Source organism: Tissierella praeacuta, assembly GCF_040396155.1.
GTDB classification, from domain to species: Bacteria; Bacillota; Clostridia; order Tissierellales; family Tissierellaceae; genus Tissierella; species Tissierella praeacuta_A.
This window is the reverse complement of sequence record NZ_JBEBOY010000026.1, coordinates 1-40,634: the sequence shown is the minus strand read 5'-3', so window position 1 is coordinate 40,634 and position 40,634 is coordinate 1. Positions and strand designations below refer to the sequence as shown.

General features: G+C 27.5%; 41 protein-coding genes and 1 pseudogene. 38 read left to right on the top strand and 4 right to left on the bottom strand.

Features of this window, described 5'->3' with window-relative positions; genetic code table 11:
- The first annotated feature begins 28 nt into the window (after window positions 1–28).
- The 13 genes and pseudogenes from ABWP20_RS12480 (at window position 29) to ABWP20_RS12425 (ending at window position 11,060) form a co-directional block, all read left to right on the top strand.
- Window positions 29–271, top strand: coding sequence for a hypothetical protein (locus tag ABWP20_RS12480; RefSeq protein ID WP_353096144.1), 243 nt, complete (start codon window positions 29–31; stop codon window positions 269–271).
- Between the two features lie 211 nt (window positions 272–482).
- A complete protein-coding gene (locus tag ABWP20_RS12475; RefSeq protein WP_353096143.1) occupies window positions 483–1,112 on the top strand; it encodes a TetR/AcrR family transcriptional regulator in 630 nt (209 codons plus the stop codon).
- Between the two features lie 15 nt (window positions 1,113–1,127).
- Window positions 1,128–1,259, top strand: a complete 132-nt coding sequence (locus ABWP20_RS12470) for a cysteine-rich KTR domain-containing protein (protein WP_353096142.1) — start codon at window positions 1,128–1,130, stop codon at window positions 1,257–1,259.
- A gap of 169 nt (window positions 1,260–1,428) precedes the next feature.
- The gene (locus ABWP20_RS12465; RefSeq protein ID WP_353096141.1) at window positions 1,429–1,791 is read left to right on the top strand and encodes an ABC transporter ATP-binding protein; all 363 of its coding nucleotides are present in this window, start codon (window positions 1,429–1,431) and stop codon (window positions 1,789–1,791) included.
- Window positions 1,792–3,177, top strand: coding sequence for an ABC transporter ATP-binding protein (locus tag ABWP20_RS12460; protein WP_353096140.1), 1,386 nt, complete (start codon window positions 1,792–1,794; stop codon window positions 3,175–3,177).
- A gap of 2 nt (window positions 3,178–3,179) precedes the next feature.
- Window positions 3,180–4,910 (top strand): ABC transporter ATP-binding protein, encoded by a 1,731-nt coding sequence (locus ABWP20_RS12455; protein WP_353096139.1) that lies wholly within the window; start codon window positions 3,180–3,182, stop codon window positions 4,908–4,910.
- Between the two features lie 789 nt (window positions 4,911–5,699).
- Window positions 5,700–5,837, top strand: a complete 138-nt coding sequence (locus ABWP20_RS18490) for a recombinase family protein (protein WP_503012540.1) — start codon at window positions 5,700–5,702, stop codon at window positions 5,835–5,837.
- 73 nt (window positions 5,838–5,910) lie between these two features.
- Window positions 5,911–6,045, top strand: coding sequence for a hypothetical protein (locus ABWP20_RS18485; protein ID WP_503012539.1), 135 nt, complete (start codon window positions 5,911–5,913; stop codon window positions 6,043–6,045).
- Between the two features lie 12 nt (window positions 6,046–6,057).
- Window positions 6,058–6,153: pseudogene (locus tag ABWP20_RS12445) on the top strand (conjugal transfer protein); the annotation flags it as partial.
- 150 nt (window positions 6,154–6,303) lie between these two features.
- Entirely contained in the window at window positions 6,304–6,954 is a 651-nt protein-coding gene (locus ABWP20_RS12440; protein ID WP_353096138.1) for a response regulator transcription factor, read from the top strand.
- A 2-nt stretch (window positions 6,955–6,956) separates the two neighbouring features.
- Complete coding sequence (locus ABWP20_RS12435) at window positions 6,957–7,820, top strand: sensor histidine kinase (RefSeq protein ID WP_353096137.1); 864 nt, start codon at window positions 6,957–6,959, stop codon at window positions 7,818–7,820.
- Between the two features lie 113 nt (window positions 7,821–7,933).
- A complete protein-coding gene (locus ABWP20_RS12430; protein WP_353096136.1) occupies window positions 7,934–8,614 on the top strand; it encodes an ABC transporter ATP-binding protein in 681 nt (226 codons plus the stop codon).
- Complete coding sequence (locus ABWP20_RS12425; RefSeq protein ID WP_353096135.1) at window positions 8,607–11,060, top strand: ABC transporter permease; 2,454 nt, start codon at window positions 8,607–8,609, stop codon at window positions 11,058–11,060. Before ABWP20_RS12430 ends, ABWP20_RS12425 begins: the two co-directional genes overlap by 8 nt.
- Window positions 11,061–11,286: 226 nt before the next feature.
- Here the strand turns inward: ABWP20_RS12425 and ABWP20_RS12420 are convergent, their stop codons facing one another.
- Window positions 11,287–12,786: a recombinase family protein gene (locus tag ABWP20_RS12420; RefSeq protein WP_353096134.1), complete on the bottom strand. Its 1,500-nt coding sequence runs from the start codon at window positions 12,784–12,786 to the stop codon at window positions 11,287–11,289.
- A gap of 3 nt (window positions 12,787–12,789) precedes the next feature.
- The gene (locus ABWP20_RS12415) at window positions 12,790–12,954 is read right to left on the bottom strand and encodes a hypothetical protein (protein WP_353096133.1); all 165 of its coding nucleotides are present in this window, start codon (window positions 12,952–12,954) and stop codon (window positions 12,790–12,792) included.
- Window positions 12,955–13,374: 420 nt separating this feature from the next.
- On the opposite strand from ABWP20_RS12415, the gene ABWP20_RS12410 reads away from it, so the two are divergent.
- From ABWP20_RS12410 to ABWP20_RS12370, 9 genes are all read left to right on the top strand, one after another.
- The gene (locus tag ABWP20_RS12410; protein WP_353096132.1) at window positions 13,375–13,728 is read left to right on the top strand and encodes a hypothetical protein; all 354 of its coding nucleotides are present in this window, start codon (window positions 13,375–13,377) and stop codon (window positions 13,726–13,728) included.
- 441 nt (window positions 13,729–14,169) lie between these two features.
- On the top strand, window positions 14,170–16,095 hold the full coding sequence (locus ABWP20_RS12405) for a hypothetical protein (RefSeq protein ID WP_353096131.1): 1,926 nt from the start codon (window positions 14,170–14,172) through the stop codon (window positions 16,093–16,095).
- 401 nt (window positions 16,096–16,496) lie between these two features.
- Entirely contained in the window at window positions 16,497–17,309 is an 813-nt protein-coding gene (locus ABWP20_RS12400) for a hypothetical protein (RefSeq protein WP_353096130.1), read from the top strand.
- Between the two features lie 336 nt (window positions 17,310–17,645).
- Window positions 17,646–18,362, top strand: a complete 717-nt coding sequence (locus ABWP20_RS12395) for a hypothetical protein (protein ID WP_353096129.1) — start codon at window positions 17,646–17,648, stop codon at window positions 18,360–18,362.
- Window positions 18,363–18,489: 127 nt separating this feature from the next.
- Window positions 18,490–18,762, top strand: a complete 273-nt coding sequence (locus ABWP20_RS12390) for a hypothetical protein (protein WP_353096128.1) — start codon at window positions 18,490–18,492, stop codon at window positions 18,760–18,762.
- A gap of 249 nt (window positions 18,763–19,011) precedes the next feature.
- Entirely contained in the window at window positions 19,012–19,662 is a 651-nt protein-coding gene (gene radC, locus ABWP20_RS12385; RefSeq protein ID WP_353096127.1) for a RadC family protein, read from the top strand.
- A gap of 13 nt (window positions 19,663–19,675) precedes the next feature.
- On the top strand, window positions 19,676–19,804 hold the full coding sequence (locus tag ABWP20_RS12380) for a hypothetical protein (RefSeq protein WP_353096126.1): 129 nt from the start codon (window positions 19,676–19,678) through the stop codon (window positions 19,802–19,804).
- 153 nt (window positions 19,805–19,957) lie between these two features.
- A complete protein-coding gene (locus ABWP20_RS12375) occupies window positions 19,958–21,187 on the top strand; it encodes a BspA family leucine-rich repeat surface protein (protein WP_353096125.1) in 1,230 nt (409 codons plus the stop codon).
- 103 nt (window positions 21,188–21,290) lie between these two features.
- Window positions 21,291–21,569: a hypothetical protein gene (locus ABWP20_RS12370; RefSeq protein WP_353096124.1), complete on the top strand. Its 279-nt coding sequence runs from the start codon at window positions 21,291–21,293 to the stop codon at window positions 21,567–21,569.
- A 44-nt stretch (window positions 21,570–21,613) separates the two neighbouring features.
- Here the strand turns inward: ABWP20_RS12370 and ABWP20_RS12365 are convergent, their stop codons facing one another.
- Window positions 21,614–23,191, bottom strand: a complete 1,578-nt coding sequence (locus ABWP20_RS12365) for a hypothetical protein (protein ID WP_353096123.1) — start codon at window positions 23,189–23,191, stop codon at window positions 21,614–21,616.
- A 501-nt stretch (window positions 23,192–23,692) separates the two neighbouring features.
- Between ABWP20_RS12365 and ABWP20_RS12360 the strand changes: the two genes are divergently transcribed.
- From ABWP20_RS12360 to ABWP20_RS12300, 13 genes are all read left to right on the top strand, one after another.
- Entirely contained in the window at window positions 23,693–25,612 is a 1,920-nt protein-coding gene (locus tag ABWP20_RS12360) for a hypothetical protein (protein WP_353096122.1), read from the top strand.
- A gap of 1 nt (window position 25,613) precedes the next feature.
- On the top strand, window positions 25,614–25,841 hold the full coding sequence (locus ABWP20_RS12355; protein WP_353096121.1) for a hypothetical protein: 228 nt from the start codon (window positions 25,614–25,616) through the stop codon (window positions 25,839–25,841).
- Between the two features lie 255 nt (window positions 25,842–26,096).
- The gene (locus ABWP20_RS12350) at window positions 26,097–26,858 is read left to right on the top strand and encodes a hypothetical protein (protein WP_353096120.1); all 762 of its coding nucleotides are present in this window, start codon (window positions 26,097–26,099) and stop codon (window positions 26,856–26,858) included.
- A gap of 299 nt (window positions 26,859–27,157) precedes the next feature.
- Complete coding sequence (locus ABWP20_RS12345; protein WP_353096119.1) at window positions 27,158–27,892, top strand: hypothetical protein; 735 nt, start codon at window positions 27,158–27,160, stop codon at window positions 27,890–27,892.
- Window positions 27,893–27,912: 20 nt separating this feature from the next.
- Entirely contained in the window at window positions 27,913–29,415 is a 1,503-nt protein-coding gene (locus tag ABWP20_RS12340; RefSeq protein ID WP_353096118.1) for a hypothetical protein, read from the top strand.
- 16 nt (window positions 29,416–29,431) lie between these two features.
- A complete protein-coding gene (locus tag ABWP20_RS12335) occupies window positions 29,432–31,009 on the top strand; it encodes a hypothetical protein (RefSeq protein ID WP_353096117.1) in 1,578 nt (525 codons plus the stop codon).
- Between the two features lie 108 nt (window positions 31,010–31,117).
- Window positions 31,118–31,429 carry a hypothetical protein gene (locus tag ABWP20_RS12330; RefSeq protein WP_353096116.1) on the top strand — a complete coding sequence of 104 codons (312 nt, stop codon included), beginning with the start codon at window positions 31,118–31,120 and terminating at the stop codon, window positions 31,427–31,429.
- Window positions 31,430–31,825: 396 nt separating this feature from the next.
- Window positions 31,826–32,788 carry a hypothetical protein gene (locus tag ABWP20_RS12325; RefSeq protein WP_353096115.1) on the top strand — a complete coding sequence of 321 codons (963 nt, stop codon included), beginning with the start codon at window positions 31,826–31,828 and terminating at the stop codon, window positions 32,786–32,788.
- A gap of 75 nt (window positions 32,789–32,863) precedes the next feature.
- Complete coding sequence (locus ABWP20_RS12320) at window positions 32,864–33,841, top strand: stalk domain-containing protein (protein WP_353096114.1); 978 nt, start codon at window positions 32,864–32,866, stop codon at window positions 33,839–33,841.
- Between the two features lie 199 nt (window positions 33,842–34,040).
- Window positions 34,041–34,214 (top strand): hypothetical protein, encoded by a 174-nt coding sequence (locus ABWP20_RS12315; protein WP_353096113.1) that lies wholly within the window; start codon window positions 34,041–34,043, stop codon window positions 34,212–34,214.
- Between the two features lie 71 nt (window positions 34,215–34,285).
- Window positions 34,286–34,600 carry a hypothetical protein gene (locus ABWP20_RS12310; RefSeq protein WP_353096112.1) on the top strand — a complete coding sequence of 105 codons (315 nt, stop codon included), beginning with the start codon at window positions 34,286–34,288 and terminating at the stop codon, window positions 34,598–34,600.
- A gap of 159 nt (window positions 34,601–34,759) precedes the next feature.
- Window positions 34,760–34,990, top strand: coding sequence for a hypothetical protein (locus ABWP20_RS12305; RefSeq protein WP_353096111.1), 231 nt, complete (start codon window positions 34,760–34,762; stop codon window positions 34,988–34,990).
- Between the two features lie 999 nt (window positions 34,991–35,989).
- Window positions 35,990–36,994 (top strand): hypothetical protein, encoded by a 1,005-nt coding sequence (locus ABWP20_RS12300; protein WP_353096110.1) that lies wholly within the window; start codon window positions 35,990–35,992, stop codon window positions 36,992–36,994.
- Between the two features lie 40 nt (window positions 36,995–37,034).
- On the opposite strand, the gene ABWP20_RS12295 is transcribed toward ABWP20_RS12300, so the two are convergent.
- The gene (locus ABWP20_RS12295) at window positions 37,035–37,289 is read right to left on the bottom strand and encodes a hypothetical protein (protein ID WP_353096109.1); all 255 of its coding nucleotides are present in this window, start codon (window positions 37,287–37,289) and stop codon (window positions 37,035–37,037) included.
- Between the two features lie 150 nt (window positions 37,290–37,439).
- Here ABWP20_RS12295 and ABWP20_RS12290 point away from each other — a divergent pair, with 150 nt between their 5' ends.
- The 3 genes from ABWP20_RS12290 to ABWP20_RS12280 all read left to right on the top strand — a co-directional run bounded on the left by ABWP20_RS12290 (window position 37,440) and on the right by ABWP20_RS12280 (window position 39,926).
- Window positions 37,440–38,330, top strand: coding sequence for a hypothetical protein (locus ABWP20_RS12290; RefSeq protein WP_353096108.1), 891 nt, complete (start codon window positions 37,440–37,442; stop codon window positions 38,328–38,330).
- Window positions 38,331–38,386: 56 nt separating this feature from the next.
- Window positions 38,387–39,298 (top strand): hypothetical protein, encoded by a 912-nt coding sequence (locus ABWP20_RS12285; protein ID WP_353096107.1) that lies wholly within the window; start codon window positions 38,387–38,389, stop codon window positions 39,296–39,298.
- A 343-nt stretch (window positions 39,299–39,641) separates the two neighbouring features.
- Window positions 39,642–39,926, top strand: coding sequence for a hypothetical protein (locus ABWP20_RS12280; RefSeq protein WP_353096106.1), 285 nt, complete (start codon window positions 39,642–39,644; stop codon window positions 39,924–39,926).
- Window positions 39,927–40,634: the final 708 nt, after the last annotated feature.

Below are 40,634 nucleotides of genomic sequence, written 5' to 3'. Positions count from 1 at the left end.
TGTGGCGGCATAGAAAGTTAAACTTTTTGTGTCTAAGCTATTGACACAAGTCCAAGCGGAGAGTATACCAAAGGAATATGCATTTACATCTTTTGTTTTGATACTTGAAAGATATCTTAGATTTCTAGTTAATGAAATTGAAGGTAAAAGTGAGAAAAATAATGAATTACAATTTAATTTTCATGTAGATTTTGTATATGCAAAGAATATGACAACGGTTGAAAAATATATGAATATGTACGAGCATATTGTACTAAAGAATATCGGTTGAAACAATAAGTATCCTCTCCTTATTTTTCAATATGTAGAGGATGTTTGTTAAATAGAGGTTTAGATGTCATCATAAAATATTTATACATCACCTCTAGTGATGCGTTATATCCTCTTGACATATGACTTCAAAAGTGGTATCATAAAAAACAATGTTATAGTAACGTGGTTATAGTGCTGAGGCTATAAAGAAAAAGAAAGGAGGAAATTTTATGAAAAGACAGATTGAAGGCGTAGCTGAACAGATTCTTGAATGTGCAGAGATAGAGTTCTTAGAAAAAGGATTTATGGATGCTTCTCTGCGGGATATTGCAAAATCATGTGGGGTTAGCACGAGCTCCATTTATACAAGATTCGTTGACAAGGCTGGACTTTTTGAAGCCGTTGTTTCTCCAGTTATTAACGAGTTGAAATTATGGTATGTAGATAAGCAAGAGGAATTTCATCAAGCAGATGCTAATATTCAAGTTCGGGATATGTTTTTGTATTCAAATGATAAAATTAACTTTTTCTTGGATTATCTCTATGATAACTTTACAATTTTTAAGTTGCTTACCACAAAATCAGAAGGGACAAAATACTCAACTTTTATCAATGATTTTGTAGAAATGGATGTAGAGTATACCTTGAAATTTGTTGAAAGTATTGGAAGTGATGTTATATCCTCCAGACGCATTACACCGGAGCTGCTACATATTTTGTCCAGTGCTATGTATGCCGGAATTTTTGAAACAGTCATACATGATATGTCAAAAGAAGATGCTCGCACTCATGTAAAAAAATTACGTCGCTTTTTTGTCTGTGGTTGGAAAGACATATTTGACAATAGTGATATTAAATAGAGCAAGTTCAAGGGGGTGATTTTTTTGAAAGATTGTAAAAAGTGTGTAGATGAAAACGGTTGGATTTACTGCCCATCGTGTGGTGCAAAGACCCGAACAAAAATCCAGCCTGACACAATAGCCTATAGATGGCCATTGTATTGCTGAAAATGCAATCATGAAAGTATTGTTGACATTAAGAATATGGATGCAAAATTATCATCCGAGCCAGACGCTGTGACGCCGAGCCGATAATTTGAGGAGTGACCCTACATCAAATTATCGGTTTTTATTTTGATGTAGGGTTAGCTGAGACTAACCAACAAGGAGGTTCATTATGGACAAGAAAAAGTCAGAAAGTTCACTTTCCCGATTAATGGGATTAGCTGGCGAACAAAAGAAAAAGTACATGGGTTCTATTATCTTGGCAATTTTAGGAGTAGCGGCAGGAATTGTTCCTTATCTCGCTGTCGCTCGCATGGTAATTGGCTTAATCAATGGGAACCAGGAGTCTGAATTTTATGGAGTAATGTGTCTAGTTGCAGCTGGCGGTTACTTATTAAAAGTAATATTTTCTATCTGGTCTACATCGGTTTCTCATACAGCAACATTTGAAGTTTTGAAGGAAATTCGTAAAAAAATTATTTCCAAATTGTCCCGTCTGCCTATGGGTGTTATTTTAGACACCCCATCCGGATGATTGAAAAATACAATTGTAGACCGTGTGGAAGGGCTTGAAACCACGTTAGCACATATGATTCCTGAAATATCAGCCAATATGCTCGTTCCTGTTATTCTGCTGATATATCTTTTTATTTTGGATTGGCGTATGGCACTTGTAACATTGATTACACTACCTGTCGGAATGGTCTTTGTCATGATTATGTTCCGTACATACCCAGCAAAATATAAGGGTTCTGTGGAGGCTAGCCGTCAGATGAACAATGCGGTTGTGGAATATGTGAATGGTATTGAAGTTATTAAGGCATTTAATCAAAGTGCAAGGTCTTATAAAAAATATAGCGAAGCGGTTAATTATAATGCATCTTATTCTTATAACTGGATGAAAAGCTGCCAGTGGCCAATGTCTGCATATACTGCAATCTGCCCAGCGACACTGTTGACGGTGCTACCCATAGGTTTTCTATTTTACGTTGGTGGAAGTCTTGATATTGCCGATTTTATTACGGTTATCATTGTATCTTTAGGTATTATTGGCCCAATTCTTGCCGCAAGTAACTACATAGACAGCATTGCTGCTCTTAGAACAGTAGTCGGTGAATTATGTGAGATTTTAGATGCAGAAGAATTGATACGTCCGACACAGGATGTCAAATTAAAGGATTTGACAATAAAACTTAATAAGGTGAAATTCTCATATCATGTGAACAATGAGGAAATTTTGCATGGTGTAGATTTAGAAATTAAGCCTGGAACCGTAACGGCATTGATTGGACCTTCTGGCAGCGGTAAAAGCACGATTGCAAAGCTGATTGCCGGATTTTGGGATGTAAGCAGTGGCGATATTATGCTGGGTGGTTATAGCCTGAAAAAAATTCCGCAGAAACAGTTAGCGGAAAAAATCGCTTATGTTTCACAGGATAATTATTTGTTCAATGACACGGTACGTGAGAATATTCGTATGGGGTGTAAAGGAGCTACGGACGCTGAGGTGGAGCAAGCAGCGAAAGATGCTGGGTGTGATGAATTTATCCGTGGGCTTGAAAAAGGTTATGACACCAATGTGGGTGGAGCAGGTGGTCATCTTTCTGGCGGTGAAAGGCAGCGAATCGCAATTGCCCGTGCAATGCTGAAAGGTGCACCTATCGTAATTTTAGATGAAGCGACAGCATACCTTGACCCAGAAAATGAAGCTGTTCTTCAGGTTGCAATTGGAAAATTGGTTGCAGGAAAAACACTGATTGTGATTGCACATCGTCTTTCTACCATTACAAACTCAGATCAGATTGTAGTCATTAAGGACGGTCAGATTGATACGATTGGAACACATGAGAAATTGCTCTCCAATTCTTCGCTTTATCAGGAGATGTGGAGCGCACATATCGGAGCAAAGGATGGTGAATAAAAATGATTGGTGTATTTAAAAAAATTTGGGATTTTGCCGGTTCAGAGCAAAAGAATATCCGTAATTCGATTATTTTGGGATTTATCAATGCTATCTTTCATGCAGCTCAGCTCAGTGCACTCTTTGTCATTTTGAATTCGTTGGTAACTGGAAATTCAGATAGTTCTAAGGCTCTAGCTTCATTTGGCGTGATGTTATTGAGTGTTGTCGGCAAAATTGTAACCCAATACATATCACAACTTCAAAGAACTCATGCAGGATATTTTATGGTTGCTGAAAAGCGGGTTTATATTGGCAATAAACTGAAACTTATTCCTATGGGCTACTTTAATCAGAATAGTTTGGGAAATATAACAGCAGTTGCGACAACTATTTTAAGTGATGTAGAAAATGCGGCGCCCGTTGTATTAGTTACTTCTCTTGGTGGTTTTCTCACTTCGTTGGTATTTTCCATTGCTCTTATGATTTTTGACTGGCGTATCGGATTGATTGTACTTGTTGGAATGTTCCTGTTTCTTTGTGTTGTTTCTCTTATGGAGAAAAAATCCAGACGGGATGTACCTAAGCGTCAGGCAGCACAGGCTACACTCGTTGAGACAGTGCTTGAAACAATACAGGGTATGAGTGTCGTGAAAGCCTTCAACCTTGATTTTAACAAGGGTAAGAAAGTAGACAATGCTATTGATGAGAGCTGCCGTAAGAATAGGGTACTGGAAAAGGCGATGAATCCTTATGTTGCTATACAGCAGATTATCTTGTACCTGTTCAGCGTATTGATTATTTTTGCATCGATCTATTTTTATCTCAATGGCAGTTTGTCATTGGTTTACTGCCTTATGATGATGATTGCTTCTTTCATGGTATATGAGCAGCTTAAAATTGCTGGTAGCTGTATGGCAAACTTGCGCATTACAGAAAACTCTATTAATCATGCTAATGAGATTGATGATGTTCCGGTAATGGATGAAAAGGGTTGGGATATTATCCCTAAAACACATGACATTCGATTTGATAATGTGACATTCTCATATGAAAATAAACCTGTTTTGAAATCTGTTTCTCTGACAATTCCTGATAAGAGTTTGACTGCAATTGTGGGACCTTCCGGTTCAGGAAAGACTACCCTTTGTAATCTGATTGCCCGATTTTGGGACGTAAATGGAGGAAAGGTTTCTATTGGAGGATATGATGTAAAAGATTATACACTGGATAGTCTGTTATCAAATGTTAGCATGGTATTCCAGAATGTGTATCTTTTTGATGATACGATTGAGAATAATATTAAATTTGGAAAACCAGATGCAACTCATAAAGAAGTTGTCGAAGCTGCAAGAAAAGCTTGCTGTGATGAATTTATTAAAGCTTTGCCTGATGGATATAATACCGTGATTGGTGAGGGTGGAGCCTCTCTCTCTGGTGGCGAAAAACAGCGTCTCTCCATTGCCCGTGCTATGCTGAAAGATACACCCATTGTCATTTTCGATGAGACAACAGCAAATATTGACCCTGAAAACGAGGACCGCTTACAGTCAGCTATCGAAGCACTTACAAAAGATAAGACTATTATTATGATTGCACACCGCTTGAAAACGGTACGGAATGCAGATCAGATTGTTGTCTTAGATAAAGGCCAGATTGTCCAAAAAGGGACCCATGATGGACTGATGAAAGAAAAAGGTATCTATGCAGATTTCATCGGAGTACGTAAACAGGCAATTGGCTGGAAACTTTAAATTACAGGAGGTTATTCATATGTCTACAGAAACAAAAAAACTTCAAGGGAAAGATTTAATCAATGTTGGTATTTTTTCTGCTATTTACCTAGTAATAACAATGGCGGTATCGTTTTTAAACGTTATTCCTTTTTTCAACCGTTGCTTTCTATTATTATTCCGATTGTTGGTAGTATTCCATTTATGCTGTATCTGACATTGGATTATTTCTAATGAAGGTAATCTATCATTAGAATTACAAAAGACCGAAGAATATGTATTAACCGATGATATACCATTTTAATAAGAATTATATTATTTACTTAAAATACTAGAATTGTGTATACAGGTGTTTATATTCATTAGAAATAGGTACATTTACTTAAGAAGTTAAAAGTATTAATTAATAGTTTATATTACCACCAAGGGAGTAATATCTACTTATGACATCATTATTGACTCCTCAAGGCACTGCGAAGTAGTTGTTAAGTTAGAAAGAGAATAGAAGATAGTAATATCAACAGTTTAAGCCATTGAATGTGTAGATGACATTTGATGGCTTTTTGTATGTGGAAACATATCTACTTGAAAATAAAAAAATGTAAATGAATGAGACTTTGGCAAGAGAAAAGAAAAATGTAGCAATTATACCTTCAAAAATAATTCATGATAAAAATATAAAACTAGAACTAAAGAAGCTAAGAGTGGCAGAGTTAGCACCACCTTAGAAGAACAAGAAAATAGTTATAAAGCACAAGTATCGTATTATACAGATAAGATAAAAGATAACCAAACTGGAAAAATGCAAGGATATATGAAGATGATGGTAAGTCAGCAACTAATACAAAAAAGAGAGATGACTTCAATTCAATGATAGATAACTGCATGGCAGGGAAAATAGATATGGTTATAACAAAATTTGTTAGCAGGTTTGCAAGGAACACTTGAGTTACTAATTACTATCTTAAGCAGTCAAGCACAATAGGAGAGTAGAAATCTAAGTGAGAATATAAAATGGGGTATGACAAGAAGGTTTGAAGGTGGAATAGTATCAGTAAATCATAAGAAATTTATGGGATATACAAAAGATGAAAATATTGAATTAGTCATAGTTCCTAAAGAGGCAGAGATAATAAAAAAATATTTAGGAAAGTAGCTAAAAAGATGAGATGAAATAACTATGATGGGTATTAGGAAATGTATTTTTCAATTAAGCAATGTAAAACCATTTCTATTAAATAAGTTTGATATTGCAAAATATAAAAAATAATCAGCTTTAAGAATATTATAGAGACATATATTTGATATAATAGTATATATAATAAAATGTGAAAAAAGTAATAGCATGAGTGAAATTTAAGAATCTTTTAGTTAAGTTATTATAAGAATTATGACAGAAAGCTAGGTGAATTATTTGTATAAAATTTTACTTATTGAAGATGATAAAAAAATTTCAATGCAGATACGAGAGTTTTTAGAAAAAATGGATTATAAGGTTACTATTGCAAATTCTTTTGAAGATGCAATTTCAAAAATAGATGGATATTTTGATTTGGCATTGTTAGATATAAATCTGCCAGATAAAGAAGGAATTGGACTTTTGAAGATTCTAAAAGATAAAGAGATACGGGTAATAATAACTACAGTTAAAAATGATGAAAAATTTATAGTTAATTCTTTAGATAATGGTGCCGATGATTATTTAACTAAACCTTTTAATTTAAGTGTATTAAGAGCTAGAATAGATGCTACTTTAAGAACATTTCCCATAAATTCTGGAAATAGAATTGAGTATAAGGACTGCATTTTAGATATTGGTAGTGGAACTATTTATTATAAAGGTAAATCTGTAGATTTAGCTGCATTAGAATTTGAAGTTTTGTCATTATTTATAAAAAATCCTAATAGGATATTTACTAGAAATCAATTGTTGACAATGTTCTGGGAAGATAGGAATCAATTTGTAAATGATAATACCCTTACAGCTACAATAAAAAGAATAAGGGATAAGACTTCGAAATCTATAATTACTACAATACGTGGGATTGGATATAGGATTGATTAATTATGATATATTTATTGTGGATTTTTAGCTTGATTTTTATATATTTAATAATGAAAAGAAAACAGAAAAAACGTATAGATGAGATTTTATATTTAATAGATAGGTTAAATCACCAAAATTATTCTATCCCTATGAAACAGGATTATTTTACAATACTAGAGGATCAAATTTACAAATTATTTCTTAGAATAGTTGAAGAAAAAGAGCAAATAAAAAAACTTTCTGGTATACAAATAGAAAATTTAGAGAACATATCTCACCAAATTAAAACTCCAATAACTACCATGTTATTTGATTTAGAAATGCTAGAAAAAGATGAAAAAAATTCTGAAGAAATTGAAAAATCGATTACTCAATTAAATAGACTAAATTCACTTACAGAGATATTATTAAAATTATCTAGTTTAGATGCCCAAATAGAAAATATGCAGTGCGAACCTATATTAGTAGAGGAAATTTTTGATTATGCTTTAGAGATATTAGAAGAAGATATAGATAGAAAAGATATAAAAATTACAAAAAACTATAATGGAGAAAGTATACATGTTGATTTCTATTGGATGAGTGAAGCGATAATAAATATTTTAAAAAATGCAATAAATTTATCTGAATGTAGTCTTATAAAGATTAAGAGTATAGATAATCCTATATTTACCAATATATTTATTGAGGATAATGGAGGTGGGATAAAAGAAGATTATATAGATAAAGTATTTCAGAGATTTTATAAAACTCCAGACTCAAATGGTTTTGGTATAGGACTTTCAATGGCAAAGACTGTTATAGAAAATAATAATGGTGAAATAAAAGTAGAAAATGGAAAAAAAGGTGCTATATTTAATATAAAGATATATAAAGCAAATTAAGAAGAAGGATTTTAACTAAAATCCTTCTTCTTGTTATAATAAAATATAAAAATCACTTTAAAATCATTTTCATTTTATATAATTAATGTAATAAGAAAATTAGGAGGATTAAAATGGAAATATTAAGGATTGAAGATTTAATAAAAATATATGGTGAGGATGAGAACAAAGTAAGTGCATTAGATGGTATTAGTCTAAAAGTAAAAAGAGGGGAATTTATTGCTATTATTGGTCCAAGTGGCTCTGGTAAGTCTACATTACTTCATTTAATAGGTGGGGTAGATACGCCAACAAAGGGGAAAATTTATATAGATGGAGTAGATATTTTAAAATATTCTTCAAAAGAACTTGCTTTGTTTCGTAGGAGAAAAGTGGGGCTTATTTATCAATTTTATAATCTGATTCCCAATATAACAGTAAAACATAATATAGAGTTGCCATTAAAGTTAGATAAATGCTCGGTAGATAAATCATTTATGGATGATATAATTTCTAAACTAGGAATAGAATCTAAACTAAATAGTTTTCCAAATGAACTTTCAGGAGGACAACAGCAAAGAGTTGCAATAGCTAGAAGTCTTATATATAGTCCATCTATAGTACTAGCAGATGAACCTACTGGGAATTTGGATAGAAAAAATTCTCAAGAAACAATAGATATTTTAAAATATTTTAATTATACTTTAAAACAAACTATAATTGTTGTTACCCATGATGAAAATGTAGCATTACAAGCAGATAGAGTAATAACTATTATAGATGGCAAAATTGTAGGAGATGAATTAAATGAATAAAAAAAATATTTCAATAATCATTTCTGTATTTATAGCCGCTCTTGTAGTTTCGATTTTGGGATATATTTTAGTAACTCAAAGATTAGAACTTTATAACGAATCTAGACTAAATATGCCAGAGGATATAACTTTATATTCGAAGATAGATAAAAAAATAATAAAAGAAATTGAAAAATTACCTAATGTAAAAGAAATTGGATTAAAATCGGATGAAGAATCTATGAAACTAGATGATAATATATTTATTTTAGAAAAATATGATGAAGTATATTTTTCTATGCAGAAGAATATTTTAAAAGAAGGTAAGTTTCCAAGCAAGACAAATGAGATATTAATATCTGAAAAAACTAGCAAAGAATTAAATCTTAATATTGGAGATACTAGGTTACTAGAGAAAGGAAACAGATTATTAAAGGGGAAAGTAATATCTCCTACAAGAGGGTATAATAAAAATGAAATATTTGAAAAATCTGCATCACATGAATATAAAATCTCTGGAATATATAAGACAAAGAACAGTAATAATCTACAAAGAATTTATTCGAACATAGATAATAATAATAATAATAAATATTATCCTTGTATAAAGCTTGAAAAATTGACTAGAGCATATGAAACTAAAAATGATATAAAGGAGATTGTTGGGAAAAATAATTATGTTATTATGAATGAGAGTTTACTTAGAGTTTTTAGTATAGATGAAAATGGATTCAATATTTCAAGATTTTTAATAAATATGATATTAGTTCCTGCGATATTAATTATTATTTTCACTATGATGATAAAAAATATATTTAATATTTGGGGGATATATAAAATTAGAGAGTTTTCTATATATAAATCTATAGGTGCTACGAATTTTCAAATATATAAACTTTTGTTTAAAGAAATATTTAAGATATCAGTTATTCCATTAATATTAGGCGAAATTTGTGGGCTATTGATTATTAAGGCTGTTTTCCTAAATTTGTTTTCTTTACAACAAAAACTAGTAGTTGGAAAAATGTTGGAATTTAATTTCAATTGGAGTTCAATTATTTTAATAAATTTTATATTGCTTGCTATTTTGATAATATCAACTACATTTCCAACTAGAGTAATTTCAAAAATAGAGATATTAGATGGATTAAAGGAAAATATTAAGAGTAAAAAATTTAAAAAGAAAAAATCTGAAAATATATTTAAAGAGTTAAGGCTAAATAATCGTAAGTTACTAAGACCAGCTTTAGTGGTTATGACAGTTGGATTGATTTTAACAGGATCTATTGTTTGTATAAACACTATAGATAAATATAATAAAGAGAGATATAGTTATGACAGAGATTTTAATATTAAACTAAGATATAGTACAGAAAATAATATATATCCAGAAGTTTTTCCAAGAATAAAAGAAGAATTTCAACCCGAAAAAATATTTACTTCTATTAGTAAGCGATATCTAGTAGATAATTCCACAATGGAATATAGCAATGAATTTAATAATATAGGATTTAATCCTGGTTTTAATGGAATATTTTATGATAAAGAAAAAAACTTATTATATGCTACTTTAATAGGATTAGATGATGAAAACTTTTTGAAACTTACTGACAATAAAAATGATGTGGTTCTTATAAATCTTGTTCAGAAAGATTCAAAAGAATTTTATAAAGATGCAGAATTCATTCCATATTTAGATGAAAAAACTAATGAAATAGAGGCAAAATTATTAGATGATTTTAATATACAAAAAATCAAAATAACGAAAAAAATAGAGCATTTTATTGAAAATCAAGAGCAAATAGATTTGTATGATATTGTATTAGTTACTTCTATTGATAACTTTCAGGAAATTATGAAAGAGTCTAGAAGAGAATTTGAACGAAATGACATGGAGTTTCCAATTCTATATTACAATATGGATATGAAATTTAAAGAAGAAAATGTTGGAAAATATGCTGATAGAATAAGGTGTATAATGGAAAATCATATTGATGCAAATGAAAAATACTTTGTAAGAGATAATATATTAGACAATAGAATGGAAGAACTTAATAATCAAAGTTTACATTTTTTAGGAATTTTAGTATTGGTGACTGTAATTTTATTGAATATAGCTAATTCATATTCATCAACAAATCTAATGTTTTTTAATAGGAGGAGAGAAATTGGAATTTTATTAAGTAATGGAATGTATGATAAAGATTTAGAAAAGATGTTTATAAAGAATATGATAAAAGATATAATAACATCTATCATTTCATCAATAGTTATAATAATAGTATGTATAGGATCATTGATAATGACACTTCCTTATTTAGATATTGTAAAGTATATGGAAATGATTCCTTATGCATTTATTATAGGAATGTTTCTAATAATAACTATATCAAGCTATATCATATATTATTTTGCAATGAAGAAAGTAACAGGTGAAGATATCATTAATATATTAGTGAATTATTAGTGGAATAATTCACTAATATAAGAATATTTTCTTAGAGAAACAAAGTATTTCAATATATATTTTATGTTTTGGCATTATTAATAATGTAAAACTTATATTTTTATATTATCACTGGAAAAAATTTATATGAAACAACAGATATAAATATATCCATATACCAAGGGGATAACATCAACTTATGAAATTTTTATTGTCAACTCAACCCATGTTGAGTGTTTATCACAGATTACGAAGCTAAAAAATTAGAAGCCGAGGGGTCGGCAAATTTGTAATAAATTTTTACTGACCCGTTTTCTTCTACTTCAACTTTTTCTACAAGCTGTGTTAGTATTTCATTTGTGATTTCACTAAATTTTAATGCTTCTTCTATTTCTGATTTAAATGAGTTTAATTTTTCAATGACATCATTAGGATTTTGTTTTTGAAGCTCAGATTTTTCAAGTTCCAACTTATTTATATTTTTTGTCAATTCTTCATCTTTGTTTTTGTAATCTTCTTTTGCTATAGTTCCATCTAAAAGGTTGTCCAGTAAAGAATTTTTACGGTTTGTTAATCTTTCTATTTCTATTTCTATCTTTTTTATTTTACCTTTACTACCTTTTTCATTTTTTTCAATTTTTACTTTAAACTTGTTTAGGATTTTATCAGAGCTAAGTTTTTCTGAAACTTGTCTAATATCTTCTAAAATCAGTTCTTTCAAATCATCTTCTCTTACATAATGCTGAGTACAAGCTATTTTTCCGTGTTTAATGTGTTTTCCACACATATAGCCTTGTCTATTCTGACGATACCATAGACCTCCACCACAATCGCTACAAAATATCAAGTTAGTAAAAAGATGCCTTTGTTCTTTTATTTTTCCCCTACCTTTGGCTTTTTTACTAGTGATCAATCTTTGAACTTTTTCAAAATCTTCTTTACTGATGATTGCTTGATGTGTATTTTCAATAATTATCATATCTTCTGGTTTAATTTGTTTTCTTTTCTTATTTACTACTGAAATTGTTGTTTCTCTGTTTTGAACTAGATCACCTTTATAGTGAGGATTTTGTAGTATTTTTTGAATTGTAGTGCTATGCCAATACAACCCAGCATTTCGTTTCCCTGCTATTCTGGCAGGAGTAGGATGTCCTTTTTCTGTTAAGGTTTTAGCTATTTTATGATAACCCCATCCATTTATGAACTTTTCAAAGATCCATTTAACAACTTCAACTGTTTCATCAGTTTTTAGATATAGTTTTTTGTCTTTCAGTTTATACCCATACGGGGGAGTAGACCCGACAAATTCACCATTTCGATATTTAGACTTAAAAGCATCCTTCACTCTGTTTGAAGTAGTTTGACTTTCATTTTGTGAAAACCAAGCGTATAATCCAAATAATTGCTTGTTTCCAGTGATTGTATTAATAGCATTATCAAGAGTTATTAAGTCTATATTTAATTCTTGTAGAATATTTTCAAGTTCATAAGAGACTTTAGCATCACGAGAAAGTCGAGATAATTCTTTTACTATTATTACATCAAACTTTTTCTTTTTAGCATCTTCTAACATTCTTAAAAACTCAGGTCTATTAGTTGTTGTCCCACTTTCAACGTCTATATATACCCCAGCAAATGTAAATCCTTGATCCTTTATGAATTGAAGAAACAAATTTTTTTGATTTTCTAAGCTATCTTCTTGTTCAAACTTACTTGTACTTACCCTAATATAACCTACTGCTTTCATTTTCTAAGCCACCAACCTTTCTTGGTTGATGACTGCACCTGCTTGAATCTTATTATACAGCTCTTCAAACTGGCTTTCAAGCTCATCTTCAACAATTTGTAAAAGTAAATCTTCTAATTTTTCTTGATTATTATATACTCTTGTAACTTCTAATTTTGTTTTTTTCATTTTGTATATTCCTCCTTAATAATTTCATTAAGGAAAATATAGCAACTAATAAAATATATATTTCCATTAAAACGGAAACAAAAATAAATATAAACTTTATAGAGTTTATAAAATTATTATAAAAACCCTGTAAAAGATCGAATATTTATAAAAAACGAGTTTATAATTATATGAAAATAAATAAAATAGGTCGGATGGTAAAAAAGGAGTAGAGTAACTTTGCAGTTCTCTCTTGAATTCATAAAGTCAGGAAATTTTAAAGGATATTGAACGTTAGTGAAATAACCTATTTAGGATAAGATTTTTAACTGGTTATGAATTCTAAGGGGAGGAGCTGAGGGTGAAATACTTCTTTTTTTGTTTGGAAATTCTAAGGGGAAAAGAGAAACTAAAAAACTAAAAAAAGAGGAGGAGAGTGTTATGAAAAAAATATTATTTCTAATTTTGATTATTTCTATATTAATGTCTTTTTCATCAAAATTAGTAGCTAATCTTACAAGTGATTTTATACATGACATTAATACAAGTTTAGGGGGAACTATCAAAATACGAAAGATAAGTAATAGCAAGGCTTTAGATAGTAATATAAAGGCTTTAAATGCCTTTATAAGTGATTTAAAAGATAATAGGATGAACAATATAGATAATGCTATAAACTTTGATTTAGACGTTATACAAGCCTTATTCATTAAAAATTTCAATGTTATAAGTGGCTTATTATTAATATTATTGCTATCATCTTTAATAGTTCTTTCAAAAGTAATAAAAGATTAAAGAAGAAGCAGTTGCTTCTTCTTTAAAACTTAGTCAAACATCTTTGGACTAAAAATATTTGTCTTTTTATTATAAAATGTGTAAAAGAAAATAAGATACTAAAGACAAATAAAAAAATGTTCCAGTCGCTAATTAGTTCTACCAAAACTGATTAACCGATTGCCACTTTGAAACGGAAAGTAGAACAATCACTTACTGAAACATACATATATAATAATTATATATATGTATTAGTGAATTATTCAAAAAAATGTTCTTATCTATATATATTCAAGGTGCTATCGGTTTAACGACTGTATAGCACTTTTTTATTGAAAACTAAAGAGAATTCGAAGTAGAGAGAGAAGATGATTTAGGAAATACACATTTAATAGATACTTACGATGGAACGTGTAAAGCGTTTCGAGTTCTCCTTTTAAAAACGAAAAGGAGGATTTTATTATGAAAAAAATTGAAATTAAAAATTATGATGATTACAGAAAAATAGTCGATATTGAAAGATTAGAAAAACAAATAACAGAAATAAGAGAAACAGTAGATTTTGATGAAGAAGTTGAAACTTTATTAAAGTTTTTTAAACTTCTATATCCTGACCTTAATGAATTAAATGAATATAAGAAAAAAGAAGAAATTCTTCAAATAGCATTATTTTATATTTCGCCAAAATTAAATAAGGAACTAAAGGGAAATACTAGAGGGCAAAGAGGTATTAGCAGTTATAATCCATATGTTCCACATTTTCTAAAAAATGAATTAAATAAGTATTTTTATTCAGGCGGGGCTTATAACGTTTATTATTCATTAGGGCTTTCTTTACAATATATGAAGAATAAAAATTATGATCCTTATGCTTCGAAAGAGGAAAGGTTTGGAAATGAGAATATTAGTAAAAAACATATAAAGGTTTATAGAAATAATAATGAGAATACACTGTATCTAGGAGCATTAGCTATCGATATAGATGCTTCTACAGTAGAGGAATTAGAAGATAATATTAAAAAATGTGATGACATAGAGGACAAACTAAATATTAATAGTATTAAAATCAATTCTTCATTTACAGGACAACAAAGAGTATATTTATTAGACAAGCTATACACAGACAAAACTCTTTTAGAACAATTTATGAAGTCTTTTTATGAAGCAGGGGTTAATGTAGATCCAGTAGTTAAAGATATTTCAAGGATTTTAAGACTTCCAGTTGGTTTAAATACAAAGGCGTTTGATATTAAAAAGTGTTTTAATACTAAGTCAATTTATAAAGTTGAATGGATTAATAAAGATGATAATTTTGAAAGATATAATCCTGACGAACTTATAGACTCTTTAAAATCCTTAAAGGTAAGGGATTTTATTAATACAGAAGTAGCAAGAGGTGATAAAGTATCAATCAAAAAACCAAAGAAAGTTTTCTACCAGCATTCAAAAGAAAGTAATATTGAATTTATAAAGAAACAGCTAGAAGGATACAGAGGTGATGAAGAGTATTTTAATAATACATATAACTGTTTATCATATAAGGAAATTCCTGAAAGTGTGCTAAAAATGTTTTCTTTTACTCATTCTAATGTCGGATGTGCTTCAATCGGCTATCGAAATAAAATTTTGAGGGTTTTGAATTATTATTTAGACTTTATTTATCCTTTACCTTTAAGTGAAAAACAAAAACATTATATATTAGATGTTTGGGCTTTAAATGTTGATTTAGACAATAGAAAGTATCAAATTGACTATGTGAGGGAAAATAAACAGTATTTAAAACCAAATGATCCTGAAATAGTAGAGCTTTTTGGAGAAACAGATTTTAGTATTAAAAAGGGTGGATATGTTTATATAAGCAATATGTTAATAGATAAATTTAAATATCTTAAAGGTAATAGTTTCAGCCTATTTCTAAAGATGTTAATTAATGAAGCAGACAATGGTATAGGTGTATATACAAAAGAGGATTTATTAGAAATTACAAAAATAAGTTCCCGTTCAGCTGAAAGATATTTAAAAGATTTAGTAAATGCTGAACTAATTATAAAAAGAAAATCAAAAGATAGAAAAAATGGAGATAAAACAGAGTTCTATACAAATCCCAAGTATAGGGATTATAACCTCGGATATGAAAAATTCAGAGCTATTCACGTTGAGAATGATTTAGAAAAGTTAAAACAAAATGAATTAAAGGTTTATTATTATTTACTCTTAAAATCTGGCGATCATGGACTTAGAAAAAGCAAAAGAAATATTGCAGAAGACTTATGTATTAATCATTCATCTATAACAAAGATAACTAACAAATTAGATGAATTAGGTTATATTAGGAAGGTAAAAGAGGGGGAGGGTTTTTATCAATCAAATAAATATTTAATAAGATAATTTCTATCTTTGCCAATTATTCACCACCCTCAAAAAATGGAAAAAAGGGTTTGTAATGTTGCTATAAACAATATTACAGCCTTTTTCTTTTTCTTATCTTTGCCAACTATTCACCCTATACATAATAATAATTAAAAATAAAAAAATAGAAAAAAAGTTTTTTGTGCTTTTTTTAGTTTTTAGGAAATAGTTTATATTTTAAGACTTTTAATATGTATTTAGCATATAGCAAAAATATATCAGTTAAATAAATTTATATAGTTAGTGAGTTGCATTGACAAATTATATAAGCTATAGTTTTTGTATAGAGCTTATCGATTAATGAAGAGATGCATATACTTCATATTTAAACTGGTTATTTAAATTGAAATGAATTTTACTTTGAGATAAGGGAGGCTATTATGAAAATAGAAGAATATATAAAGCTTAGAAAAACCCAAGATAGTATAGATGAATTTGATCAAAAAAAGAAAGTAGAGAATTTGCATTCAATTATAGACTATGTTTTTGAATATTTTATAACTTATGTTGATATTAATGCTTTAGAAAAGAGAAAAGTAGAAAAAGATGAAAAAGTAATTAAATATCAAAATCAATTAAGAGAGTATAGTGATGAAACACAAAGATGGCTATTAAAAATATATGCAGAATATGATATAAGATTAAATATAAAAATCAGGAATGCATTAAATGATAATGATATGTTTTTATTATATGGAGATGAAGCCCATTTTAGGAAAGCCACTTTTCAGTGTTATGCAAAACTTTCTAAAAAAAATAATTTCTTAGAGAATTACACAGAAGAACTTTTTGATTTTGTAATAGATCAGCATAGAATTTGGAGCATGAACTATACGGAGAATTCTGAAAAAACCAAAATTTTAATGACATTTCCTGATAGCGTTGTAAGATATATAGAAAATACTTGGAAAAAATATCATGTGAACTTACTGGCTTGGGGTTCTAAATATGCCGATTCATTTGCTAATGAAGTATGTATCTATAGGTATGATTCAAAAGATAAAGAATATGACGTCAAAAAAGAAAAGAATAAATTTAATTTAAATATTAAATATTCACAAGTATCGGATATTCCATATATCAAAGGTAAGAAAAACTATCTAGAGCTGATTGTAATGTATTTCTGGTGCACTACAATTGTTGGTGAAGAGGAATATTTAGAAGAATATATAAAGAAGTTTGCTGAAAAATAGAATTTAGCTATTCAACAAATTATAAGAAAAACTGTTGTCTTAGAACATACTTTATTGAATATTTTAAGTTTTACAGTCTAATATAAGGTATAACGAATATTAAAGGTAAGAAAACAAAAGGTGTAGAGTAGCTTTCGTGATAAGTCTTTGAAAAAAAGCTCTCTTAAAGAAATCAAAAAGGTAGGAAATCTAAAAAAAGGTCGGAGCTTACAATGGGTTAGATTTTCTCTGTAAAGAATTCTTTATGAGAGGACTTATAGAAGGTGAAATACTCCTTTTTTCAGATTGTTATAAATAAAAATAAAAACTAAACGAAAACAAGGAGGATGATTGTTTATGAAGACAATTAAAATTAATGTAAAAGAGGTAAGGGAAATATTTGATGACTTCACTTGGGATTATATAGATAGTATAGAGTTTAGATATGTTGATTATTTAATCTTCAATAGTTTTGGTGGAGGTTTCGAGTCTGATAATTTTGAGTTTGAACTAAAAGATCGTGGTGATTATTATGATGAAATGACTGAGGATGAGATAAGAGAAGAAGTATTAGAAAACCTTAGAGAACTACATGATAATTTAACAGATTGTGAAGAGTATCAGGAATATCAAGAAAGGCTTTTTTATGATAATTTAGCAGAAATATCATTAGAAGTTGATGATGAAGACATAGTAAATAAGATTTTAGAGAAAAACAATGCTAATGAATTAGAATTGATAAAGTGTGAATATCAGATCCAATATCCAAATCAATACCAAAAAGATCTTATATATTGTCATGATTTAGATTTGAGTTTTGAATTAATAAACGAAACCTTTAGAATTTGCTATTATTACATGAGTTTTGGTGATTACGAATTTTCCGATAAATTTGATATAGAAGATATAATTCAAGAGTTAGAAGATGAAGATTACGCTGAGGTTGTAAATAACCTTATATTTATAAAGGATAATTTTGAAAAGTTTAAAACAATATATAAAGAAATTGACGAGGAAATCACATACAAGCTAGGAGAAGAGTTATCTAATCTTAAAAGTGAATATGGTATTTAATAAGAAAGACCTACACTAGGTCTTTTCTTTTACCTAAAAATGATATTCTGTTTTAATGGAAAGCATATTATCTTCATATGTAATTATAAATATGTAAGATAAAACAAATAGAAAGGACAAGTTATATATGCAAAAATTTAAATTAGGAAGAATTTTAATTACAAGAGGTATTGCTGACATTTTTGGGCAAGATTTTTCTTTAGAATTGTATGAAGTGTTAATTAGACATTCAAGTGGTGATTGGGGTGATGTGCCTGAAGAAGATAAAACATCAAATGAAATTGCCCTTAAAAAAGGTTATAGAATAATAAGTTCTTATAAGTTAAGGAAAACTCAAATATGGGTGATAACTGAAGCTGATAGATCTTCCACACTAATATTGTTGCCAGATGAATATTAAAACAGTAAAAAATAGTCCTGAAAAATGGGCTATTTTTTTGTGCAAATGTTTAGTTAAACCTAATATTTCTTATAGAAACACCATTCCTTCAGTATAGTACAACAAGATAAAAAACAATGGTAAGAGATAAAAAGGTCGGAATTCTTTAAAAGGTTGGAACTTCTTAGGAATAGGAAACCAAGAGGTTAAGATTTCTGATACTTATTATCTCTTTTTGTGTTTTTTGAAAACGGAAAGGGAGGAATAAGAATGTTAGGTCAATTAAAGTTAATCGAAGAAAAAGAAATTAAAAAGGAAAATGGAATTAAAGAGAGGGCAGAGCAATATGGAGTAGATACTTTATTCAATTACGAAGCATTAGCCCTAATAACAGGTATTAAAGAAGATGTTTTAGAAAGGTTTAAATCTTTAAGAGAAATTAAAGAAGAATTACCACTGTTAGGTATAACAAAGGTCCAGAAGCTTAAATTGGAAGCATTTTTTAATATGGCAATTCGATTTAGTAAAGAAAGTAGAGGAAATAAAGCTAAGATAACAAGCCCTGAAACAGTTTCAAATCTACTTATGGATGAAATGAAGTTTTTACAAAAAGAAGAGTTTAGAGTCGTATTTTTAGATACTAAAAATCAAGTCACTAAAATTGAGACAATTAGTGTAGGAACTTTAAATGCTTCAATAGTTCATCCAAGAGATGTATTTAGGTCTGCAATATTAAACAGTTCAAACAGTATAATTTTGGTTCATAATCATCCAAGCGGAGATCCTACACCTTCAAATGAAGATATAAATATCACTAATAGATTAATTGATGCTGGCAATCTAATAGGTATTAAGGTGTTGGACCATATCATCCTAGGTGATAATCGGTATATTTCTTTTAAAGAAAAAAACTTAATTTAGGGAGGAAATTAAAATGGAAAAAGAAATTAATAAAAGCGAAATAGAATTTTTTGATTTTATTTCAAAGGAAAAAGAAAATGAATACGATTGTATTATGGACAAACTATTTTATGATTATGAAAATGATTTATTCATTCCATAAGAGAGAACTCTTAGCTAAAAAAGCTAGGAGTTTTTCTATTGGTAAGGCTTGATAGAGCTAAGCTTTTTGAATATTTAAGTCTTGAATCTATATAATATTATGAAGTTGTGATATTAACATTGAAAAATAAAAATACAAGGAGGATGATTTTTAATGAACAAAAGAGGATTTACGCTTATTGAATTAATTGTAGTTATAGCAATTATAGGAGTATTAGTATTAATAGCAACACCAAAAATTTTAAACTATACGGTAGAAGCTAGGGAAGCAAGGATTAAACATGACATAAAAGTAGCCGAAAATGAGGTAGAGATATATTTAATAAAAAATGAAGCACTACCTAATAGTTGGAGTTATGTAGATGGTAATATATTAGAGCAAGCAAAATCAGATGGTAAATTGTATGATAGGAATGGTTTAGTTACAGATGAAATAGAAGGTGCTTTTAATATATTTACCATACCAGTTTATGCTGATGAAGTATTTGGAAGACAGTATAAAGAAATATCGAATGACTTTATAGACAGTAAAGAAAAAGGTAAATTTTATGTGAGTGAAGTAAATTCAAAAGTATATTATGTAGATGTGAAAATGGAAGGTACTAAACCAGAAGATTCTAATGTCAAATATACACTAGCTACAGATGCTGATTTTAGTGGAGCTAAGAATGGCCTTTTTAAATACACAGGAACAGATGAATATGTAGAAATCCCACATTTTATAAACGGAGTTGAAGTTACATCATATGCAAGTATGTTTAGTAATACATCTGTTAAAGGTGTAAAATCTACTAATCCAAATATAACTTATATGAGTAATATGTTTTATAATAGCAAAGCTACAGAGCTTGATTTGAGCGAGCTAGATACATCCAATGTTATTGATATGGGTTCTATGTTTATGGGAAGTCAAGCTACTAAAATTATAGGCTTAGATGGTTTAGATACATCAAAAGTAACTAATATGCAAAGTATGTTTAATAAAAGCCAAGCAACTGAATTAGATTTAAGCAGTTTCAAAACTACAAATGTAACTAATATGGGGACAATGTTCCAAGAAAGCAAGGCAATCAAGATAGATTTAAGTAGCTTTAATACATCAAATGTGACTAGGATGGATAGTATGTTCAAAAATAGCCAAGCAACTGAATTAGATTTAAGTAGCTTTAACACTTCTAAAGTAGATAATATGTATCAGATGTTTACTAATAGTAAAGTAATAACGCTTGATTTAAGCAGTTTTGATACTGCAAATGTAACTAATATGAGTGCTATGTTTTATGATAGTGAAGCAACAGTTGGATATGCACGGACTCAAGAAGATGCAGATAAATTTAATAATACTGCCAAACCAACAAGATTAAACTTTATAGTAAAGCAATAGAAGAACCGAAATGCTAGACATAGTATAATTCTGTTTTAATGGAAATGATTTAAAAATACCTTGCTATATTTAATTTAAATATAAAATATAGGAGGTAGTTTAAATGTTAAAAAGAAAATTTGAAATTAAAGATGTTATAGTGTCAGATACAATACCAGAAGAAATTTATTCAGAGATTTCATCAAAACTTATAGAATATTCTATTGGCATTTGGGGAGATATTAGTCCAGGAGTCAAAAAACATAATAAAGAAGTTCTTAAATTGAGAGAAGGTGTAATTATAGGGTCATATATGATTAATAACTATACAGTTTATTTTTTTACAGACCTTGATACTAAACAAACCCTAATTATCCCAGCGATAGATTTAATAATAAAATGATTTAAAAATTTTTAATAAAAAGAGGCTATTTTAAGCCTCTTTTTCTATGGAATAAAATCTTTATTATATAATTCTTCAAACTCGCTTAGTAGATTTTTAATATCATCTAAGGTTAGATTATTATATTGTTCAATATGTTCATCAAAAATATTAATAGATTTATATTTTTCACTGACAATATTATTTATCTTTTCATTGATTTTCTTAAACCTTTGATTAGTTCTTTCAAATAGCCTTAGATCATCATTTTTAGCTTTTTTTAATTCTTTCATCTTAGGCTCTATAACGTTAAGCATTTCTTTAAGTTTTTCATTTTCCTGAGTTAATTCTATTATTTTATCTTTATTTTCTTCTTTCCCTTTAACTTTTAGCTGGTGAATTTTTTTCATATTATTACTTATTTTATTTCTATAATTTTTCTCATTATCAATATTCTCATATTCAAATAATTCAAATTCATTATCACTATTTATATATTGAGTTTCACTATCTTTATATAAAATTTCTATATAAGCACGTTTATTAATGGCCCTTCTTAAAATTTCTTCTTTATTTATAATAAAATTTCTTAATTTGGTTATTCCATATTGAAGGGTAATTTTAAATTCTTTTATTTCTTCAACCGTATAAGATGATTGATTTAAAAATTTATCTATCAAATTTAAGTCCCTTTTTTGATAACCAGCAACTCTTGGGGTTAAAGGGCTTAAATTGTTTGCTTCTATACTAATATCTATATACTCTTTACTAAATCCTATATCAATGAATTCTGTTAGAATACGATCCCTGTTTGTACGACTTTTTTCTATTGTATATCCGAATAAACTGAGGAACATTTCAAATAATTCAAAGTTTAAAGATAGGTAAAAACCTACATTTATAAAAAATTTCTTTTCATAATTTTTTTCATAAGTGCCATCATTTGCTTCATCTTCAAAGTCATAAAATGTTTGTTTTGTTACATCAAATTCCTTCAATGAGCTTAATAATGGAAATTCTTTACCTACCTTTTCTAAGATTTTTAAATCTTGATTGATATTAGTAATAAGGGCATCTAATAATTCTTCTATATCATCTATTTTTAAAATAGACTCATCATCAACAGTTGCAGTTAATGTCTGTATATTATACTTTATTTTATTCCTTATTAATTCAGCAACCTTTTCTTTATAATCTTCAATATAATCTAAATCACTTATTAAATCGAAGTATTTATCGATTTCTTTCAATCTACTATTAGTATAATCATCCATTAAATTATTAAATATGCCAAGATTTTCATTATTTAAGTACCTATTATAGAGTATTTCAGTTATATCAATCTTCTCTGTTTTTCTATCTTTCTTTAATGCCAAAACTATTCTATCTAAATTTATTCCATTTCCTAAAATAGCTTTTTTAAAATCCTCTTTTTTATAAACAGTCTCATTGTCTTTATAGTGTTCTTTCCATTTTTCTACAAAGTCCAAAACTGCTTTCTTATAATCTTCTTCACAATCCTCTTTAGGTTTGTTAGTATCTAAAAAATCTTCTTTTTTAACTGCAGTCCTGCATCTTCTAATCCAATGTTCTAGTTGTAGCAAATCATAATTTTCTATTTTTTCTTTAAAGAGTTTATTCATAAAATCTCCTCCTTCATTTCCATTATAACAGAAGCATTAAAAAAGTTGCTATTTTTAATGTCATTACTGAAAAAAGAATAAAAAAATACACCTATCTGCGAAATAGGTGTATTAATTCAAATTGCTTACAAGCTTTGAGTATCTTGTAAAGGGAGGTTGTCCCATATGTTAATTTTATTGTTATTAATAATAATATCATTATACACATTCATTATAAAAATATAATTCCTAAATGGTCGAACAAATATCTTTATTATAAAGAAAGAGCAAAAAAAAGGACACTATTTATAAATAGCATCCTTTTTTCAAATATATTAACGAAAGGAGGACAAATGTTAGGAAAAAAACATTTGTTTAAAGTTTTACTAATAACATTATATATATTTTAAATTAAAATATAACTTCTTAGTGGTCGAACCAAGTTTCTTCATTTCCCAGTTATAAGGGGGCAGGCTCAAGAGTATAGTACATTAAAATAAAAAACTAAGGAGGAGATTCTATATGCTTGAAAACTTAAAAGAACGATATAACAACAATAAAAGATTTCAAAAAACTATCTGGAATATAAAAATATTTGAAGAACTTACAGAGAAGCAAGAAATTGTCTTAAAAATAATATATTTTCTAGAGAATGTATTTAAAGAAGACTTAAAAAATATCTGTTTTTATCTACTGTCTGATGATTCCTTTGATATAACTTTAAGAAAATTAAGAGATGAAGGTTATATATTTTATAAAAGGAATGGGATAGGAACGATATATGCCCTTACTAATAAGTCAATATCGGTCTTTCAACCTTTTAATCAAAATTTTGTAGATGTCAAAATAGGAGATAAAGAACTTTATAGTAGCAAAATAAAAGGAGCAATTATCGCTAAACAAATAAATGAATATATTTTACATGATTTAAAGGTAGAGTTTTTAAACCAAGGCCAAAATAGGATTGAAATATATATATTAAAACAATTTGTTAAGAATTTTAGATTTAAGGATTTTATTCAGAAAACTGAAAGTGAAAAAATTGACGAGTTAAAACAATTGAAATCCCTGAATGAAGGAAATATGAATCTTCTATTAAAGATAAAGACTTACAATGAAAAAGCTTTTAAAGTTTACTACAAGTTCTGGATGCAAGAATATAAAATAGTTCAACAGGACAAGAGATACCTTCTTTTTAGAAAAAGATTTCTACAATCATTAGAAAATATGGATGATGAATTAAGATATTATTTAAAAGATTTTTCAAAAGAAATTTTCTACACGACTTGGAAGAATGTATTTAATTCTTTCTTAGGGGAAGATGATAATTTTAAAGAAGAATATATTACAAAACAATACATAAGACACAAGGAATATAAAAAGCTTCTTGATAAGCAAGATGGGGATCAAATTATATTCTTAAAGGAATTAAAATTCAGTGAAGAAGATATAAAGCAATTTTTTAACTTAACAGTGAATGATATAAAAAGAATTGAAATGCTTTATGTAAAAATGAAGGACAACCTCAACATAGCCAGTTTTGAACTTTTCAAAAATCATTTCTATAATATCCTTCAAAAAGAAAAAACAAGGTATCATTCAGAGTATCTATCCGATTATAAAAAAAGTAAATTCCCCAATATAGAAAATATAGTAGTGAGTTATTTTAAAGAAATGAATAATAATTACTTGAAAGATAGCAATAGTAAAGTATTATCATTTCTAAATAAGATTATGAATGAGCTACAAATCAGCAACGAAAATATTACGAAGCTCAATAATCTAGAGAAATATCATATTTTATATGAGCTTTTTTCTTATTATGAGAGGAGTATAAAAAAGTTGAGAAATGATTTATTGGAAAAGAAAGATAATGAGCTTGTAGATGAAAAAAATAAAGAATTAGAAGAAATACAGAAGAACTTAAAATATCTTAAAAATAAGATAACAGATTTAGAGGATGAGCTATCATTTAGGACTCTAGACAAGGAAGATGGAGAAGAAATAGATAGAGCCTTTACACTTAGAATATTACAGAGAAATTCTATATTTATAGAGAATATAGAAATCGGAAAAGAATTAGCATACGGAAAGAGACTAAATAGCATAAAGATCAATGTAGGCATCTTAGATAATACAGAAAATGGTCTACAACCTTATTTAATATTTAGAAAGATATTTATAATACATACATTTCTTAATCAGTTGATAAATAGGGAAGGGGTACTGGATTTACATATAACTATATATACATTTAATCAAAACAGAAAAGAATTATTAGATAATAGATTAGTTTTCGTAAAAAAGAAAATGGAAGGATATAGACAGGGCTTTGGAAATTTAAAAGATCAAATAACAGCAGTAGATACAACAATATTTAACTATAAACTTTGGGAATTTTACAATACTATAAAATCAGAAATAGAGAAAGGAGGAAATTAAAATGATAATTAAAATAGAAAATAAAAAAACAAATTATAATAATGAAGTTATAATAGAGGGCTTTATAAAAGAAGATATAGGTATTCAAGCTCCTGTAGTAGAAGATATTGAAATCGACGAAGAAGATTTATTACTACTTATGCCAGAGATTGACGATGGAGAATGGGAGTGCAGAACTAGAGACGAAGAGTTTTATATAGAATTAGATGAAGATGAAAGTTTAATATAATTCTATAATATACAGATATGTACATCAAAAAAGCCCTGAGAATCTGAGAATAGGGCTTTTTTAAATATCAGAAAGACAAATGAAATTATTTTGTTATCAGATATTTTTTATCTAGGTGAAAAAGAAGAATAGGATCTAGAATACTATAAATCTAGTCATTTACTAATATTAGTTATTATTTTTTCTATGAAACTTATAATTATAAAAAGTTAGCGAGACATCACTATAAAAATATTATGGAAAGGGGATAAAAAAATGAAAACAAAAAAGAGTGTAATCATTATTATGGTAATTATTCTTATATTAAATAATAAAATTAACATATTAGGCTGGGATATTAATTTTAAAAAAGAAATGCTAAAAGAAGAACACTTAAAATTAGAGGAGGAAAGAAGAGAACCGAGTTCTAATAAATTCGAAGAGTATAAAAGGAAAGGACTAATAACACAAGAAGATTATGATAAATTAACTAGACCTAAATTTGCAAATCGAGGAGACTTAGAGGAAAGCATTAGTGAATTTATGGGAAAATGGAGAGAAATTCTTGTATATGCTACAGCGATTGGAACTTTATCAAGTTTTTTAATATTTATATTAATCTTTTTAAGATTATCAGCATTACCATCTCACCCTATACAAAGACGTAAAGCAATGGTTGATATGATTACAAGTGGAGTTTCTACTGCATTATTAGGTGGAGTAACCCTTATACTTGGTGTGTTTTACGATACATTTGGTGGAATAATTGAAAATGGAATTATGTTTATAGCTGATTGGAGAGTAAGTCTGAATATACTATTATACGAATATAGAAATTTTATAATGGGATTTTTAGGGTTGGCAACTCTGACTTTGGTCTTAATGTTTATAAAGGGTTTTATAAATTTAGGTGTAAGTGCAGGAAATCCAACAAAAAGATCACAAGCACTTACAGGAGTTCTTCTAACAGGTGTTGCTAGTATAGGAACTGGTGGCTTAACATTTTGGGTATATTTCTTTTCAAATATGTTAAAGTAATAGTATTTCAAAAGCCCAGTAGGGCTTTTTTTGTGATAAAAACAAAGAAAAATAATTGGAGCATATATTTAAATTCAATTTCGCCTCTTTGACAAATGAAGACATAATTAAAAAAATTCTTTTAAAATAATTTCATTTGTTTTTTATTATCAGGTCTTTTCCCCCTCTAGGGGGAAAAGAAAGGATACTACTTAGAACATTATAAAACAAGCTATTTACTAATATTAGTTATTATTTTTTTGAACAAGCTTATAATTATAAAAAGTTAATATAACAACATTATAGAAAGGAGTGATATTTTGTACCCTGTTATCTTATCCGAGGATAAGAAATTAAACAGGGAGGAATTAGAAAAGTATAAGAAGAGAAGTAATTATGTTCAACAAGACTTCTACACATTTTGTAAAGAAGTTTTAAATAAAAAGGAATATGAAATTTTAACAAGTGAGGAAATTAATATAGATAATGAACAAAGTGAATTAACTTTAGATAATGAATTTTTTAATACGAAATGGGCTCTTGATAGACGTGATAATAGAACAGTCCTAGAATTCGTAAAGAACTTAATTATAAGTAAAGTATTTGAAGAATTTAATAGAAGATATTTTAATGAAGTTTATAATGCAGGACTTGAATTTATAGGTACAGAAGGAAACGATATTTTAGAAACTAATAACACCATTACTAATTATCCAGACTTTAGGAGTAAAAAAGGCTGTTTAATAGAATTTGTAAAAGTAGAGAGGGGATATTGGGTTAAAAAAGATAAAGTCTTATATTTCAGACATAACAAAATAAAACATCTAAAAGAATTATCTAAAACACATAAAGTCTTTTTAATAGTATCTCTAATAGAAGATCTTGAATATCAGATTTTAGAGATTACACCAGATATGCCTATTTGCTATGAACCAAATATAAGAAAACTTAATGGCAAGTGGGGTTATAGAATTAATTTTGAACCTGACTTTAGACCTTATTACAATATTGAAACCTACAAAGAACACCAAATTAAAGTACCAATAAAAAAATAAATTAAAGGAGGAGAAGAACAATGGAAAAAGTTTTACTTGGGATTGGAATGGAAGATGCTGAAGAATTATTAAGAAAAGCCATAAAAACAAATAATGCAAATCATGTAGTTTGTGATGATGTAATTATCCATAAAGGAAGAGAACATATTTTAGAAAAAATTAAAAATAATAATCCAACAGTTGTTATATTGAGGGAAACATTAAAAGGAAATGATGATATCCTTCAAACAATATACTTAATAAAAAAACATTTTAATACAAGAATTATTTTTATAGCTAAAAATAGAAAGCCAGGAGATAAATTATTAGCAACATTAGTAGGATATTCTGTTTTTGACATAATAGCTGGAACAAGTATACATATAGAAGAAATTGCAAAATTAGTTGATAAACAAAATACTATTAAAGATGTAATTCACTTATTACCTAGGCTAAAAGATGATGATTATGATGAATTATTGTTTGAAAGTGAAGAAGATAAAGAAAAAGAAAACCAAGAAGAGTCTGAACAACAAGAAGAAAAAGAAGTTAGAGTAAGGAATCCCTTTGGAATTATAAAAAGGGACAAGCCTAAAGAGACTGAAGAAAAAGTTATAGATGAAGCAGTTGAAGATGAAAATGATCTTGATATAGAAGATATATTTAACAACGCTAAACCTACTAAACCAAAAAAAATATTTGGAAAAGATATAGAAGAGTATAAAGATAGTTTATCAAATGAAGAAAAAAATATTAAAGATTATAGCAATATAGAAAAAACATCTAAATCTAAAAAGACAATATTTAAGAAGAAAAATGATAAAGAGAAAGAGCTAGAAGAAGATGATATTAAAAATCATACTAACATAAAAAAATCACCTAAAATTAAAAGGTCAAAACTTAAGAAAATGGATAAAAAAGATATAGACTTGACGGATATAGTCAAAGAGGGTAGTTCTAATTTAGATAAACAATTGAAAAAGCTTGAAGAAGAGCTATTAATTGAAGAAGTAAAATTAAATAACGACATAGACCTTGGAAATAGTGATAAACAAGATGAACTTATAAAGCTACAGGAAGAGTTAGATAAAATCAAAAAATTGAATAAAGAAAGAGAAAGAGAAAGAAAAGAAGAGTTGAAACTAAAGGAGCAAGAAGAAAAGATAAAAAGAGAAATTGAGCTACAGAAAGAAAAAGAAAGACAAGATGATAAAAAATTTGAGAGAAAAATAAGAGAAAGAGAACTAGACATTGAAGAGAAGAAGACTAAACACTCTGGGACAGTAATAAATGGATCAGTTTTATCAACAATTTGGAATAGAAGTAAAAGGTTATTCATTGCTATCGCTGTTTCATTATTTGTAAGTTTATTGCTCAATTTACTAATGGCTTATATAAATGGAAAAGACCTTTATACTGCATTTATCGAATATAGTAACTTTGTAATAAATCTTTTAAAAATCGTAGCTACATTTTTAAAGAGGTTATTTGTCGGAATAGGAGATTTAACAAAAGAACTTTATATAAAAATTAAAAATTCATAGAAGGAGGACAATAAAAATGAAAAAAACAATATTTTTATTAACAGTATTGCTTATATTAAGTAATATCAGCTTAGTTTTTGGAGATGAAAATATATATGAGATAACGGTTTGGTTTAACAATTTGGAAGAATTAGTACAATACTTAGCAGATGAAGGTTATTTAATAAATTCTTATACATTAAATGATGTATCAGATTCTAGACAAATAACAGCAACTAATAAAGAATTGTTAGATACTCAAGGTTTTATAAGTGATAAAGGCTTTATGATAGAAAAAAGCAATAATAATTATATTCTATATTTGGATACAAAAAATAAGCCTGAGAGGATGGAATTAAAGCCAGTAGAGATAGGAGAATATGAAGAATCTCATATTGGATGTGTAAAAGTAGAAAGAGTAAATAATCTTAATGGTATGGAGAAATTAGGATTTAATACAGATGAAATTAATGAATTAAAATTATCTACTAATGGAACTGCACTAGTCAACACATGGACAGGTTATAAATTATATAAAGAGAAGAATGATTATGTAATTTGTTATTTAGCAGGAGGAAGTATAGATAATCTTGATTATATAATAAATAGAAATGAACCTGATAAGGTATTTAAAATCCTTAAAGAAATCAAGGATAAAATTGACTATCAGTTCAACTTACAAGATAAGAATGGTCTCTTTTGGTTAAGAGATGTACACGTGGGAATGGGAAATATAGATATTCATTATGGAGGAAATAAAGAAGAAGTAATTACATATTTTTCAAGGTATCAAGATGATGTGATGATACACCCAGAGTGGATGAAAGGTGAAATTAAAGAAGCTATAATCAGTAATGATTATTTAGTAATAAGTGCAATGTATCACGAAATTTCATCAGAAATAATTAAAAATCCCGAGACGATTCACTATATTCCCCACACAGAGGAAAGATACGTTATATCAATTGTTGATGATATAACACCACCTACTCCAGAAGAACCAGAAATACCAGAGATACCAGAGGTACCAGAAAATCCAGAGAATCCAAACACTCCTAATAATCCTGACAACCCAAGCAATCCAAATAAACCTAATGATAAACCAATCCTGCCAAAAGATAAAGTACCTAAGAAAGTTATCACAACAATATTAATTATAATTATCACAACAATATCAATTATAGTTATATTATATATACTATTTTCTGTAGTTGCACATAAATTACCATTTATGTCTAAAATACCATTTATTCCTCTATTTTACTATACAAGAAAAGTTTCAATTTACAGTAACTTAAAACAAGAAGATGGAACTATTAAAAGAAAGAAAGTATTTTCTGAGGGGTATGAGATAAATGGAACACAGTTAATTGTAGATATAACAGACACGATGAGTATGTATAAAGAATATAATTACTTAGAAATAGAAATCCCCCAAGATATAGCTTATTCTGTTGTAACTAAAGTTGTAGAAAATAAAAAGATAAAAGAGGTTATACCGAGGGTTTTAGTAGTTACACATAAAAATCATAACGAACCAATACAGATAGTCACTATAGCAGAAAATTTCTACAATGAAGAAGAGAATATATTTATTATAAGATTAAATGTTTAAGATGAAGAGCCTTTTCAGGCTCTTTAGTTAGTGATTTATGAATAATTTATTTATTAAAATTTATAATGCTAAAAATAGAAATTTAAAAACAATAGGAAGGTGATAAAAATGTTTAAAGAATTAACACTGTATGAGGAAGATATTTTTAACAAGACGCTATTTAGCAGTATAGAAAAGAATAGTAATTTTAGGGTAGGGGATTTCCTATCAAATCAAGATGGAATATATATCGTATTAGAAACATTTAAAAATTTTATTTGTGTTTCAGATATTTTTACGGAAAGAGTGTATTTATATAAGAGTGATAAAATTAATGAGTTTGAAATAATTAGATTTAACTCTATATCAGATAAGAGAAAGTATTTAAATAAGATTAATTATAACAATAAAGAGCTTTATCAACAAATAATTATGGTATAAGACAATTATTTGTTATATTTTCAGAGTTGCACATTATAATATAGAGAGTTTAAAATAAACAGACTAGGAATTTAAGAGGTCGAACAGATTAAAATTGTAAAAGAACTCATCAAGTTGGAAAGTTTAGCCCTTTGATTAAAAGGGCTAGAGTTTGCTAGGTCTGACTAAAACCTAGCCCAAAAAATTATTCTGGAAAGAGAGGTAAGTCGTATGTGCTAGAAAGCAGATGTGAAAGTAGCTTCATACCTTTCTAGATACGATAATCCAGAAAAAAGTTTTAGAAATGAATGGTTTTTTAACCTCCGATATGTCGGAGGTATTTTTTTAAACAAAATTAGATTAAATTGATTTAAGAAGTTAGAAAAATAACATTATAAAAACAAGGAGGAGATAAGAGTGGAAATGTATAAAATAGGTAATTCAAATAATTATGTTTCTTTCAACAAAAATGATTTAAGAAGAATTTATTTACTGCACCAATTAGAAAATAATAATGATGTAGAGTTAGGTGAAAGTGGAAAGCCAATAAGATTTAAAAATGTTAATCTTCAGGAAGTTAAGATTAATGAAGAAGATTTATTTTCTTATCTTTATTTAGAACAACAAGACTTAGAAGAAGAAATCTTTTACAACAATAATGATGAAGAATATTTACATAGTATTAGAGTAAATAAATCACCTTATTCTGTTATAAGAAGAGTAAGAGATTTTAATTATTTTATTGAAGATGAGTATTTAAAAGAAAAAATAGAAGAGAAGGTTAAAGAAAATTGGAATTTAATTATAGAAGATTTAGATAATACAACTATCATAAAATACTTTAATAGTGATAAGTTTCAAGAACAAATTATTGATTCAATTCCAGTTGATAGATTTGTTAAGTCTGACCCTTTATTTGATGTAGATAAATTAAACACAATTATTAAAGATTTTGATTTTAGTAAAGAAGAAGATAAATTAAAGGCAATTGAACTACTAGACAAAGAGATAAAAGAGAATTTGAGTAATATTAATGTAGATCTTAATATCAAAGAAATCATAAAGTCAAATCCAGACTTTTTCGATCTGGATAGACTTGTCAAAGGTGAAGAAAAAATAATACTAAGAGTATTTCAAGAGGTAGAGTTAGAAAAAGACGGACATAAAATTAAACTTGAAGCTACAAAAAAAGAAGATATTACAAAAGAAATAATTGAAGAATTAACAAGGGAAATATTAATTGAAGATCCAGTAGTTGATAACAAACAATTTACAGAAGAAGAGATAAAAAGAAGAAATAGTGAAAATACAGTAAATTATGAAAAAGAGGAAGAAGAATTAATGAATAAAATTAAGTTCTATGACAGTTTAGAACTTTAAAGACTGGAAAAGGTTGCTAAAGATAGTATGAAGATAGTATAATGTACGTGAACGAGGATTAAGGAGGAGAAATAAATGAAGAAAGCTAAAATACTTGGAATAATACTTATACTAATTTTATCAATTTCTATGGTTGTCTTTGCAAGTGGAAAAGACACCATAGACATTGATACTAAAAATCAGAAAGAAGTTACAAATGTTAAGATTAGTCTAAATGGAAAGCCTTTAGATATTCCAACAGATTATGGTTATCCATTCATCGATAACCAAAGCAGAACTATGATACCTCTTCGTATTATAAGTGAAAGATTGGGTCATAAAGTCGAGTGGGATAACAAGACAAGAACTGCATCTATAGATAATGAAGTATTTATCACTATAGGTCAAAACGTAGTTAAAACAAAAAATGGAACTATAACTATGGATACTAAAGCCATTTTAAAAGACGGTAGAACTTATGTACCTTTAAGATTCGTAGTAGAAGCACTATCTTATGAAGTAAAATATGATGGTCCTAAAGCAAGTAATGGATACAATCATATGGTAGATATATTTAAAGAAGGTATGACAACACCAGAGGTTCCAACTGATACAGGCGATGGTATTAAAATTAAGACTGAAAGTGGAACGGTAGTTTTCAATCCAGAAACAGATGTTGATAAAAGATTTGGAAAATTGACTGATGAAAAAGCAACTGAGCTTATTGCTGGTTTCCACAATTCAATGAAGCTTAATGAAAATAAAGATAGTATTAAAATAGTTCTTTACAAACCAGATTTGCCAGCAGATATGAAGTTTAATACTACAATAATGGTTAACACTAAAGATGGAAAATATCTATCTATTTATGAGACAAATGGAAAAAATAGACATATTACATTAAGAGATGATGGATATATCGAAGTTAATTACAATGAGACACATCCATCAGATATTGAATATATCTTAGTTACTACTAGGGTAAATTACAAAGGTAACAATTCATTAAGATATATTACTGAATTGAAAACAGGTAAAGAAGCAATTGGTGAAGACGCATATCTATTTGATTAAAACTTATTGTTAAATTAATTACTAAAAAAGGACGATTAGATGATCGTCTTTTTTTAGTACATACGCACGTTAGTGAATCCTCACCTTTAAAGGAAGTTATTGGTAAATAAAAAGCAAGTCTTGAAAAGGAGGTTCTTTTTTTGTGTAAAAATATTCCTTTCTTATAATTGTTGTGTTATAGTGCTGTAGGGGGATTTATGTGAAAAAAGTTTCAAACAAAGTGTTAATTTGCTTAGTAATAAGTATAATATCTTTTATCTTTTGGATGATTTGTATTACCAAAAGCAAAGCAACAGAAGCACTAATATTGGGAATGGTTAGTTTTTCATCCTTTATATTTGTATTTATTTTCTTTTCTAAAAGTAAAGAATAAGACAATGCTTTATTATAAAACCTTGAAAAATTAATTATTATAAATAATAATTTTAAAAGGAGGTTTTATAATTGTTTTTTGTAGAGTTGTTTCTAAAGAATTTTACTTTATTAACTGTGTTCGTTTGTTTTTTATCGATATTATTTACAAGTAGTAATAACAAAAAAATAAATTCTGGTATTTTTCTTTTTCCTGCAATATTTATATTTGTAGGTTGTTGTATATCTATTTTTGAACTAACTACTATAAGTGAAACACAAAAAACAGTTCTTTTAGATATAAGAAATAATTACAAGAGTTATGAACCTATAGTTCTAATATTTTCATCAACTATATATGGTTTTGTAGCAACTAAATTTGTAATTAAAAATAATAGCAAGTCCTAAAACAGGGCTTGTTTTTTATTTTATAACATTAAGACCTTCGAACCTTTTTTGGTTGTTTTTATTTTAGAAATATACTATATGATAGAACAGTTTTTTATTATAATTACAAACCCCTTGAATAAGATATAGTATAAAAAATTATAAGGGGGTAATTAAATTATGAAAACTAGAGGAATAATCTACTATTTAAATAATAAAGAGGATTATATCGTAAGAGTAAATAAAGATACAAAGAAATTCTTGACATATGTTCATCCAGTTACTGAAGATCAAAGAGGTGAAATCCTAGAAAGAGGGTTTAAAATAATCGAGGGTCAATATTATTTAATCTCAGAGGGTGGAACTAAAAAATATTGTTATCTTAAAAATGAAGAATTAATTCCTTTTTAATATCAAAGCTTCACTTAATTAATTCATTTAAATATACCTTTTTAAAATACACTTTTTCAAGTGTATTTTTTTGATCCTAAATTGTTATATATATTTTATATATAACAGTTATATATAAAATTGGGAAGATTATTTTGTATTTAGATATTAATATTTTTTATGTATATACTTCCTATGTATATTGTATATAACACGATTTTTTGAAAAGGTTTTGAAGATTTTTTGAAAAGTTTTGAAAAAGATTTTGAAATTTTTTTGAAATTAATATTTAGAACAATTGTATTACTTTTTTAAGCCTGTTTTTTAAGATTTAATCCTTAAAATTTCTCCCTTTTCTTCCTACGATTTTTCTTTTTTTATCTCATAATTTTCCTTATTTTACACTGCAATCCCTAGATATTTTTCATATTTTAACCCTTGTTCATACCACTATTTTTTATAAAATATAAAACTGGCTATTGTTTCACCAACCAAAAGAGGTAAAAAATATTGATACAAGCAAGTTGTATCAATTAGTTGAGGTAGGAAAAAGAGGGAGAAGAATAACAGGGGTCTGCACTTTGTCCATTCTTCTCCTTTTTTCTAACGTTCAACTTCACACCCTAAAGGGTGTTCGTTTCACTTGAAAAAAGGGAAGGCTAGCTTCCCTAACGGTCGCTACCCTGCACGCAAAACCCCTAAAGGGGCTTCGTTCCCCCAAAAACCACGGGGGAACTTCGGGGCTTATTTTTTCTTCCTTCACTTCGTTTCGGTCGAAAAAATTTCTAAAATAGTCTACGACTATTTATAGAAACAGCCCTTTTGCTAGAAGAATGGACTGTCCGTTTATCCTGCCTTTTTAAAACCTCAAAAATGCTTCAAAAATATTTCAAAAGTTAAAGTCAAAATAAGTTCAAAAACAATTCAAAAATAACCTCAGATAATTATTCTGTTTTAACAGAAATGTATATTTTATTTACTGTTATCTTTTCCTTATCAAAACGATAGGGAGATGGTACTGTGAATAAGAAAAAAGAATTAGGTCAATTTTATACAACAAATGCTCAATATATTACAGAAGGTTTGTTAGATATTTTCCCAGAAGGAGCTACAATTGTAGAACCTTTCGCTGGTAATTGGGATTTATTAAATCTTGTTAAAGATAAATACAAAGTTGAAGCATATGATTTAGATCCTAAAAACCCTGAAACTGAAAAAAGAAATAGTATTTTAAATCCACCAGATTATGAAGGTAAATGGGTTTTCACTAATCCCCCATATCTTCATAAAACAAGAACAAAAGAGAGAATGATCTTTGAAAAATACAAAGTAATGGATTTATATAAAGCATCAATGCTTACAATGTTAGAAGCTGAAGGAGGAATACTAATAATTCCTTTAAACTTCATTTGTGATACAGATGATGAATTTAGAAAAAGATTTCTATCTAAATTTAAGATTAAGAAATTCAAGGTATTTGAAAAGCCAGTATTTGATGATACTACTGTTTCAATTTGTGCTTTTTCTTTTGTAAAATGTGAAAATAGTAGCCAAGCCCTAGATGTTACTTTTTTTCCAAGCGAGGAAAAAAAGATATTTAACATTAAATACAATGAAGGGTATAGGATAGGAGTAGAAGTTTTCAACCTAAAACAATCTTCTATAAAAATAAAAAAGCTAACTGTTAAAAGTGAAGTTCCTTACTTATCATATATACACCTAAGAACAGTCGACTCTGGTACAGAACAGGGAAAAATAGAAATGTTTTTTGATAGGGAAAAATATTTCAATGGAGCTGATGGTAGGTCCTATATAACATTAACTTTTGATAAACATATACCTCTGAAATATCAAAAAGCTCTTGTAAGAGATTTTAATAAAGAACTTAGCTACTATAGAAAAAAATACAATAGTATGTTTATGAGCTGTTTCAAAGGATGTGGTAGAGATATGATAAAAAGAAAATTGAATTATACTGATGTTTATACAATTGTTTCAAATATCTTATATAGATATGGTTTTTAGATAAAAAGACTCCAGTCCTTCTTGGTCTGGAGTTTTCATATTACCATACTTTAAGTATATTTAGTGTAGTATGATCTTTATTAATTACAAATGTACGATTTTTTGTATTAGAATAAACAAACGAGCCACAACTATCCAATGACAATCCTGAGAAGTGTTCATTTTGTTCTTCATCATTAAAAAAGGCATCCTTTATATCTTCTATTGTCATACCATAACTTTCCATTACTTCTTTACTGTCATCTAAAAATTTAAATTCATATTCAACTTCATTAAAAATCATTTTATTGTCCATATGTAAAACCCCCTTATATAATTTATTATATTTTAACATAAAAGAAGCTAAAAAGCTTCATTAGTCAATAAAGTTAAGGCATTAACATTATAAAAATGAAATACTTACATATAATTTAAAAATTAAATAATTATAAGGAGGTTTAAAAAAATGTCCAAAAGAAGAAGAAGTACCAAAACTAGAAAACAGGCAAGTGTAAAATTGAACTGGAATAATAAAACTTTAGAAAAGGTAGCAAGATATTTCTTGTATTCAGAAGGTAGATTATCAAAAGACCAAATTATCGAAATTGGAAATCAAACCTTATTTCATAAATTGAAATCAGGAGGTTATATAGAGGAAGTTAAAAATACTGATAAGGGAGTTTTTAAAACAACAGAAAAACTAAGAAACCAGTATAAAGTCAATATAGATGGCAATACTCGATTTTCTGGAAGTGGAAGCACAGAACATAGTAAAGGTGTATATAATGTTGTTAAATTACTTCCAGTAGATATTATAATGAAAGGAAATATACAAACTGAAGAAGATTTAAAAGATGAATTTAAAAAGTTAAAAAAGAAAAAAGAATTTAAAGCTAGTATCACAAGTTATAGAGAAAAGCTAAATAGTAATAAAATCAATCTTACAACCAACTATAAGAAAGAATTACAAAACACCCCAAAAGACAGACAAGCTTTATTGAAAGCTCACTATACAAAAGAAATAGAAAAAGTAGACTACATATTAAAGGTATTAGATGATAAAAAGAGGGGTGTATCACATTCTGATTTTAGAGTAATTGCTACAAAAGATCAAGCAGAAGAAATACTAAAAAACTTGCAATCAGAAAGAGATAGACATGAAGATAATTATTATATAAATCAGTTTGATAAAGCAATTGATAAACTACAAAATATTATAAGTCGAACAGAGCCTACACAAGAAATAAAAATAAACTTTGAAGTAGTAACTAAGAATTATGAAGCAAGGGACATTATAGCTAAAGAAAACTATGAAGTGATTGCAGGTCAAGAAATGATATTCATACCTGCTTATTAAAAAGTTCTGTATAAAACTTTATAAACTTGATATAATTTTGAAAAGGAGTTGAGTAAATGGAAGAGATAAAAAAATACTGCAATAAAACCTTTTACGAGATACAAAAAGCATTTCAAGATAATTTAATTTCTGTTTCTATAAGATCAAGTCATAATATACCTAAAAAATATAGTAGGTTGTTTTTAAGCAAATTAGGTTTAATAAGGAGAAAAATCGAAAGAAGTGCAATTGGCTTTGTAGATGGAGATTACTATATGATATTAAATGATTATAAAAAACAGAGAATATCTATCTACAAAGGTAGCGAAGAAATAGATTTAAAAACACTTGTGGATGATACTATTCAAGAATTAAAAGACTACTATTTCAAACTTAGTAAAAAACATAGCCTTAATTTAGATGTAAATAATTTATTTGAAATAAAGTTAGTTATTAAGCCATTTCCTGTATTAGATATAAATCAATATAAGAACTTACATAAAATAAATGATAATATAGATAAAGAAGAAGTTTTAAATGACATAAAAGAATATGTTGATAATTTAACATTAGAAATATACAAACAATTTAAATCTAATTTAATGTATAAGGAGTATATAGAAACTACTAAAGGAACAGTAAAATTAGATGAAGTCTTGAATAAACATTCAAACTTATTATATCTAACTAAAACAGTAAAAGGGAAATATAGTAGAGATAATTATTATAAAGACAATGGTTTTGAAAAGGTGCTGATTGATGAGATAGAAAGACAAAGAGCCATTTGGTATTATTATAAAGTATCAAAAAGAAAAAAGGTAATAAAGCCAAAAGTCTTAGAGGGATTTTATTCTTTAAAAGAAAAAGCAGACTTCTTTTACGATATTACCGAGGATCAAGATTTCAAGAAGCAATATGACATGATTTTAGAAACTGATAATTTAATAGAAGAGTATAGAGCAGGGGTAGAACATAAAAAAATAAAATAGAGTTATAAATATAAAAAGCTACAGTATTATAATTAATGTAACACTTTCCTCCCTTATTCTAACTTTAGTTTTTTAGAAAAGAAATTCCTATACTTAATTGTGTAGGAATTTTTTCGTTCATAGGACAATGAATAGTAATAAATCATTTATATTAATCTATTATAAAATATAATAAAGAAAACAGGTAAGAAGATGTAGAAACAGTTTAGTTTCAAAGGTAGGAAATTTCAAAAGGAAGGATTTTTAATAGGATGAAATTTCTTATGTCTGGAATTAATACTGGAGTACATATCTTCTTTTTTAGTACAAAAATATAAAAACTAAAAAATAAGGAGGATGTGTTATGAAAACTATTTTTAATTTAATTAATTGTATGGTTGGAATGATAAATTTTATATTTAAGGTGGCGATTAAGAAGGAAGGAAAATTTGGACAAGATATGAATAAGGCTTTTAAAGGTCTTATAATATTAAGTATAGTTATTAATACTATACATTATACCGCTGAAATTCAAAACATTACAACAAAGGTAATAGTATTTGGAGTTGAGATCATATTATCTATTTTATACTTTTTATTCTTTACAGCTCCTAAAATTGAAAACTATTACAACAGATGGACACTTTAATTAGTGTCCTTTTTATATAGGTAAGAATTAAAATTTATAAAAAGGAAGGTGTTTAATTTGAAATATATAATTACAAGTTTAATGATTTTATTTTTATTACTTGGTTTTAAGATATTTAATTTTCTTCAAGGCAAGGTTAATAGTTTATTACTAACTTTTATTTTTATTATTTCTTATTCTTTTATGATGAATAAGTTGTTTAAAGTATTTGAATGGAAAGCTATAATATTTGTTTTTATACCATCAATTATATTGTGGGTAATAGAATTTTCGAAAGAATCTAATAGGTAACATATAAAGAAATGATGATTTAATTTTTATATTTAGAAGAATATAAACTTAAACCTAAAATGTTTAGAATGCAACATTATAAGTATAAGAATTCTTGCTTATATACAAAATAACCCTTATAATATATAAAGAAAAGGGATTTTAGAGGATAGGAAGATGAGTCAAAGGAAGAATTAATTAATTAAGGACTTGAAAGGTTACATAACAAGTAATAGTATATATCGCCATTTTCCAAAACTAAAAATAAATATAATATAAATATAATGATAAATGAATTAATTACAGGTTATGTTTTTTTATATAAATAAAAGAGTTAAATATGCTTTAACAGAAAAGTATTAAAAGTAATTGAAATTATTGAAAATACTAATATATAAGGTGGGTTAATAAATGTCTAGAAAGAGTTCAGAACAAAAT

Bases quoted from the DNA above. Each gene is read 5' to 3' on its own strand.
- ABWP20_RS12475 (WP_353096143.1), top strand. From the start codon at position 483: ATGAAAAGACAGATTGAAGGCGTAGCTGAACAGATTCTTGAATGTGCA.
- ABWP20_RS12465 (WP_353096141.1), top strand. From the start codon at position 1,429: ATGGACAAGAAAAAGTCAGAAAGTTCACTTTCCCGATTAATGGGATTA.
- ABWP20_RS12455 (WP_353096139.1), top strand. From the start codon at position 3,180: ATGATTGGTGTATTTAAAAAAATTTGGGATTTTGCCGGTTCAGAGCAA.
- ABWP20_RS18485 (WP_503012539.1), top strand. From the start codon at position 5,911: ATGACAAGAAGGTTTGAAGGTGGAATAGTATCAGTAAATCATAAGAAA.
- ABWP20_RS12435 (WP_353096137.1), top strand. From the start codon at position 6,957: ATGATATATTTATTGTGGATTTTTAGCTTGATTTTTATATATTTAATA.
- ABWP20_RS12430 (WP_353096136.1), top strand. From the start codon at position 7,934: ATGGAAATATTAAGGATTGAAGATTTAATAAAAATATATGGTGAGGAT.
- ABWP20_RS12425 (WP_353096135.1), top strand. From the start codon at position 8,607: ATGAATAAAAAAAATATTTCAATAATCATTTCTGTATTTATAGCCGCT.
- ABWP20_RS12420 (WP_353096134.1), bottom strand. From the start codon at position 12,786: ATGAAAGCAGTAGGTTATATTAGGGTAAGTACAAGTAAGTTTGAACAA.
- ABWP20_RS12415 (WP_353096133.1), bottom strand. From the start codon at position 12,954: ATGAAAAAAACAAAATTAGAAGTTACAAGAGTATATAATAATCAAGAA.
- ABWP20_RS12410 (WP_353096132.1), top strand. From the start codon at position 13,375: ATGAAAAAAATATTATTTCTAATTTTGATTATTTCTATATTAATGTCT.
- ABWP20_RS12405 (WP_353096131.1), top strand. From the start codon at position 14,170: ATGAAAAAAATTGAAATTAAAAATTATGATGATTACAGAAAAATAGTC.
- ABWP20_RS12400 (WP_353096130.1), top strand. From the start codon at position 16,497: ATGAAAATAGAAGAATATATAAAGCTTAGAAAAACCCAAGATAGTATA.
- ABWP20_RS12395 (WP_353096129.1), top strand. From the start codon at position 17,646: ATGAAGACAATTAAAATTAATGTAAAAGAGGTAAGGGAAATATTTGAT.
- ABWP20_RS12390 (WP_353096128.1), top strand. From the start codon at position 18,490: ATGCAAAAATTTAAATTAGGAAGAATTTTAATTACAAGAGGTATTGCT.
- radC (WP_353096127.1), top strand. From the start codon at position 19,012: ATGTTAGGTCAATTAAAGTTAATCGAAGAAAAAGAAATTAAAAAGGAA.
- ABWP20_RS12380 (WP_353096126.1), top strand. From the start codon at position 19,676: ATGGAAAAAGAAATTAATAAAAGCGAAATAGAATTTTTTGATTTTATT.
- ABWP20_RS12375 (WP_353096125.1), top strand. From the start codon at position 19,958: ATGAACAAAAGAGGATTTACGCTTATTGAATTAATTGTAGTTATAGCA.
- ABWP20_RS12370 (WP_353096124.1), top strand. From the start codon at position 21,291: ATGTTAAAAAGAAAATTTGAAATTAAAGATGTTATAGTGTCAGATACA.
- ABWP20_RS12365 (WP_353096123.1), bottom strand. From the start codon at position 23,191: ATGAATAAACTCTTTAAAGAAAAAATAGAAAATTATGATTTGCTACAA.
- ABWP20_RS12360 (WP_353096122.1), top strand. From the start codon at position 23,693: ATGCTTGAAAACTTAAAAGAACGATATAACAACAATAAAAGATTTCAA.
- ABWP20_RS12355 (WP_353096121.1), top strand. From the start codon at position 25,614: ATGATAATTAAAATAGAAAATAAAAAAACAAATTATAATAATGAAGTT.
- ABWP20_RS12350 (WP_353096120.1), top strand. From the start codon at position 26,097: ATGAAAACAAAAAAGAGTGTAATCATTATTATGGTAATTATTCTTATA.
- ABWP20_RS12340 (WP_353096118.1), top strand. From the start codon at position 27,913: ATGGAAAAAGTTTTACTTGGGATTGGAATGGAAGATGCTGAAGAATTA.
- ABWP20_RS12335 (WP_353096117.1), top strand. From the start codon at position 29,432: ATGAAAAAAACAATATTTTTATTAACAGTATTGCTTATATTAAGTAAT.
- ABWP20_RS12330 (WP_353096116.1), top strand. From the start codon at position 31,118: ATGTTTAAAGAATTAACACTGTATGAGGAAGATATTTTTAACAAGACG.
- ABWP20_RS12320 (WP_353096114.1), top strand. From the start codon at position 32,864: ATGAAGAAAGCTAAAATACTTGGAATAATACTTATACTAATTTTATCA.
- ABWP20_RS12305 (WP_353096111.1), top strand. From the start codon at position 34,760: ATGAAAACTAGAGGAATAATCTACTATTTAAATAATAAAGAGGATTAT.
- ABWP20_RS12295 (WP_353096109.1), bottom strand. From the start codon at position 37,289: ATGGACAATAAAATGATTTTTAATGAAGTTGAATATGAATTTAAATTT.
- ABWP20_RS12290 (WP_353096108.1), top strand. From the start codon at position 37,440: ATGTCCAAAAGAAGAAGAAGTACCAAAACTAGAAAACAGGCAAGTGTA.
- ABWP20_RS12285 (WP_353096107.1), top strand. From the start codon at position 38,387: ATGGAAGAGATAAAAAAATACTGCAATAAAACCTTTTACGAGATACAA.
- ABWP20_RS12280 (WP_353096106.1), top strand. From the start codon at position 39,642: ATGAAAACTATTTTTAATTTAATTAATTGTATGGTTGGAATGATAAAT.